Consider the following 57671-nt stretch of genomic DNA (forward strand, 5'->3'; position numbering starts at 1 on the left):
TAGATCGCTCGTCGGCAGCGTCAGATGTGTATAAGAGACAGCCCCCGCACCCCCGCACCCCGGAAGGGCTGACCATGAGCACCGCCGAGTCACGTCTGACGACGACCGCACCATCCGACGCCGAGAAGAGCCAGGCGACGAAGGAGACCCTGGAGGACTACACCCTCCGCTTCGCGCCCCGCAGCTACCGCCGCTGGACCCCGATGGTCGTGGCGACCACCGCGCTCGGCGGCATCGCCTACATGGCCGACTTCTCCATCGGTGCCGGCATCGGCCTGGCCCACGGCACCGGCAACGCGCTCGTGGCGATCGCCGTGGCCGCAGTGGTCATCTTCGTCACCGGCTTCCCGCTCGCCTACTACGGCGCCCGCTACAACATCGACCTCGACCTGATCACCCGCGGCTCCGGCTTCGGCTACTACGGCTCGGTGCTGACCAGCGCCATCTTCGCCAGTTTCACCTTCATCTTCTTCGCCCTCGAAGGCTCGATCATGGCCCAGGGCCTCAAGCTCGGCCTCGGACTGCCCCTGTGGCTGGGCTACGCGGTCTCCACGCTGATGGTGATCCCCCTGGTGATCTACGGCATGAAGGCGCTCAGCAAGCTCCAGGTGTGGACGACACCGGTCTGGCTGGTGCTGATGGTCGCCCCGCTGGCCTACCTGATCGGCAACGACCCCGGCACCGTCGACCGCTTCCTCTCCTACGCCGGCACCGACGGCGAGGGTGGCCTCAACCCCGCCTCGGTGCTCCTCGGCGCCGGTGTCTGCCTGTCCCTGATCGCACAGATCGGCGAGCAGATCGACTACCTGCGCTTCATGCCGCCCAAGACCGAGGCCAACAAGCGCAGTTGGTGGACCGCCGTGATCATGGCCGGCCCCGGCTGGGTGGTCCTCGGCGCCCTGAAGCAGGCCATCGGCGTCTTCCTCGCCGTCTACATCATCGCCAAGGTCGGCGCGGACGCCGCCCCGGAGCCGATCCAGCAGTTCAAGGGCGCCTTCGACGCGATGATGCCGTCCTGGCTCGTCATCCCGCTCGCGGTGGCCCTCGTCGTGATCAGCCAGATCAAGATCAACGTCACCAACGCCTACTCCGGCTCGCTGGCCTGGACGAACTCCTTCACCCGGGTCACCAGGCACTACCCCGGCCGGATGGTCTTCGTCCTGGTCAACCTCGGCTTCGCGCTCGCCCTGATGGAAGCCGACATGTTCAGCTTCCTCAACAGCATCCTGGGCTTCTACTCGAACTGCGCGATCGCCTGGGTCGTCACCGTCGCCACCGACATCGGCGTCAACAAGTACCTGCTGAGGCTCTCCCCGCTCCAGCCCGAGTTCCGCCGCGGGATGCTCCACGCCGTCAACCCGGTCGGCGTGGTGGCCTTCGTCGCCGCCTCGGGTCTGTCGATCGCCATGTACTTCCACGCCCTCGGCGACACCCTCCAGCCGTACTCGCCGGTGGCCGCCGCCGTCATCGCCTTCGTCCTCACCCCGCTGATGGCGATCGTCACCAAGGGCAGGTACTACCTGCGCCGCACCGGCGACGGCATCGACGAGCCCCTGCTCGACGCCGAGGGCAATCCCAGCGCCGTCACCCTCGACTGCCACGTCTGCCACCAGCCCTACGAGCGCCCCGACCTGACCGCCTGTGCCACCCATCAAGCGGTCGTCTGCTCGCTGTGCCTGAGCACCGACAAGGTCGGCGACCACGTGCTGCCCGCACAGCCGATCACCGTCTGACCCCGAGACACCGGCAGTACGTCAAGCGCCGCCCTACCGCCCGCTCCGGAGGAGCCGCCATCGTGTTCGACACCTTGCTCGTCGCCAACCGCGGAGAGATCGCCTGCCGCATCCTGCGCAGCGCACACGCCCTCGGGTTGCGCACGGTGGCGGTGTACTCCGACGCCGACAGCACCGCCCCGCACGTCCGCATGGCCGACGAGGCCGTACGCCTCGGCCCGGCACCCGCCGCCGACAGCTACCTGCGCGCCGACCTGGTGCTGGAAGCGGCCCTCGCCACCGGCGCGGGAGCGATCCACCCCGGCTACGGCTTCCTCGCCGAGAACGCCTCCTTCGCCGCCGCGGTGGAGGCGGCCGGCCTGGTGTTCGTCGGCCCCGCCCCGGCCCAGCTGGAGGTCTTCGGCGCCAAACACACCGCCCGGGCCGCCGCGCTCGCGGCCGGAGTACCCCTGCTGCCCGGCAGCGGACTGCTCGCCGACGAGGCGCAGGCCCTGAGCACGGCGGAGACGATCGGCTACCCGGTCATGCTCAAGGCCACCGGCGGCGGAGGCGGCATCGGCATGCGGGCCTGTGCCGGACCGCAGCAGCTGCGGGAGGCGTTCGCCCAGGTCACCCGGCTGGCCCGGGGCAGCTTCGGGGACGGCGGGGTCTTCCTGGAGCGGTACGTCGACCGCGCCCGCCACGTCGAGGTGCAGGTCTTCGGCGACGGCACCGGCGGGATCGCCGTGCTCGGCGACCGCGACTGCTCCCTCCAGCGCCGCAACCAGAAGGTCCTGGAGGAGGCCCCGGCACCGGACCTCCCCGACCACGTCAGAGCCCGGCTCCACACCACGGCACGGGAACTGTGCGCGTCGGTCGACTACCGCTCCGCCGGCACCGTGGAATTCGTCTACGACCCCGCACGCCAGGAGGCGTACTTCCTGGAGGTCAACACCCGCCTCCAGGTCGAACACCCGGTCACCGAGGAGACTCACGGCGTCGACCTCGTCGCCTGGATGCTGCGCCTGGCCCGCGGCGAGACCGGCTTCCTCCACGAACCGGTCCCGCACGGCCACGCGGTCGAGGCCCGGATCTACGCCGAGGACCCGACCCTCGACCACCGACCCAGCTCCGGCCTGCTGACCCGGGTCCGCTTCCCCGAGGGCGTCCGCGTCGACGGCTGGGCCGAGACCGGGCAGCGGATATCCACGGCGTACGACCCCATGCTCGCCAAGGTCATCGCGACCGGCCCCACCCGCGCCGAGGCCCTCGACCGCCTCGCGCAGGCCCTGGCCGACACCAGGATCGACGGCGTGGAGACCAACCTCGGCCTGCTCCGCGCGGCCTGCCACGCGCCCGACGTGCGGGCCGCCGTGCACACCACCGCCACGCTCGCGGGCATCACCGATCCGCGTCCACGCATCGACGTCGTGCGCGGCGGCGCGCAGACCACCGTGCAGGACTGGCCCGGGCGCACCGGCTACTGGGAGGTCGGCATCCCGCCCGGCGGCCCGATGGACGACCTCTCCTTCCGCCTCGGGAACACCGCCGTCGGCAACCCCGAGGGCGCGCCGGGCCTGGAGTGCACCCTGGAAGGAGCGGCCCTGCGCTTCTCCCACCCGCAGGTCGTCTGCGTGACCGGCGCACGGGCCGAGGTCCGGGTCGACGGACAGCCCGTCGAACAGTGGCAGCCGCTGGAACTGACGGCAGGTCAGATCCTGGACGTGGGCACCCCGAAGGGCCCCGGCATGCGGACCTACGTCCTCGTCCGCGGCGGCCTCGACACTCCCGACTACCTCGGCAGCGCCGCCACCTTCACCCTCGGCGCCTTCGGCGGGCACGCCGGACGGGCACTGCGCGCCGGTGACGTCCTGCGCCCGGCGACGCCCGCCGCCGACGCCCCCGCCCCGTCGGCGGTGCCGGCCGCGGACCGCCCGCACCTCGCCGGCCACTGGCGGATCGCGGTCAGCGAAGGCCCGCACCCCGCACCGGACTTCCTCACCCGCGAGGGCCTGCGCACCGTCTACGAGACGGACTGGAAGGTCTCCGCCCAGTCCGCCCGCACCGGCGTACGGCTCATCGGCCCGCGTCCCGAATGGGCCCGGCCGGACGGCGGCGAGGCCGGCCTGCACCCCTCCAACGTCCACGACACCGCGTACTCCGTCGGCGCGGTCAACTTCACCGGCGACACGCCCGCCATCCTCGGCCCCGACGGCCCCAGCCTCGGCGGCTTCGCCTGCCCCGTCACCATCGTCCGCGCCGACCGCTGGAAGACCGGACAGCTGCGTCCCGGCGACACCGTGCGCTTCGTTCCCGTCGGCGAGACGACCGCCGACGCCCTGCGCCGCACCCCCGCCCTGCTCACCCTCCCGACGAACGCCGGCCCGGACGGCGACGACGGTGTCATCGCCCGCCGCCCGGCCACCGACACCACCCCCGAGGTGACGTACCGGCGCGGCGCCGAGGACAACATCCTGGTCGAGTACGGTCCGATGACGCTCGACCTGGCGCTGCGCATGCGCGTCCACGCCCTCGCCCAGCACCTGCACGCACTGCGCCCGTCGGGGCTCGTCGACATCACACCGGGCGTGCGCTCCCTGCACCTGCACACCGACCCCGACACGCTCCCCCTGCGCACCCTGCTCGGTCTGCTCCAGGAGGCGGAGGACCAACTCCCCGCGACCGCCGACCTGACCGTGCCCAGCAGGGCGGTCCACCTCCCGCTCTCCTGGGACGACCCCACCGTCCAGGAGGCCATCGCCCGCTACACGGCCTCGGTCCGCGACGACGCGCCCTGGAACCCGTCGAACCTCGAATTCATCCGCCGCATCAACGGCCTGGACAGCGTGGAGGACGTCCGGCAGACGGTCTTCGCCGCCGAGTACCTCGTACTCGGCCTGGGCGACGTCTATCTCGGCGCCCCCGCCGCCACCCCGCTCGACCCGCGGCACCGCCTGGTCACCACCAAGTACAACCCGGCCCGCACCTGGACGGCGGAGGGCGGCGTCGGCATCGGCGGCGCCTACCTGTGCGTCTACGGCATGGAGAGCCCCGGCGGCTACCAGCTCATCGGCCGCACCGTCCCCGTCTGGGGCGGCCTGCGCCCACCCCGCTCCTTCGCGGACGACCAGCCCTGGCTGCTGCGCTTCTTCGACCGCATCGTCTGGCACCCGGTGAGCCCGGAGGAACTCCTCGACATCCGCGCCGACCTGGCCGCCGGACGCACCGCCCTGGACATCCGTCCCGGCACCTTCTCCCTCGGCGAGCACGAGAGGTTCCTGCGCGAGAACGCCGACAGCATCGCGGCCTTCCGCACCCGCCAGGCAGCCGCCTTCGAGGCGGAACGCCAGGCGTGGGAGAAGGCGGGCGAGTTCGCCCCGCGCGAGGCACCCGATGCGGTCGTCCAGGACGCCGCTTCCCCGGCCCTCGATCCGGGCAGCCTCCTGGTCGAGGCACCGCTCAGTTCGACCGTGTGGAAGGTCGAGGCCCAGCCGGGAGCCCGCGTCGTAGCCGGCCAGCCGCTCCTCGTGCTGGAAGCCATGAAGATGGAGGTGGTGGTGCGGGCCCCCGCCGGCGGCGTCATCGCCGACGTACTCGTCATCCCCGGCCAGCAGATCGACGCCGGCGCCCCGCTGGCCGTCGTCAGGGAAACCGCCGTGGAAACCGTCGTGGAATCCGCCGTGGAAACCGTCATGGCATCCGCCGTGGAAACCGTCATGGCATCCGCCCTGGAAACCGTCATGGAAGAGGAAACCGCATGACCCAGGCCCCGACCGTCAGCTGCGCCGAGCGCGTCATCGACGCCTACCGGCGCATCGCCGAAGCCGACCGGCCCGAGATCTGGATCACCCTGCGCCCCGAGACCGACGTGCTGGCCGAGGCCCGCGAGCTGGACCGGCGCATCGCCGCAGGGACCGACCTGCCGTTGGCCGGAACACTGGTGGCCGTCAAGGACAACATCGACGTGGCCGGCCTGCCCACCACCGCCGCCTGCCCCGACTACGCCTACCCGCCCGGCAGCTCGGCGACCGCCGTGCAGCGGCTGGTGGACGCGGGCGCACTCGTCCTCGGCAAGACGAACCTGGACCAGTTCGCCACCGGTCTGGTCGGCACCCGAAGCCCCTACGGCCCCGTCCGCAACGCACTGCGCCCGGAGAAGATCTCCGGCGGCTCCAGCTCCGGATCGGCGGTCGCCGTCGCCCTGGGCATCGCCGACATCGCCCTCGGCACCGACACCGCCGGCTCCGGCCGCGTCCCCGCCGCCCTCAACGGCATCGTCGGCATCAAGCCCACGCTCGGACTGGTCCCCACCACCGGAGTCGTCCCCGCCGCCCGCTCCTACGACGCCGTCACCGTCTTCGCCCATACCCTCACCGAGGCCCAGCAGGCCCTGGCCGTCATGATCGGCCCCGACGAGGGCGACCCGCTCAGCCGCACCTGGCCGGACGACGTACGCCTGTCGGCCCCGGAGCACCCACGCATCGCGATCCCCGGGGATGTGGACCTCGCGCCGCTCTCGCCGGAGGCGCAGGCCGCGTTCCGTACGGCCGTCAAGCGCCTGGAGGCGGCCGGCGCCGAGGCCACCGTCATCGACGTCTCCCCCCTGCTGCAGGCGGCGCGACTCCTCTACGACGGCGCACTCGTCGCCGAACGCTACGCCGCGGTGGGCGAGTTCATCGCCCGTGACCCGTCGGCGGCCGACCCCACCGTGGCCGGGATCATCCTCGCCGCCGCCGAACTGCCCGCCCACGCCCTGGCCGCCGACCAGGAACGCCTCGACGGGTACAAGGCGCTCGCCCGCCGCCTCCTGTCCGGCTACGACGCGATGCTCCTGCCGACCACCACCGAGCACCCCGACATCGCCGCCGTCCAGGCCGACCCCGTCACCGTCAACTCCCGCCTGGGCACCTACACCAACTTCGTCAACCTCCTCGACCTCGCCGCCGTCGCCGTCCCGGCCGGCGAGGCCGACGGCAGCCCCTTCGGCGTCAGCGTCATCACCCGCGCCTTCGAGGACCAGCCCGCCCTCGACATCGCCGCCTTCCTCACCGGCGAGCAGGCCCCGACTCCCCTGCCCGGCACGGGAGTCGACCTCGCCGTCTTCGGCGCCCACCTGCGCGGCCAGCCCCTCAACCGGCAGCTCACCGAGACCGGCGCACGCTACGCGGGCGAGGTCACCACGGCCGCCGCGTACCGCCTCACCGCGCTGACCACCGAGCCACCCAAGCCCGGCCTCGTCCGTGTCGGCCCGGGCGCCGGAGGCCCGATCACCGGAGAACGCTGGACCCTCTCCCCCGCAGCCCTCGGCCGCTTCCTGGCCGCCCTGCCCTCCCCCATGTCCCTGGGGCGGATCGAACTCGCCGACGGCACCTGGGTGCTGGGCTTCCAGTGCGACCCGCACACCGCATCCACCGGAACGGACATCACCCACCACGGCGACTGGCGCACCTACCTCGCGACCGGCGCGTCCTGATCAGCCGCGCCGCCCGGCCCGCCCTCTCCCGGATGCTCGGGAAAGGCCGGTGCCCCGGCGGGCCGCACGATACCCGGCGTTAACGCCGGGGACGTGGGGACGTGACGAACGGCCAGCAGAATCCACCGCACGCCCATCGAGGCGGAAGAGTAATTCCGCTGTACGGAATTCCTTCGAGAAGGGGATTCGCATGACCGAAGCATCCGTGCCTGCCCGAAGCCGGGCCGCGACCGTGCTGCTGTCACCGTTCACCCAGGTCATCGCGGCCATCGGGCTCGGGATCGCGGTGGGAGACCTCTGGCCGGACAGCGCTCACGACCTCAAGCTGATCGGTGACGCCTTCCTCAACGCGATCAAGGCCGTCATCTCGCCGCTGGTCTTCTGCGTCGTGGTGCTGGGGATCGCCAAGGCGGGCGACATCAAGGCCGTCGGACGGATCGGCGTCAAAGCACTGATCTGGTTCGAGGTCGTCAGCACGATCGCGCTGCTGGTCGGTCTGGCCGCCGGCAACCTCGTCGAACCCGGGCACGGCTTCGCCGACGGGCACCCGAAGCTCGATGCCGCGGCCGTGGACAAGAAGACCGCGGGCGCCCAACTCCCCGGTTTCGCAGGCTTCCTGCTGAACCTGGTGCCGACCAGCGCGGTCGGGGCCTTCGCCAACAACCAGCTGCTGCAGGTGCTGCTGCTGGCCGTGCTCTGCGGGACGGCGATCAGCCACCTGGGCCACACCCGCACCCCGCTGGTCCTGCAGCTGGTCGACCAGGCCGGTCAGGTGATCTTCCGGATCGTCGGGTACGTGATGAAGCTCGCGCCCCTCGCCGCGTTCGGCTCCGCCGCCTACCTGATCGGCCAGTACGGGATGTCGGCGCTCTCCTCGTACGGCGCACTCATCGCCTGCTGCTACGGGGCCGCGCTGCTGTTCGTGCTGGGCCTGGCCGTGCTGCTCAAGGTGTTCACCGGCCTCAGCCTGTGGCGCTTCCTCGTCTACACCCGGTCCGAGTTCTCGCTCGCGGTGGCGACGGCGTCCAGCGAGGTCGTGCTGCCGAGGATGATGCAGAAGCTGCGCGACGCGGGCGCCGGCGAGGCGCCGACCGGGCTGGTGCTGCCGACCGGCTACTCCTTCAACCTCGACGGGGCGTCGATCTACCTCTCGGTGGCGACACTGTTCATGGCGCAGGCGCTCGACGTGCACCTGTCCCTGGGCCAGCAGGTCACGATCGTGCTGATGCTCATGCTCACCAGCAAGGGCATGGCGGGCATCCCGGGCTCCGCGTTCCTGGCCCTGTCGGCGACCGCCGCCGCCGTGAACGCCTTCCCCCCGGGCGCGGTGGCGCTGCTGCTCGCGGCAGACCGCCTGATGGACACCATGCGCGTGGTCACCAACCTCCTCGGCAACTGCGTCGCGACCTTCGTCGTGGCCCGCTGGGAGGGGTTGCTGGACATCGGCCGCGCCAAGGCCGCACTCGCCGGCGAGCCGGCCCCGGCCCCGGCTCCCGCGCAGCCCGGCCCCCGCGACACGGCCATCGACCACCCGGAGCGGCACGCACCCGTCCCCGTGGCAGCGGTCGACTGAGCCACCGGCGCGCCGGTACTACCGGTGGGCCGGGCTGCAGATCGAACAGGCGCTGTTCGCCGGGCTGTTCGCGACAGCGGACCGCACCGCCGGGATGGGATCCTTCCTGACGAATGGTCCGGGCCGAGCCCGGTTCGACGGGAACGAAACGGCGGCCCGACCGGTGTGACCGGTGCGACCGGCGGCCCCCACCGGGGCTGCCGGTCCGGTCAGTCCGCGATGCCGTCGTAGGCGGTCACCCTGTCGACCACGGCGCGGACCAGGTACTCGCCCGGCACGGAGTTGCGCTCGCCGTACTCCGCGGCCCGCTCGGCGCCCATGTACCGGGCGCCGATGCGGGTGGCCCAGGTGCGCAGCTCCTCGCCGTCGTCCGTGAAGGCGGCCGTGCACTCCAGCATCACGTAGCCGTAGGGCGGCTGCTGGACGTCGACGCACAGGGCGAAGTGCGGATCGCGCCGCAACGCACGGTACTTGAGCGAGTCGTGCCAGGTGGTGAAGACCACCTCGATCCCGCCCGGGACGTCGTCCAGCAGGAACCAGACCGGTGTGACGTGCGGCCGACCGTCCTTGCGGTGGGTGGCCAGCTTGCCGGTCCGGGTGCCGGTCAGCACGAACGCACGCCATTCGGCGTCAGTCATGGACCGCATGCGCAACCTCCTGTCCGCGGTCGGCCACGGTGGCCGCCGCCAGTTCGTCGAGCGTGGTCCGGAGCCACTCCAGTTCGGCCCGCGAGGTGGCCCGGGCGATCAGCAGCACCCCCGTGCGGAAGGGATCGCCGACATCGCCCGCCGTGAGCGGGCGGTCGCCGTCGTAGAAGTAGCTGCTGGGTTCGCTGAGGAAGGCGAGGCGCCGGCGCAGCACGGTCGCCTGGGCACCGGGGTCGGGCAGGTGGCGCAGAAAGGCGAGGAGCGCGAACCAGCGGTTCTCGTCGGTGATGAACGGCTCGGCGGGCTCCCGCAGGTTCCGCTGCAGTTCGGCCCGGCCGGCCTCGGTGAGGCTGAGCACGTGCCGGGGGGCGGCCGCCGCCCCGGGCTGCGCCTCGCGGGTCAGCAGCCCGGCCGTCTCCAGCCGCTTGATGGCCGGGTACAGCGTGCCGTGGCTGACCGTCCTGACGTGCCCTGACAACCGGGCGATCCGCACCCGCAGTTCATAGCCGTGCAGCGGCTCCTCGTACAGGAACCCGAGGATGGAAAGGTCCAGCAAGCTCGACATGGTCGGAGTATAGGCCCGAAGCCGCCATATGCCGATCCGACGTATGCCTGCCCCGGGGGTGTCAGCGGCCGTGCAGCGCACGGTACTCGGCGACCAAGGCGGCGCCGGAGCCGTCCGGCCGCTCGGGCCGCCCGTCGGCAGCCCACGCTCGTCGGCACGTCAAGCTGCTGCGTAGGCCCAGCACCTGACCGGCGGACGGCCGCAGCACACCTGAGCTGGGATGCGGTGCTTTCGGTAGTGCGGCCGTCACACGGCCGAAACCGACCGCCAATAGCGTCTCGCCATGGCCGACATATTCGACTCGTACACGACAGCGGACGCGTGGGACGAGATGTTCGAGCGCCCCGGGGTGGTGAGACCGGCCTACGAGGCCGTGTTCGCCGCGCTGAGCCCCCTGGACTCCCTCGAACTCCGGTACCGCACCGACCAGATGGCCCGTGCCTTCACGGATCGCGGCGTGACCTACTCCTACGGCGGCGAGGAACGCCCCTTCCCGCTCGACCTGGTGCCCCGCCTGCTCGACGCCGTCGAGTGGGACCGGCTGTGCCGGGGCGTCCGGCAACGGGTCCTCGCCCTGGAGGCCTTCCTCGCCGACGCCTACGGCAGGCAGCGGGTCTTCGCGGACGGTGTGGTGCCCTACCGACTGCTGTACTCCTCGCCGCACTTCCACCGGGCGGCGCACGGCATAGAACCGCCGAACGGGGTCCGCATCCACGTCTCCGGGATCGACCTGGTCCGGGACGAGGAGGGCCGGTTCCGGGTGCTGGAGGACAACGTCCGGGTGCCGTCCGGCGTCTCGTACGTGATCGAGAACCGCCGGGTGATGACCCGCACCTTCCCGGCCCTCTTCGCCGAACAGCCCGTACGCCCGGTGGACGAGTACCCGCAGCGCCTGCTGGCTGCTCTCAAGGCCTGCGCTCCCGACGGCGTGACCGATCCGGTGGTGGCCGTCCTCACCCCGGGCGTGGCCAACGCGGCCTACTTCGAACACGCCCTGCTGGCCAGGCTGATGGGCGTCCAACTGGTCGAGGGCCGCGACCTGGTCTGCTCCGGCAACCGGGTACGGATGCGCACCACCCGGGGGGAGACCCCGGTCCACGTGATCTACCGGCGGCTCGACGACGACTTCCTCGACCCGCTGCACTTCCGCCCGGACTCGCTGATCGGCGTCCCGGGCATCATGTCCGCCGCCCACGCCGGGAACGTCACCCTCGCCAACGCCGTGGGCAACGGCATCGCCGACGACAAGCTGCTCTACACCTACGTCCCCGACCTGATCCGCTACTACCTGGCGGAGGAGCCGCTGCTGCCGAACGTGGAGACCATCCGCCCGGAGGAACCGGGCCGGCTGGAGGAGGTCCTGGACCAGCTGGACCGGCTGGTGCTGAAGCCGGTCGACGGCGCCGGGGGCAAGGGCATCGTGATCGGCCCGCGTGCGGAGCGGGACGCGCTCGACCGGCTGGCCAAGGAGGTGCGGGCGGACCCGCGCGGCTGGATCGCCCAGCGTCCGGTGGCGCTGTCCACCTCGCCGACCCTGAGCCGTCGCGGCGACGGCCAGGACGGGCTCGCTCCCCGCCACATCGACCTGCGGCCGTTCGCCGTCCACGACGGCAGCGACGTCTGGCTGGTCCCCGGCGGGCTGACCCGGGTGGCCCTCGGAGAGGGCAACCTGATCGTCAACTCCAGCCAGGGCGGCGGATCCAAGGACACCTGGGTGCTGGCACCCGACGCACCGCCGAGCCGGTCCACCGGCGAGCGGTCCACCGCGGTGAGCGAAGTGAGCCCGCGTCAGTTCGGCCCCGGCAGCACGAGCACGCCCGGCGGCCCGGCCCAGGAGGAGGCACAGCAGCAGTGATCACCACCGACACCATGCTCTCCCGGATCGCCGAATCCCTGTTCTGGGTCGGCCGCTACGTGGAGCGCGCCGACGACACCGCCCGCATCCTGGACGCCTACCTGCACCGGCTGCTGGAAGACCCGTGGAGCGACGAGGACGCCGCCTGCCGCTCGCTGCACGCCATCCTCGGCGTGGCCGTCCCGAGCGAACAGCACTGCGACATGGACTCGGTCCTGGCCCGGCTCGCCTTCGACCAGGCCAGCCCCGGCTCCATCGAGGGCGCGCTCAGGGCGGCCCGGCAGAACGCGCTGACCGCACGCGACGTGGTCTCCACCGAGATGTGGGAGACCCTCAACTCCACCTGGCACCAGCTCGCCGAGCACCAGCGCGCCGCGCGCCGCACCGGACCGGACGCCTACCTCGGGCTGGTCCGCCGCCGCGCCGCCCTGTTCTTCGGGCTCGCCGACTCCACCATGAGCCGTGACGACGGCTGGCGCTTCGTCGTCCTCGGGCGGAGCCTGGAGCGGGTCGACATGATCGCCCGGCTGCTCGCCGTCCGGGTGCTCGCAGCCGTCCACGCGCCCGACTGGCCCACGCTGCTCAGCGCGAGCGGCGCCGAGGAGGCCTTCGTCCGCGCCCGCGGGGCCGGCAGCGACCCGGGCGAGGTGGCGGCCTTCCTGTTGCTCGACCGGGGATTCCCGCGCTCCGTGCTGCACGCGCTGAGCGCCGCCGAGGAGTGCCTCGCCGAACTCGGCGGCGGCACGCCCGCCTGGCAGCGGCCCGAACCCGCGCGGCTGGCCGTGGGCCGGATGCGCACCAGGCTGGAGTACCTGGACTCCGCCGAGCTGGAGCAACTGCCCGCGCTGCTGAGCGAGCTCCAGCTCGCCTGCGGCGAGGCCACCCGGGCCGTGGCCGAGCGCTACTTCCCCTACGACGGCCCGATCGAGTGGTCCCACCAGTCCGTGATGCGAGAGGGAGTGTGAACGGGATGGCCAGCCGACTGCGGATACGACACGAGACCCGGGTGGGATACCCGAGCCCGGCCGGCTCCTCGTACAACGAGCTGCGGATGAGCCCGCTCACCCTGCCCACCCAGACCGTCCTGGACTCACGGGTGGAGGTGACCCCGGCCGCCTCGCTGTGGACCTACTGGGACTACTGGGGCACCCAGGTCACCGTGTTCGACCTCGCCGACTCGCACACCGACCTCTCGCTGACGGCGACCAGCCTGGTCGAGACCGCCCCGCCGACCCCGCTGCCCACGCCGCTCGACCGGGCCGAGATCGCCGCGCGGTCGGCCGACTCCCGGCTGACCGAGTACCTCGCCGCGACGCCGCGCACCACGGTGAGCCCGGACCTCGCCGCCCAGGCCCGTGCGGCCGCCGACGGCCTGGACGCCCACCAGGCCGCGGCGGCGCTGACCGACCTGGTCAGGGAGCGCGTCTCCTACACCCAGGGAACCACCGGGGTGCACACCGGAGCACAGGACGCCTGGGACCAACGGGCAGGCGTCTGCCAGGACTTCGCCCACCTCACCGCGGCCCTGCTCCGCGCGGCCGGTCTCCCGACCCGGTACGTGTCCGGCTACCTGCACCCCTCGCCCGACGCCGAGCTCGACCGGCCGGTGGCCGGTGAGAGCCATGCCTGGGTCGAGTACTGGGCGGGCGAGTGGATCGGCCAGGACCCGACCAACGGCACCCAGCCCGGCGAGTCCCACGTCATCGTCGCGCGCGGGCGCGAGTACGGCGACGTGCCCCCGCACAAGGGCGTCTACCGCGGCGCGCCGGGCGAACTCCCCCGGGTACGGGTGGAATTCACCCGGCTCGCCTGAACCGGACGGATCCCACGGCGGCTGCTGCAGGACGCCGGCGCGGACACGGCACGCCGACACTGCGCGCGGCGTCGGGCCGTGCGCAGTGTCGGCGTGCCGGGGCGGCAGGGGTGTCAGGGGCGGGTGGCGGAGGCGATGAACATCGGGACCATGACGAAGAGCTTGCCGGTCTTCGCGCGCTCCTGCTGCTCCGCGAGCCAGGCGTCGGCGGCCTCGGGGGTGACCGCGCCGGAGGCCTTGCCCGCGGCGGCGACGCTCTGGAGGACGACGCCGCACTGGGCGTAGTCGCGGTAGACGAGCGGGAAGAGCTCCACCTCGATGTCCTCGAAGCCGGCGTCCTGGAGGAGGCTGTGGAAGCGGCGGCCGATCCACGGGTAGGCGATGGTGTCGGCGAAGGCGCGCCCCAGCTTGCGGGTGGTGTCCATGTCGGAGGCGTCGACCGTCCAGAGGTCGGCGTCCAGCTCGACCAGAACGAGGCGGCCGCCCGGACGCAGTACCCGGCGGGCCTCGGCCAGGGCGGCGGTGGGGTCCGTCAGGTGCTGGTAGACGCGCTCGGCACGGTAGCCGTCGACCGACGCGTCCTCCAGGGGGAGGTCCTCGGCGCGGGCCTCGATCAGCCGCAGCTGGGGGTGGCGCTGCCGGCCGACCTGGACGAGGAAGCCGCTGGCGTCGACGCCGATCGCGTCCAGGCCGCTCTCGGCCAGCTGCGCGGTGGCGGTCCCGACGCCGCAGCCGACGTCGAGCACGGTGGCGCCCGAGGGCAGGTCGAGCAGCTGGTGCGAGCGGTCGCGCAGCGGGGGCATCTGGGGGAGGTTCTCGCACCAGTCGAGGAAGCCCAGCATCTGCTTCTGCTGGCCCGTCAGCTCGACGTCGTTGAAGCCACCCACCTGGACGGTCTCGGTCATGTGTTCTTCCTTCTCATGGTCTGCATGGTTCGATGAGGGACGGGGAGGCTCCGGCCGCCCCGCCCCGCCCCGCCCGGTACTGCTATCGGCCCGCGGGCACCAGGTCCTTCTCCGCATCCGTCTCCGCAAGCGGAACCGCCGCCTCGATGTCCACGCCTTCCCGGCGGGCCCTCGCTGCGAACAGCCGGTGCAGCGGGGTCGCCGCGAAGGTCGTGATGATCGTCATGACCGCGAGGACGGTGTAGAGCTCGACCCCGAACATCCCGGCCTCCAGGCCGATGTTGAGCAGGATCAGCTCCATCAGGCCGCGGGCGTTCATCAGCGCGCCGAGGGAACGCGACTCGTGGGTGCCGAGGCCCTGCATGCGGCCGGCCACCATGACCGCGAGCCCCTTGCCGACGGACGCGACCAGCAGCACGAGGCCGGCCATCAGCAGGGTGTCGGTCTCGAACACGGTCGAGAGCTTGGTGTTGAGGCCGGAGTAGATGAAGAAGGCCGGCACCAGGACGTAGCCGACCAGCGGCTCCAGCCGATCGCGCAACGCCTCGACGAAGGCACCGCGCGGCATCGAGACGCCCATGACGAACGCGCCGAAGACGGCGTAGATGCCGGTCTTGTCGGTGAACCAGGCGGCGAGCGCCAGGCCGATCATGGTGACGACGAACGGGCCGACCGGGAATGCCTCCCCGGCGTCCATCCGGCGTTGCGCCCAGTCGCCGACGCGGCGCAGGCCCGCCCGGCCGACGGTCAGCATCAGCACCGTGTAGGCGACGCCGCCCACCAGGGCGGTGATGGCGAGCGCGGCACTGCCCTTGATCGAGGCCACCACCGCGGCCAGCAGGATCCAGGAGACGACGTCGTCGACCGCCGCGCAGGCCAGCGCCATGGTGCCGAGCCGGGTCTCCTGGAGGCCGGAGTCGTGGATGATCCATGCCAGCATCGGGAACGCGGTCACAGCGATCGCGGCGGCGATGAAGAGCGCGGCCTCCCAGGCGCTCACCTTCTCGGCGAAGTAGCCGCCCTGATCGACCATCAGCCAGCCGACCAGGCCGCCGAGCACCATCGGCGCGGCGATTCCGGCGAGCGAGGTGAGGCCGGCCGTCCTGGCGTGGCTCACGAAGATCCGGGTGTTGAAGGCCGTTCCGACGAGGAACATGTAGAGCACCAGGCCCAGTTGGCCCACCACGTAGAGCGTCATGTGCGAGGGGTGGACGACCTTGACGCCCTCCACGACCACCTTGGTCGGGAAGATCCAGTGCTGCACGTCGGGGGCGACCGCGCCCAGCAGGGACGGTCCGAGCGCGAAGCCGGCGAACATCATCGCCACGACCTGGGACTGTCCCAGCCTGACGAACAGCGGGGTGAGCAGCCGGTACGCGCCGAGAATGACGGCCACTTGCAGGAAGAAATGCAAGGCAACTTCGGCTGGAGGTGGCATATGAGCTCCTTCACGAGACGGGACGAAGGAATTCTGCGGACCGGGGAAGCCGGGGTCTGCTCAAGTTTGCGCAGCACCGGGCGGGTCGGGACTGGAGAATCTGCGCCAATCGACTCGCGCGCCTGAAATGGAGAGTCCCGTGAGCTACGCGCCGTGGTGGCGGCGAACCGCCGCTTTCTTCATCGACTTCGCCCTCATGTGGGTGTACTTCGGCATCGGATATCTGCTGAAGCAGATCTTCGCCGACGGGGACTGGGGCGACCGCCTGCTGTTCCTCTTCATCGGCCTCGGCCTCTGGTCGAACTTCTACAACAAGTGCGTCCGGATGGGCAAGGAAGGCCACACCTGGGGCAAGCAGCTGATGGGCTTCAAGCTCCTGCACGAGCCGACCAACGCGCCCATGGGCCCCCTGCGGGCGTTCGTCCGCGAGAACGCCCACATGACCAACATCTGCACCCTCGGGGTCGGATTCCTGCGGCCGTTCTGGGACGCCAAGGGCCAGACCTTCGCCGACACCGTCATGAAGACGGTCGCGGTCAACACCGCGAAGTCGTCGGAAAACGCGTCGGCCCAGCCCCGGCAGCGCGTCGCGGCCTGACCCCGGCGTGAACAAGGCGTCCGCCCACGGCGGGCCGCCCGTCGTCCCCGTACAACGACCGTACCGCGAGGATTCCTCCGTGACTGCACCCGCAATTCTCGTCGAGCACGTGCGCAAGAGCTTCGGCGAAGTGACCGCACTCGATGACGTCTCCTTCAAGGTGGAAAGGGGAGAGGTATTCGCCCTGCTCGGCCGCAACGGCGCGGGCAAGACGTCCACCGTGCGCATCCTGACCACCAACAGCACGCCGGACGCCGGACGGGCCGAGGTGCTCGGCCTCGACACCGTGCGCCAGGCCGCGCAGGTCCGCAACCGGATCGGCCTCACCGGCCAGTACGCCGCGGTCGACGACAACCTGACCGGCCGGGAGAACCTCCGGCTCATCGGGCGGCTGACCCATGTGCCCCGTCGCGAACTCGCCGACCGCGTCGACGGGTTGCTGGACCGCTTCGGACTCACCGAGGTTGCCGACCGGCCGGTGAAGGGCTACTCGGGCGGTACCCGCCGTCGGCTCGACGTCGCCTCCGCCCTGGTGCACAAGCCGCCGGTCCTCTTCCTGGACGAGCCGACCACCGGCCTCGACCTGGAGAGCCGCCTGGCCCTGTGGGACATGGTCAAGGAACTGGTCGCCGAGGGCACCGCGGTGCTGCTCACCACCCAGTACCTGGAGGAGGCCGACCGGCTCGCCCAGCAGATCGCCGTGATCGACGGGGGCCGCGTCGTCGCCGAGGGCAGCCCGGCCGAACTCAAGGCCAAGGTCGGCGCCTCCGTGGTGGAGATCGGCTTCGCCCAGGAGGAGTTGGTGCGTCAGGCCGCGGATCTGCTGACCAGGCTGGAGGGCAGCGCACCACAGCGCGAGGGCACCGTGCTCCGGCTCAACGCCGACGACGGTGCGGCGGCGACGATGCGGGCCATGACCATCCTCGACGCCCACAGCCTGATGCCGACGACGCTCGCCCTGCGCGAGCCCAGCCTCGACGACGCCTTCCTCGCCCTCACGGCCCACACCGGAGAGTCCGCATGACCACCGCCACCGAGACGACGCCCCGGCAGCCGGGTGCCCTCAGCGCCGCGATCAGCGACAGCTTCGCCGTCGCCGGCCGCAACCTGCTCAACTACCGTCGCGTTCCCAGCCTGCTGATGGCATCGACGGTCCAGCCGGTGATGACCGTCCTGCTCTTCTACTTCATCTTCGGCGGGGCGATCCCGGTGCCGGGGCACGAGTACGTGGACTACCTCATCCCCGGCATCCTCGGCTGGAGCGTGATCATCGGCGCCCAGGGCACTGCGGTGGGCCTGGCCGCGGACGTCAAGGCGGGCCTGGTCCAGCGGATGTGGTCGCTGCCGGTGAGCCGACCGGCGTTCCTGGCCGGCCGGATCATCGCCGACACGGTGCGGAACGCCGTGGTCGCGGTGATCGTCCTGGGGATGGGCCTGCTGCTGGGCTTCCGCCCGGACGGCTCCCCCGCGGCGGTCGCGGCGGGCGTGGCGCTGATGCTGCTCTTCGGATTCGCCGCGTCCTGGATCTTCGCGGCGATCGGCCTGGGTGTGGGCAACCCGGAGTCCGCGCAGGCCGCGACCTTCCCGCCGATGATCCTGATGGTCTTCTCCTCCTCCGCGTTCGTCCCGCCGGACACCATGAAGGGGTGGCTGCAGCCGTACGCGGAGCACCAGCCGTTGTCCGCCGCGCTGGGCGCGGTCCGCGGGCTGATGCTGGGCGAGGCGACCACCGGTGCCGTGATCGAGGCGCTGGCCTGGGTCGTCGGCCTGCTGGTGGTCTTCGTGCCGCTCGCCGTCCGCGGCTACCGCAAGGCCGCCTGAGCGAAGCGGCTCCCCCGGTTCCCCCGACAGCGGAGCGGGCCCCTGTTCTCGAACAGGGGCCCGCTCCGCTGTGCTCGCCCCGGGGCGTGTTCGACGGTTCCCGGCGGGCGCGCGACGCGAACGGTCAGACCCGCCCTGGCTGGACCATGACCGCTTCGGCGGCCGCTTCGGCGACCGCCCCGGTGACGGCCGCCACCAGGCCGGCGGGCGGCTCCTTGAGGTAGAAGTGGTCGCCTTCGAACATCTGCAGGTCGAATCCGCCGGTCGTGACGGCCCGCCAGGCGAGCAGCTCGTCCGGATGGACCAGTGGGTCGCTCTCCCCGCCGAACGCGGTGACCGGCACATCCAGGACCGGCGCGCCGACCGGGCGGAACGTCTCGTTGAGCGCGAAGTCGGCGCGCAGCGTGGGCAGGAACGCCTCCAACAGCCCACGTTCGGCCAGGACTTCGGGCGGCGTCCCGTTCAGCAGCCGCAGCCGGGCGATGAAGTCCTCCTCCGGCAGCGCGTGCACGCTCGGCAGCCGGGGCCGCAGGTGCGGGGCGGGGCGGCCGGAGACGAACAGCCGCACCGGCCCGGGCAGGCCCGGCTCGGCGAGGCAGCGCAGCGCGAGGGCGTAGGCAACGCCCGCGCCCATGCTGTGTCCGAACAGGGCGAAGGGCCGCCCGTCCAGCGCGTTCAGCGCCTTCAGCGCCTGGACCAGCGGCTCCACCAGCTCGGCCGTGGACCGGGCCGCGGGTTCGTTCCACCGGCCCTCCCGGCCCGGCAACAGCACCGGGCACAGGGCGACGCCGGAGCCGAACGCGTCCAGCCAGGGGCGGTAGAACCGGGCGCCGCCGCCGGCGTGCGGCAGGCAGATCAGCCGGACCGCACCGGGGCGGTCGGCGCCTTCGATCCACGTCACGCGGCGGCCTCCTTCAGCACGACGCAGGCGTTGAACCCGCCGAACCCGAAGCTGGTCGACAGGGCGGTCGGGACGGCGACGTCCACCGCCTCCGCGCCGACGAACCGCCAGCCGGTCTCGATCGGGTCGCGCAGGCCCACGTTGGGGTGGACGAAGCCGTCCCGCATCTGGACGACGGTGGCGACGGCCTCGACCACCCCGGCGGCGCCGAGGCAGTGCCCGGTCATGCCCTTGGTCGCGTTGAGCCAAGGGCGGCCGGAGTGCGGGCCGAACACCCGCCGCAGCGCGTCCAGTTCGGTCCGGTCACCGAGCCGCGAGCCGGAGCCGTGAGTGTTCACGTAGGCGATGTCGGCGGGGTCGAGGCCGGCCACCGCCAGTGCCCGCCGGACGGCCCGGACCTCCCCCGACTCGTCGGGGTCGGCCAGGCTGTTGCCGTCGAGCGCCATCGCGTAGCCGGCGACCTCGGCGAGCGGCCGCTCCGCCCCGGCCTCCAGCACCAGGCAGGCCGCGGCCTGCCCGGGGACGAAGCCGCGGTGCGCGCCGTCGAAGGGGCTGCCGGGCGGCTCCGGGCCGTCGGCCATGGCCCCGAGGTTGCGGAAGGCGGCCCGCTCCATCGGCGTCAGGTCGGCCAGCGCGCCGACGACGAGGCAGACGTCGACGGCGCCGGACGCGACGAGCCGGGCCGCGTTGACGATGGCGACGGTGCCGCTGGCCGAGGCCGCGCCGACGGTGCAGCCCTCGCCCCGGATACCGAGGATGTGGCTGAGCACGCCGACGTGGTCGGTGTCCTGCATCTGCAGGGCGAACCTCGGCGGGACGAACCGGGAGCCGCGCTCGTAGACCGGGCGCAGCTGTTCGGCGTGCCCGGCGGTGAGGTTGTTGCCGGCGACGACGAGCCCGATCCGTTCCGGGTCGAGCCCGGCCCGGCGGTCCAGGCCGGCGTCGAGCCAGGCCTGGACCGCGGCGCAGGCCGCGGCCTGCACGGCGAACGGGGAGCGACCGGCCAGCCGGAGCGCCGAGCGCCGCAGGTCGTCCGGCACGTCGGAGAGTTGCGCGCGGAGGTCGAAGGAGCCCAGCGGGGCGGCGTGGGCCGCCCCGCCCTCGTCCTCGACGGGAACGATGCCGCAGGTCCCGGCTCGCAGCGCGGCGGCGAAGCGCGAGGCTCCGGTGCCGATCGGGCTGACGATGCCGAGTCCTGCCACGTGCACGGCCATCTCAGCTGTGCTTCGCGAACAGGCCGACCAGGTCGCGCACCTTCAGGCCGGAGTGCACCTCACCGATCGGGACGACCACGCCGAGCCGGTCCATGGCCATCGTGATGATGTCGGCCCGGTCGATGCTGTTGCAGCCGAGGTCGGCGAGGCACTCGTCCGCACGGAACTGCTCGGCGGTCAGCTCGGGCACCACCTCCAGGGTGGTGTCGCGCAGGGTTTCGAAGACCAGGGTCTCGTTGATCACGTCCATACTCCTCAGTTGATCCATTCGTAGGTCCGCCGGTAGTCGCGGACGCCCGTCAGCGCGAGCAGCGGGCGCCCGGCCGCGGCGGCGCGCGCGAGGCCGAGGTGGCCTTCGACGTCGATGTCCTTGTCCTTCTGCGGGACGAGGCAGCTCCGTGCGGCGGGCAGCAGGGCCAGGTACTGGTCGAAGTCGAGGTCGACGCGGGCGTCGAGCTGATCGCCGATCCGCAGCTCGGCGAGCCGGGCAGCGGAGCGGGGGCCGATCAGCCCGCTGAAGAACTCGGAGGCGCAGCCCGAGCCGTAGGAGAAGATCCCCACCCGCGCCTCTCGGGCGGGCCGGGCCGTGTCGACGAGGCTCGCCAGCGCCGCGTACACCGAGCCCGAGAAGAGGTTCCCGATCAGGCCCGGGTAGCGGAGCGAGGCCTCGACCCGGCGGGCGAAGTCGGCCTCGATCGCGGCGGTGCTCGCGCGGGCCTGGTCGCGCATCAGGGCGCGGTGGGCGGCCTTCGCCATGCCCGCGAAGGGCGTGTGCCAGACGAGGTGGTCGAAGGTCGTCTCCAGGTCGGCGCCGGCGACCCGGTTGCGGTAGTCGGCGAAGCTCGCGGTCGCGCAGCTCAGGTAGGCGACCAGCGACTGGTCGACGTCGACCAGGTCGCGGTCGGGGTGCGGGCGGGCCGAGTCGAGGGTCTCGAAGCTGTGCAGGCCGTAGGCCCCCGGGTCGACGGCGAGCACGCCGCCGTCCGGGCCGACCAGCATCGCCACCGCGCCGCTGCCGGTCGCCGGCTCGGCGTACGCGCCCTCCGCACCGACCACCGCCACGTCGGTGGCGATGACCAGGGCCCGGGCCTCCGGGTCCGCCCGGGCGGCCAGGTGACCGATCGCCAGGTGCAGGGCGGCGGTCGCGCCGTAGCACGCCTGCTTCACCTCGAGCATCCGGCAGGAGGCCGGCAGGCCCAGCGCCCGGTGGACGTGGCTGGCAACGGACTTGCTGTGGTCGAGGCCCGACTCGGTGGCGGTGATGAGCAGTTCGATCCGGTCGGTGCCGGTGCGGTCGAGGATCGGCCGGGCCGCGTTGGCGGCATTGGTCACCGGGTCCTCGAACGGGAGCGCCACCGAGCGGGCGTCCATCATCACGTTGCCGAACCGTTCGGTGTCCAGGCCGCGGCCGTCGAAGATCGCCTTGGCCCGGATCGCGGCGACACCGCCGTAGACGTTGAGCCATTCGATGCCGTGGGTCATGAGCGCGGTCCTTCCTGGGCTCCGCTGAGGAACCGGGTGAGCAGGGCGTTGACCACGTCGGGGTGGGTCACGCAGGGGAAGTGGCCGGCGTCGGGGAGCTCCGCGTACTCGGCGTCCTCGATCAGCGCGTGCAGCAGGTGCGCGGTCTTCAGCGGGATCACGGTGTCCCGGCGCCCCTGGACGACCAGCGTCGGCGATTTGATACCGCCGAGCCGGTCCCGCAGGTCGGGCTCGGCCGCGAAGAAGTCGAGGTAGCGCAGGCCGATGCGGGGGTCCATGCTCTCGCAGCTCAGCAGGAGGCGGGTGAACTCCGCCCGCTCCTCGGCCGTGCAGGGGACACCGGCAAGGTCCTCGGCGACGACCTGGGCGAGCTGGTTGATCTCACCCTTGCGGTTGGCGTACTTGTACGAGCCGCAGACGATCGTCAGCGAGGCGGTGTCGCCCGGGTGGGAGAGCGCGAAGTGCTGCGCCAGGATGCCGCCGACGGAGGCGCCCACCACATGGACGGGGAACGGGACCCCGAGGGTGTCGAGGACGTCGTGGTGCATCCGCGCGATGCCGGGGAGGGTCACGTCGTCCGCCGCGGTGGTCGCGCCGACTCCCGGGTGGTGGATCGCCAACACCCGGTGGCCGGAAGCCAGTTCGGCAAACTGCGCGGCGAAGAAGCCGGCCCCGATGTTGAACGGCGGCATGAAGACCACCGGAGGGCCGTCGGTGCCGGCCACGAAGACCTCGACCTGGCCGGAGCCCCACGCAACGAGCTCCCGCCGCACCCCGGGCACCCGGGCCCGTAGCACCGACCAGCTGTCGTCGGGGTCGGTGTCGTCCATGGCGTCCCGCAGGTCCTCGGGGACGGCCTCCGCCGGGTGGTAGACCGCCCGGGACGGGTCCGCCAGGTGAGCGACCCCGAGCAGTTCACGCGGAGCGGCCTGCCGGTAGGCGGCGACGATGGCGTCGGCCGCGGCCCGGACCTCGGCGGCCGGCATGCCGACCGGCACCGCGAGCCGCACGCAGCGCGCCAGGGCGGTGTGCGGACCGTGCAGGTGCGGCCCGCCGCGGACCCCGGTGTGCTCGAACAGCCAGGCCAGGAAGGCCGGAACGGCCAGTTCGAGGCCGGCGAAGGGCGGCATGGCGCCCACGTCCAGCAGCACGCAGTGCGCGCCCTCGGCGCCGGCCACCGGCAGGCCGCCGGCGGTGAGCCGGGCCCGCAGGTCGGCGACCGCCTCGACCCGGGCGCGCACCGCGGCGGCGACCCGGTCGAGGTCGCCGAGGGCCGCGGTCAGCGCGGTGCGCCGAAGCAGCCCCACCTCGGTACCGCGAGCGGCGGCGAGCTCGGCGAGGTGCCGGGCCAGCTCGTCGTCGGAGGTCAGGACGAGCCCGCCGCCGTCGACGCCGAAGTCCTTGGACAGGCTGACCGTGACGGCGTCCGCGAGCTCCAGCTGCTCGCGCACGTCCTGCCACGGGTCCGCTCCGCCACGCGCCGCGGTCACCGAGACGATCCGGGTGGCGTCGAGCACCAGCCTCACGCCGTGCGCCCGGGTGATGTCCCGGACGGCGCGCAGCTCCGCGAGCGACAGGGCGGCGCCGCCCGCCGCGTTGGCGCCCTGCTCCAGGCAGACGAAGGCGGCCGGGCCCTCGGCCAGCGCCCGCTCGACCGCCTGGGGCAGGTCGCCGGTGAGCGGCACGGGCCGGAACCCGCAGTCCGCGAGGTTGAACAGCCAGGTCGGGAAGAGTCCGTTGTGCGGCACCCGGCCCCGTCCGGGCCAGGCCCGGCACAGCAGCGCCTCGGCGGTCCGCCCGGAGGAGGTGAGCACGCCGGTGGTCAGGCCCGACCAGGCCGGCGGCAGCACGCCCGCCGGGGCGGTGGCGAGGTCGGCCATCCGGTCGCGGACGAAGGCCGTGTCCAGCTCGGCCCACGAGTCGGTCAGCAGGTCCACCGGGACGTCCCGGTGCTCCAGGGCGACCGGGTTGTAGCCGTGGCGGGCCAGCAGCTCCCGCCGTCCGGCGTCCCCGGCCGAGGCCGGCACCGGGCGTTCGGGCCGGGCGGCCGGCGTCACCCGGCTCGCGGGTGCCGGAGTGCGCGCGGGTACCGGAGTGCGCGCGGGTACCGGGGCGGCCGCGGGCTCGCGGCCCGGCTCCGGTTCGCCGTCCTGGTTGGCGATCATCAGGATGACGTCGGCGACGCTCGTCGCGTGGGCACCGGCCGGGGCCACCAGGTAGATCGGCTCGTCGGACGGGCGGAACTTGGTCTTGAACTGGTAGTTCCCCTTGCCGAAGAGCCCGCTCTCGTAGAGCTCGGCGAGCGCGCGCTCGGCCACCGGCGAGGCGTTCGGGGACTCCGTCACGGCCACGCCGAAGCTGGCCCCGAAGCTGAAGGCCGCCTCGCCCTCGGCCCTGAGCTGCTTGAGGATCTCGACGATCGCGAACTCCAGGCCCCCGCGCGGCATCTCCGGCGGATAGAACTCCACGTCCAGCAGGTGGCCGCCGGACGGGACCGCCGTGACGACGATCGCGTTGACGACCGCGCCGTCCAGCTCGGTGAGGAACAGCCGGTGGCCCTCGGCGAGGTGCCCGGACCGGAGCTCCTCGCGGACGGTGGCGACGTAGGCGTTGACCATCTGCTTGCCGCCCGCCCACAGGTCGACCAGCTCGGCGATCCGGCGGTCGGTCTGCGGGTCGGTCCCGCTGCGGTACTCGCGGGTGCGGCAGTCGCCGGCCTTCTCGAACCGGCGAACCAGCCCGCGCAGCCGGCTCATCCGGCCGCCCTGGACGGTGAAGGAAGCGAGGTCGGTGAGGCGCTGGACGACACCGAACGGGGTGGCCGTGCAGGGTTCGCCGGCCAGTGTGGTCAGCCGCTCCATCGAGAGCAGGTTCGGCCGCAGCCCGTGCGCGAGCGCGTCCCGGGCGAAGTCGTCGGCGAGGCCGGCGTACGCGTCGTCGGGGCCGACGTAGCTCCAGGCCAGCAGATCGCCGCCGTGCCGGGCGACGTTGAGGTAGGCATCCCGGGCGGGGTCGAGGTAGGCCCAGGGGGCGATGTCCCGTCCGGCCAGGCCGGTCTCCTGGCCGTGCCGCGCCCGGAGCCGCGCGAGCAGCTCCGCGGTGGCGGCGTCGACGGTCCGCTTGTGCACCAGCGGCATCCCGTCCGGGACCTCCCGCCCGTGACCGGGACGGCCGGCCAGGGCCGCCACGACGGCACCGGTACCGAATCGGTCGGCCAGGTGCCCGGTGAGCTCGGCCACGGTCGGCTGGTCGAACATGACGGCCTTCGACAGAGCGCCGAGCGCGCCCTCCAGCGTGCTGACGACCGCGAGCATGTCGAACGAGGTCAGACCGTTGTCGGTGAAGCTGAGCGTCGGGTCGAGCGGGCGCTCGGTGACCCGGGTGACGAGACCGGCGACCAGCTCCGCCAGATCCGGCTCCGCGTCCTGAACCGGCGTCGGCTCGGCGGCGGGCGCCGCTGGCGTGCCGACGAAGCCCGCGACGTGGGCGGCGAGCCGGCCGATCGAGCCGTGGTCGTAGAGGTCCGCGGCCGCGATCTCCACCCCGCACGCGGCCGAGAGGCCGCGCGCCAACTCCATCCGGAAGATCGAGTCGAGGCCCAGCGCGTCGAACTCCTCGTCCTCCCCGACCGCCGACTCCGGCATGCCGAGGATTCCCGCCACCAGCCGACGGACGACCGCGATCGGCGCCTGCGCTCCGGCCGGCGCGGCGGACGGCGTGTCAGGGGCGGCCGGCGTCCCGTGCCCGACCGGCACCGCCGGCGCGGCGGGATCGGCCGACGTCGGCTCCGCGGGGGCGGCCGGCGTCGGCTCCGCGGGCGCACCCGGCGTGCTGAGCAGCACCTTGCCGTCGGCGTTCCGGACCGGTCCGCCGACCGGTCCGCCGACCGGGGCAGGAGCGGCCGCCGGCCGCGGCGGCGCCACGTACCAGTGCGGCGTCGCGGCGTGCGGGAAGGACGGCAGCGGCACCCGCAGCGGCTGCGGCTGCGGCACCGGCCAGGCCGCCTCCGCCCCGTCGAGCCAGGCGCGGGCCGCTGCGGGAGCAGGCCGCTCCCCGGCCGCCGCCCGGTCGAGGGCATCGGCCAGCTCGCCGAGCGTGGTGCCGGTGACGGCCAGTCGGACCGGGAACGCGTCCCGGCCGCTCTGCAGCGTCCAGGCGACCGAGGCCGGCGACAGCGCCGGCTCGCGCCTGAGGTGCTCCGCCAAGCGGGCGGCGTACCCGGACAGCGCCTCCTCGGAGGGTGCGGACAGCGGCAGCACCCGGGCGACGGCCGCCTCCTCCGGGCCGTTCCCGGCCGACTGCGGCTGCTCCAGGACGACGTGCGCGTTGGTACCGCCGAAGCCGAAGGAGCTCACCCCGGCCCGGCGGACCGGGCGACCCCGGTCGTCCGGGACGGCGGCCCACTCGCGCCGGCCGCGCACCAGGTCGAAGGGCGTGCCCTCGGTACGGATGTACGGATTGGGCTCGGTGAGGTGCGGGTTGGCCGGTAGCTCGCCGTGCCGCATCGAGAGGACGACCTTCACGATGCCGGCGAGTCCGGCGGCGGCCTCCAGGTGCCCGATGTTGGTCTTGACCGAGCCGAGCGCCACCCGGGCCCGGTCACCCGCCTCCAGCCGGGCGAACGCCTGCTTGAGGCCCTCGAACTCGACCGGGTCGCCGAGCGCCGTTCCGGTGCCGTGCGCCTCGACGTAGGAGATGGTGTCGGCCGCGACGCCCGCGTCGTGGACGGCGGAGACCACCACGTCGGCCTGGGCGGCCGGGTTGGGCGCGGTCAGCGAGGCCGACCGGCCGCCGTGGCCCACCGCGGTGCCCTTGATCACCGCGTGCACGTGGTCGCCGTCGGCCAGCGCCGCGGCGTGGGGCTTCAGCAGGAGGGCGACCGCGCCCTCGCCGCGGGCGTAGCCCTCGGCCGAGCGGTCGAAGGTGCGGCAGCGGTCGCCGAGCATTCCGGACTCGCCGAACGAGGCGAACAGGGCGGGGCTCAGCGTCACGTTGACCGCGCCGGCGACGGCCAGTTCGCACTCGCCGTCGCGCAGCGCCCGCACCGCGCGGTGCACGGCGACCAGCCCACTGGAGCAGGCCGTGTCCACGGACTCGCTGGGGCCGCGCAGGTCCATCAGGTGCGACACCCGGTTCGCGAGCACCGCGTGCGAGGTCCCGGTGGCGGTGTGCGCCTCCACCGCGACTCCGTGCACGGTGAGCAGTTCTTCGTAGTCCCGGGTGGAGACCCCGGCGAACAGGCCGGTCCTGCTGCCGCGCAGCGCCGACGGCCGGTAGCCGGCGTCGTCGACGGCCTGCCGGACCACCCGGAGGAAGAGCCGCTGCTGCGGGTCCATCAGAGCCGCCTCGCGCGGCGAGATGCCGAACAGCGCGCAGTCGAACTCGGCGACGCCGTCGACGAAGCCCGCCTCGATGTCCCGGGTCCGCGGGTCGGCCAGCAGGTCCGCCCGGTCGGCCGGCACCGGCCGGACCAGGTCGGCACCGGCCCGCAGGTGCTGCCAGAAGGCGGCGAGGTCGGGCGAGCCGGGCAGGATGCCGGCCATCCCGATGACGGCCACGTCACGGCTCCCGGCCGCTTCCCCGTCGGTGTCCTGCCCGTCCGCGGTGTCCCCGTCGGGCGTCTCCTCCGCGGCCGTGACCACGGCGGCGAGGCCGAGGCCGTCCAGGTACGCCCCGAACGCGGCCAGGGTCGGGTGCTCGAACAGCACGGTCGGCAGCAGGTCCAGCCCGTAGGCGTCGTTGACCTTGTTGATCAGTGCGGTGAGGGTGATCGAGTCGAAGCCGAGGTCGAGCAGCTGGGCCCGCATGTCGACGTCCTCGCACTCGACCAGCAGGAAGTCCGCGGCCAGCGTCCGCAGCAGGGCCTCCGGCGCCTGCGCCGCCGGCCGTACGGCGGCGGGGGCACGCTGCGCACCGGCCTTCGCACCGCCCTGCGCCGCGGCCTCGGCACCGACCGGGGTGTCGGCCGCCGGCCGGGCCAGCACGGCCAGGCGCGGCTCGCCGGCCGCGAGGACGGTGTCCAGCGCGGCGAGCCCCTCCGCGGTCTCCAGCGGCCGCATGCCGTGCCGCTTCCGGAACAGTTCCTCGGTGGCGGCGTCGACGGTCAGCCCGCCGTCCCGCCACAGCGGCCAGCCGACCGAGACCGTGACCCCCGCCCGCTGCTCGGCGAACTCGCCGAGGAAGGCGTTGGCGAAGGCGTAGTCGAGCTGTCCCGCGTTGCCGGTCTCGCCGGCCAGCGAGGAGAACAGGAGGAGGAAGTCGAGCGGGCGGCCCTCGACCGCGCGGGCCAGGTTGAGCACGCCGTCGATCTTCGGGGCGAGCACCGCCTCGATGTCCGCGCGGGTCTTGGCGACCGCGCGGGCGTCCCGGGTGACGGCCGCCGCGTGGACCACGCCGCGCAGCCCGCCCAGCGAGCCGACCAGCGCCGCGACGGCGACGGGGTCGGTGACGTCCAGTCGCTCGTGGCGGATGCGCGGGCCGAGCTCGCCCGGGGCCGCCGAGCGGCCGGCGACGACCACCTCGCCGGCGCCGTGGCCGACCAGGTGCTCCGCGACCAGCAGGCCGAGCGAGCCGGTGCCGCCGACCACCAGGTAGGTGCCGTCGGCACGGACCGGCAGGTCCGCCGACCGCGCCGGGCGGACCTCCGTGAGGACGCGGCGCAGGCGCTGCCCGTCCCGGTGGGCGACCTCGACGTCCGTGCCGTCGAGGAGCTCCGTGACGACGGCGTCGACCGGATCGCCCGCCCGGTCGAGGACGAGCCGGGTGGCGCTGAACCCCGAGTGCTCCGCCATCAGGGTCTTCAGGGCCGCGGTCAGCGCCCCGTACGCGGGGGCGTCCAGGCCCGCGGGCTCGGCGAACACCAGCCGGATCCGGGCCGCCGGTTCGGTGCGCAGCACGGGCAGCACCAGCCGGAGGACCTCGAACAGTCCGGCGTCCAGCTGCTCCTCCACGTCCGCGGCGGCCCGGGCCCAGATCACGACGGCGTCCGGGCGCTCGGCGCCGGGCTCGCCCTCCCGGACCACGGTCGCCCCGCGCGCGGCGAGCGCGTCGGCGAGGCCGCGGGGTGCCCGGGCACCGGCGAGCAGGACGGTCTGCGGCCGCCGGCCCTCGGTGCCGATCGGGCCGGGCTCCCAACTGGGCCGCAGGTAGCTCAGCCCGTCCTCGGCGGCGGGGGCGGCGGCGGGGGCGGCGGCCCGCACCTCGTCCTCGGCGAGCCACAGGCGCCGCTTGACGGGCGGGGCGGCCGGGAACACCGCGGGGCGCGGCCGGACCTGCCACCGAGTCCGCCAGTCGACCCGGCGGCCGCGCACCCAGGCTGCGGCCAGCTCGGCCGGCGGCACGACAGCGGCGCTCAGCGGGGCCGAGCGGTCCGGCGTGGCCACCGCGTGGTGCAGGCCCGGGGTGCGGTCGCCGCGGACGAAGGCGCGCAGCGCCGCCGCCAGCTCCTGCGGGTCGCCGGCGGTCACCGCGAGCCGGTGCGGGTACTCGCGGCGCCCGAGCTGGCCCCACCAGGCGAGCGCGGGCAGCGAGGCCTCGCGGCCGCCGAGGAAGTCGGCGAGCAGTTCGGCGTGCGCGGTCAGCCGGTCGTGGCTGAGCGCGGAGAGCACGAACAGGTGCTCGGTGGCGTGACCGTCCCGGGTGCCGGGCAGCACGGGCGCCTCCTCCAGGACGACGTGGGCGTTGGCGCCGCCGGCGCCGAAGGAGCTGACGCCCGCCCGGCGCGGGGCGGCCGGTACCCGGCGCCAGGGCGTTCGGGTGAGCACCGGGGCGAACGGCGACCCGGCGAAGTCGATCTTGGGGTTGACCGAGGAGAGGTGGATCGACGGCGCGATCTCCCCGTGCCTCAGTTGGAGGAGCACCTTCGTCAGTCCGGCGATCCCCGCGGCCCCCTCCAGGTGCCCGATGTTCGCCTTGACCGAGCCGATCACGCAGCTGCCGGGCTCGGCACCGGCGAACGCGCGGTTCAGCGCGGCGACCTCGATCGGGTCGCCGAGGCTGGTGCCGGTGCCGTGCGCCTCCAGGTAGGAGACGCCGTCCAGGCCGTGCCAGGCCTCGGCGATCAGCTCGGCCTGCGCGTTGGGGTTCGGCACGGTGTACCCGGCGGTTCGGCCGCCGGCGTTCACCGCGCTGCTCTTGACGACGGCCCAGATGTCGTCGCCGTCGGCCAGCGCGCGGGCGAGCGGCTTGAGCAGGACGGCGCCCACGCCCTCGCCGGGCGCGAAGCCGTCGGCGGCGGCGTCGAACACCTTGCTCGCGCCGTCCGCCGCGAGCATGTTGAGCGCGCTCAGCGAGACCAGGTGCGAGGGGTGCAGGACGAGGTTGACCCCGCCCGCGATCGCGGTGGCGCACTCGCCCCGGCGCAGGCTCTCGCAGGCCAGGTGCAGCGCGGTCAGCGAGGACGAGCAGGCGGAGTCGACGGCCAGGCTCGGCCCGCGGAAGTCGAAGACGTGCGAGACGCGGTTGGCCACCGACCAGTAGGAGGAGTTGGCACCCGCCAGCCGACCCGCCGCCCACTGCGCGGCACCCAGCTGCCCGTACGTGCCGTACATCAGGCCGACGAAGACACCGGTGCGCTGTTCGTGGGTGAACTCGCCGAGCCGGCCGGTCTGTTCGAGCAACACCTGGACGGTCTCCAGGAACAGCCGCTCCTGCGGGTCGATCAGCGCGGCCTCGCTCGGCAGGATGCCGAAGAACTCGGCGTCGAACCCGGCGACGTCGTCCAGGAACCCGCCCCAGCGGCCCCGGCTGCGCTGCTCGGCGCCGGGCGCGGGGTCGTAGTGCGGGCGCCAGTCCCAGCGGCCGGCCGGCACCTCGGTGACGGAGTCGACGCCGGCCGCGAGGTTCGCCCAGAAGCGGTCCAGGTCGGGGGCTCCCGGGTAGCGGCCCGCCACGCCGATGATCGCGATGTCGCCCGGGCCGGGCTCGGCGGGCCGGTCCTGCGCCACGGCCGCGCGGGTGTCCTCCCCGGCGGCCGGGGTGGGCGCGCTGAAGCGGGCGGCATGGGCCGGCGCGAGCCGGACGGCCAGCGCCTCGATGGTCTGGTGCTCGAACAGCAGGGTCGCGGGCAGCGGGCCGAGATCGCGCTCCAGGCGGTCGACGATCGTCATGCTGACCAGGGAGTCGACGCCGAGCACCTCGAAGGTGGCCCGGTGGTCGAGCGCCTCGGGGCGGTAGCGGAGCACCTCGGCGAACACCCCGGCGACGTAGTCCTGCACGTCCGCGAGGTTGGCGGTGGCGGTCGTGCGGCGCCCGGTCACATCGGCGCCGTGCCCGGTGCGCCCGGCCGGGGCGGCGAGCCGCCCGGCCAGCACGACCTGGCCGAGATCCTCGTCGCCGAGGGTCAGCAGGTCCGTGAAGCCCGCCCGGGCGAGCCGGTCGTGCCACATGGCCGGGCTGAGCAGCGGGCCGCCCGGAAGCCGCTCGTCCTCGAACCGCCACCAGCCGGGGGTGAGGCCGAAGGTGAAGGTGGCGAAGTCCGAGCCGCGGGTCACCTCGTTGACCAGGACGGACCCGCCGGGGGCGAGCAGCGCGCGGACATGGGCGAGGGTCCGGCCGAGGTCAGCGGTGGCGTGCAGCACGTTGGTCGCCAGCACCAGGTCGAACTCGCCCTCGGGAAGGCCCTGTTCGGCGGGCGAGCGCTCGATGTCGAGCCGCGCGTACGTGTGCGCGGGGCCGAAGGCGTCCGCACCGTGCCGGAGGAAGGCCGGCGACAGGTCGGTGTACGTGAGGGTGTAGGGGACGGTCAGCGCGGCGAGCACCGGGGCGGTGCCCGAGCCCGTGCCGGCGCCGACCTCCAGGATGCGCACCGGCGCACCGGTACGGCGGTGGACCGCCTCGGCCCGCGCGGCCGCATCGGCGGCCAGCAGCCCCAGGCAGTGGTCGGTGACCGGCTGACCCTGGTAGACCGCCTCCACCAGCGCGAGCGAGCCGCGCGGGAAGAGCACCTCGGTCGGGTCCTGCCGTCCGGTCAGAACCCGCGGCAGCGCCTCGGCACACCGCCGGAGCAGCCGCTCGTGCGGGGCGAGGTCCGGGAAGCCGGCCAGCGAGGGCTCGGCCTCGCCGCGCGAGGCCGACTCCGCGTCACACACCGTCTGCAGCAGGCCTTGCAGCCGGCCCGGGACACCGAGCCGCTCGGCCAGGCCGCAGGACTCACCCGCGAAGCCCGGCATGCCGCGCAGCACGTCCCCGGCCAGCTTCCGGGCGAGGGCGTCGAGGACGGCGAAGCCCGCGTCCGCGGCCCGCAGGTCGGCGCCGGTGCCGATCCCGAAGTGGGCCAGGCCCGCGGCGGAGGCCTTGACCACCAGGGTCTGGGCGCGCCCGGCCGCGAGGATCCGGGCCACCGCGGTCGTCCCCTCGGCCGGCTCGATGGAGCCGACCCCGGCGGCCGCGAGGCGGTCGCGGTGCTCATGGCCGGCGACGATGCCGGTACTGCCCCAGTAGCCCCAGTTGACGACCGTCGCCGGGATGCCGTGGACGGTGCGCAGCCAGTGCGCGTAGCTGTCCTCGAAGGTGCTGGCGGCGGCGTAGTTGGCCTGGCCGGCGGCGTCCAGGAAGGAGATCGCCGAGGAGAAGAACACCAGCAGGTCCAGCGGGCGGTCGGCGAGCACCCGGCCGAGCACGGCGCAGCCCTGGGCCTTGGGCGCGAGGGCCGCGGTCAGCGCGTCCTCGGTGAGGTTGGCGAAGGTGCTGTCGTCGAGGTGGATCGCGGAATGGAAGGCGCCGTTGATCTCCCCGTAGGCGGCCCGGACCTCGGCGACGGCCCGGCGCATCGCGGCCTCGTCGGTGACGTCCGCCGTCAGGTACATCGCGTCGCCGCCGAGCCGGCGGACCCGCTCGATCTGCTCCGCGAGGCCGTCGGGGTCGGCGGTACGGCCGATCCAGGCGAGCTTGGCACCCCAGTCCCGGGCGAGCCGGCGGCTGAGCGCCTGGCCGATCCCACCGGTGCCGCCCACGATCAGGTAGACGCCGTCCTGGCGGAACACCGCCGGGTCGAGCTGCGGCAGCCGCACCGGCTCCAGCGCCCGGACGTACCGACGGCCGCCGCGCACCGCGACGAGCGGGGCGGTCTCGGCCGGCACGAGGGCGAGGTCGGCGAGGTCCGTGGGCGCCACGTCGACGCAGCTGACCGTCCAGCGCGGGTTCTCCGCGGCAACGGCGCGGGTCAGGCCGAGGACGGCGGCGCAGTGCGGCACCACCCGGTCGTCGGGGCCGGTCGCGCCGGCGGTGACGACCCGCAGGGTCAGTTCGCGCCGCCGGGACAGGCTCTTCACCACACGGAACAGCTGGATCGCCGTCCGGTCCTCCTCGGGCGGCCGGGTCTCGTCGGCCGGTACGGCCAGCACGTAGACGGTGTCGTAGCCGTCCAGGGCTCCCGGCGCGGCCAGCGGCAGCGCGACCGCGCCATCGCCGTGCGCCCGCACCAGGTGCTCGGCCGCCCGCTCGGTACCGGCGGGGTACAACACGGCGGCCGGGCCGGCGGCCGCGACCCCGCCGGGGCCGGCCTCGCGCCACACCGGGCCGAAGACCAGGCCGGACAGCGGGTCGTGGAACCGGCGGACGGCCAGCCCCCCGGCGCGGGCGAGGACCGTTCCCCGGGCGTCCGTCAGCGTGATGGTGAAGGTGGTGTCACCGGTCCGGCGCACGTGCGCGTGGGCCGGTCGCCGATCGGTGTCGAGCAGGTCGAAGGTGTCGAGCGCGAACGGCAGGAACGCGCCCTCCTCATCGCGCATCAGTGCGGCCACGGTCTGCAGCGCCCCGTCGAGCAGCTGCGCGCTCGGCCAGGCGGCCTCCGCCAGGTCGCCGACGGCCTCGTCCACGCCGCAGTGCACCGCCGTCAGCACCCGGTAGCCGGGCCCGTACTGAAGTCCGGCCGCCGCGAAGCGCGCGTACAGCTCAGCGCCGGGCACCGTCACGGTGCGGCGGGCCAGGGCGGCGGCGAGGTCGGTCGCGGGCTGCACGGCCACCGGGCCGGCGTACGCGCCGCGGGCGTATGCGGTCGTCCCGTCGGTGAGGGCGAAGGCGTCGCCGTCGACCGCCAGGCGGACGCTCCGCCGCTCGGCCGCTTCCAGCGGGCTCAGCCAGCGCAGACCGGACAGCCTGGTCCCCGGGCGCTGGGCGGCGGCCCAGACGAGGGTGGCGGCGGCGGGCAGCAGCGGCGTGCCCTCCAGCCGGTGGTCGGCGACGAGCCGGTCGGACGGGGCCAGTTCGAAGCGGCTCGGATCGGTGGGCGGTTCGGGGTTCGGCTCCGCCTGGTGCTCGATCTGCTGCCCGGTGTGCTGCTCCGCGGGCCAGTAACGGTCGCGCGTGAACGGGTAGCCGGGCAGCGGGACCCTGCGGGCCCCCTGCGGGAGGACGGCCCGCCAGTCGACGTCCTCGCCCCGCAGGTACGCCTCGGCCACCGGGCCGATGGCGGTGGCGCCGGCGGCCAGGGCGGCACGCAGGCCGGACAGGTCGCGGGCGCCGAACACGGCGCGCACCGGCAGGTGTCGGCGTCCGGTCGCCAGGGTGAAGGCGACGTCGGCGAGCGCCGGGGCGTCCGGGGCGGCCAGCGCGACCGCCAAGTCGGAGACCCGGCGGGTGAGCGCGGCCTCGCTGGTCGCCGACAGCGGCACCAGCACCTCCGCGGGCGCCGGCGCGGTCGCGGCCGGGCGGGCCGGCGGCTCGGCGACGACCAGGTGGCAGTTGGTGCCGCTGAAGCCGAAGCTGCTGACGGCACCGATCCGGCGGCCGGCGGGGCCGGCCGGCCAGTCCGTGGATTCGGTCACCATGAAGAACGGGCTCCCGGTCAGGTCGATGTCGGTGTTGAGGGAGGTGAACCCGGGCGTGGGTGCGAGCCGGCGGTGCTTCAGCGAGAGGACGAGCTTGACCAGAGCGGCGACGCCGGCGGCCGTGGTGGTGTGTCCGATGTTCGCCTTGACCGAGCCGAGGCCGCAGCGGCCCGGCGCGTCGCCGAAGGCCTCCTTCAGCGCCTTGACCTCGATCGGGTCGCCGAGCGGCGTGGCGGTGCCGTGCGCCTCGACGTAGCCGATCTCCTCCGGCCGGACCCCGGCCCGCCGGTGCACCCGGGTGATCAGCTCGGCCTGCGAGCGGGCGCTCGGGGCGGTGATCCCGTTGGTCTTGCCGTCACCGTTGGTTCCGCTGCCGAGCAGCACGGCGTGCACGTGGTCGCCGTCCGCCAGGGCCCGGTCGAGCCGCTTCAGCACCACCGCGCCCACGGCCTCGCCGAGCACGATGCCGTCGGCCGCCGCGTCGAACGGCAGCGACCGGCCGGACGGCGAGAGCATGCCCACCTTGCTGCTGCGGATGTGCAGTTGGGGGGTGACCATGAGCGCGACCCCGCCCGCGACCGCCATGTCGCAGTCCCCGTTGCGGATGGCCGAGGCGGCCAGGTGCACCGCGACCAGCGAGGAGGAGCAGGCGGTGTCCACGGCGACGGCCGGCCCGCGCAGGTCGAGGAAGTAGCCGATCCGCGCGGCGAGGATCGACGGCGAGTCGCCGAGGAAGGCGTAGCCGCTGTCCTCCTCGTCCGGGCCGAGCAGGCGGCTGTACTCCCCGGCGCTGGCGCCGACGAACACCCCGCAGCTGCCCCGGTCGGCGCCCTCGCCGGCGTACCCGGCGTCCTCCAGAGCCTTCCAGGACTCCTCCAGGAACAGGCGTTGCTGTGGGTCCATCGCCACCGCCTCCAGCGGCGAGATGTGGAAGAAGCCGGCGTCGAACGCGTCGATGCCGGTCAGCGCCGCCGCGGCCGCGGTGTAGGTGCGGCCCTTGGCGGTCCGGTCCGGGTCGAGCACCGCCGAGGCGTCCCAGCGGTCCGCCGGCATGTCGCGGATCTCGCTCCGACCGGCGATGAGGTTCGACCAGAACGCGTCCACGTCGTCGGCGCCGGGGAAGCGGCCGGCCATGCCGATGATCGCGATCGCGTCGGCACGGGCGGGATCGGCCGCCGGGGCCGGGGCCGGTACCGGGGCGGGGACCGGGGCCGTCGGCAGCTCCGCGAGCCGCAGCTTCAGCGGCGCGGGGTCCTGCGGCGACACCGCTGCGGGGGCGGGCTCGGGGGCCTGGGCGGGTGCCCGGAGGACCAGCGGCGCCACCTGCTCGTGGGCGGCCGATCCGGCGGGCGTGACCGGCACGGGCGCGACCGGCGCGACCGGCTCCGCGACCGCGGCGCGGGCCCGCTCGACGGACCGGTCCAGCAGGGACCTGGCGTGCGCGGCGAGGGCGGGGATGGTCGGGTGGTCGTACGTGGCCACCGAGTCGAGCGAGAGGCCGAACTCCGCGTTCAGCGCCCGGACCAGCTCGACCGCGACGATCGAGTCGGCGCCCATCTCGTGGAAGGTCAGCGTCCGGTCGAGCTCGCCCGGCTCCAGGTAGAGCTGCGCGCAGAGCGACCGCGCGATGACGGCCTCGATGTCCGCGTCCGCCTCGGCGGCGGCCACCGGCACCTCGGGAACCGGAGCGGCGGCCGGGACCGGGACGGGCAGCGGGGCCGCAGCCGGGGCCGGCGTCGGCGCGGGGGCCGCGACCGGCTCCGGGCGCCCGAAGCGCTCCCGGACCACGCTCAGCGACTCCGCCCCCAGCACCCTGCCGTGAAGCTCCTGCTCCCGCTCGACGGCCTGCTCCACCGCCGTGCGGATGCGGCCGGCCAGCTCCTCCTTGAGGGCACGGACGGCGTGCGGCGGCAGGTCGGCCATGCTGCGGGCGAGGTCGAGCGCGACACCGAGCACCTGGTCGCGGGGGCGGAACTGGAGCGCGGCCCCGCGGCGCTCCAGTTCCTCGCCGCCATAGGCACGGCCGGTGTAGAGCATCTCGGTCGCGAGCGCCGAGCCGAGCCGGTGCTCCAGGATGTACGTCGCACCGAGGCCCGGGGTGAAGCCGTGGGCGAGGAAGTTGGCCGCGTAGGTCGCCTCGCGGGCGGCCACCACGACGTCGGCGTACAGGCCGAAGGCGAAGCCGCCGCCGGCCGCGTGTCCGCGCACCGCCGCGACCACCGGGAGCGGGCAACCGAGCAGGCCCTGGTAGACGAACGCGGCGTCGGTGAAGCTGCCGTTGCCGGAGGCGAGCTGGTCGAGGGCCTGCGGCGTGCCGCCCATGCAGAAGACCTGGTCGGTGCCGGTGAGCACGACGGCCTTGAGCTCCGGCCTGGTCGCGATCTCGCCGAACACCGAGGTCAGGCCGTCGAGCACGGCGTCGGTGAACATGTTGCGGCCCTCGGTGTCGGCCATGGTGACCAGGGCGATGTCGCCGTCGACCACGGTCAGGCTCACCACGGGGGCACCCGGCGCGCTCGGCACAGCCGGCCCGGCGGGCGCGACGGCGGGCGCCGCCTCGGCCCGGCTCGACTCCCAGCCGCCGATCCAGTACCGCTTCTCGTCGAGCGGGTGTCCGGGCAGCGGCACCCGGTTGGGGCGGTCGGCCGGCCTGGGCAGCTCGGACCAGTCCACGTCTTCTCCTTCTGCCCAGCGGGCGGCAGCGCGGTGGTACGGGGAGGTTTCCGCGGTACCGGACGAACCGGGCCAGAAACCGTCGGGGTGTGACTCGCCGGCGAGGAAGGCGCGCAGGCCCCGGTGGAGCGCGGCGGCGTCGTCCGCCACGAAGGCCAGGCGTTCAGCGAAGACCGCGCGGCCCTCGCGGAGGGTGAAGCACAGGTCGGCGAGCGGGAGTCGAGGTCCCCCCGCGCCGGCGGTGAGGCTGTCGATGCTCTCGGCCAGGTCGGGTGCGCCGGGGAGTCCGGCGGCGCTCACCCGGTCGAGCCCGAGGCCGGCCAGCGACTCCGCGGGGTCGACCGCGCCGGGCGGGACGCCCAGCAGCGCGGCGACGTCCGTCAGCAGCCGCTCGCGCCGACCCGCACCGACCTCCGGTCCGAGCAGCGGCAGGAACGCCTCGGCGTAGGCCCGGAGCGCGGGCGCCGAGCGGGCCGACAGGGTGAACACCTGCCGCCCGCCGGCCGGCGTCCGCCGGGCCGGGCGGTGCTCCTCCAGCAGCACGTGGGCGTTGGTCCCGCCGGCACCGAACGCACTCACCGCCGCCCGGCGCGGGCGGGCGCCCTCCGGGTCGGGCCAGTGCGCCGCGTGCTGCTGGACGGTGAAGCGGGAGTCCGCCAGCTCCAGGTGCGGGTTCAGCCGCTCCGAGTGCAGGGACGGCACCAGCGTGCGGTGCCGGAGCTGCAGCACCGTCTTGGTGACCCCGGCGATGCCGGCGGCCGCCTCCAGGTGGCCGATGCTCGCCTTGACCGACCCGATCGCGCAGGGCACGGACCGCGCCGCGTCGCCGTGCGCCCGGTTCAGGCCCGCGATCTCGATCGGATCGCCGAGGGACGTGCCGGTGCCGTGCGCCTCGACGTACGAGATCGACTCGGCGGGGACGGCGCTGCCCGCCATGACCTCGGCGATGAGCCGGGCCTGCGCGGCCGGGTCGGGCACCGTGAAGCCGCTCGACCGGCCGGTCTGGCCGACCCCGGTGCCCTTGATCACCGCGTGGACGTGGTCGCCGTCGGCGAGCGCCCGCTCCAGCGGCTTGAGCACGGCCACGCCGACGCCCTCACCCGGGATGTAGCCGTCCGCCTCGGCACCGAAGCTGCTGCAGCGGCCGGTCGTCGAGAGGAAGCCGCCCTGGGTGAGCTGCCGGTACTTCTCGGGGTGCACGGTCAGGTTGACGCCACCGGCCAGGGCCATCGCGCACTCGCCGCGGCGCAGGCTCTCCACCGCCAGGTGCAGGGCCACCAGCGAGCCGGAGCAGGCGGTGTCGACCGCGAGGCTCGGGCCCTGGAGGTCCAGGGTGTAGGAGACCCGGTTGGCGACCGAGGTGGCCAGTGCGGTCGGCGCGACGCCCTGGTCCGTACCCGCGAGCAGGTAGTGGCCCCACATGACGGCGGCGAAGACGCCGGTCCGGGGCTCGGCTCCGGGGCGGTGCCCGGCGTTCTCCAGGGCCTGCCAGGCGGTGGTCAGGAACAGGCGTTCCTGCGGGTCCATCCGTTCGGCCTCGCGTCGCGACACACCGAAGAAGCCGGCGTCGAACCGGTCGATGCCGTCCAGGAAGCCGCCCTGCGGGCGATCGCTCCCGCCCGGCCAGCGGTCCTCGGGCACGGTGGTGACGCAGTCCCGGCCCGCCAGCAGATTCGCCCAGAACCCGTCCAGGTCCGCGGCCTGCGGGTAGCGGCCGGCCAGCCCGACGATCGCGATGTCGCCGGACCGCGTGGACGGCGGTGTGACGGGCGGTGCGGACGGCGGCGTGACCGACGGCTCCGGCGCCCGCCGGGGTTCCGGGCGCGGCGCTGCGAGGCCGGACCGGAGGCGGGCCGGGTCGCCGTGGGCCACCGCGATCCGGGGCTCACCGAGGGTCAGGGCCGCCTCCAGGGCGGCCATGCCCTCGGCCGCGGGCATCGGGTGGAGGCCGGTGGTCCGGGCGAACGCGGCGATGGCGTCCGCAGGCATCCGCATGCCGCCGTCCTGCCAGTAGGGCCAGGCGACGGACAGCGAGACACCCGGCACCTCGGCGGCGCGACGGGCGGCCAGGCCGTCGCAGAAGGCATTGGCGAACGCGTAGTCACCCTGGCCGGGGCTGTCGAGCAGACCCGACAGGGACGAGAAGACCACGAACAGGTCGAGGCCGTCACCGCGCGTCGCCCGGTCCAGGTGGGCCGCGGCCAGTGCCTTGGCCCCCAGGACCTCGGCCGACTCCGTCGGCGACTTGGTGAAGTACATGCCGTCGCGCAGCACCCCTGCGCAGTGGAACACTCCGTCCAGCCCGCCGAGCGCGGCGCGGGCGGCAGCCGCGGCGGACTCGGCGCCCGCCCGGGTGCTCACGTCGGCGCGGGCGTAGCCGGCCGCGGACAGCCCCGCGACCCACGCCGGCTCGGACGACCGGCCGACCAGCAGCAGTCGCGCGCCCCACTCGGCGACCAGGTGCTCGGCCAACAGCCGGCCGACGCCGCCGGCACCGCCGGTGATCAGGTAACGGCCGCCACGACGCAGCGGGCTCGGTGTGCCCCCGGCCGCAGGCGTCTCCACCAGCGCGCCCACCGAGCGGACCGCGCCGTCCCAGCGGGCCTCGCGGCCCTCGGCCGGCTCGCCGAGCACCCGGCGCGCGATGTCGCCCGGCGCCGTGGTGCCGGTGACGAGCACCGCTCGGCAGGCGACGACCGGCGTCTCCGCGGTGATCGTCCGGGCCAGCGCGGCGGCGGCGGTGAACACCGGGCCGTCCCGGAGCGCGAGGCAGAGCACCGAGATCTGCTCGGTCGGCCGCCGGTCGACGCAGCCGGCCGCGATCGACCACAGCGCCTGGTGGGCGGCCTGCGGGTCGTCCGGCAGGACGAGCACGATCCGGCGCTCGCCGCGCGCCGCCGCAGCGGCCCGGTCGAGCCGGTCCACGGCGGTACCGGGGAAGGCGGCGGCGAGTTCGGCGGAGGCGCCGACCAGCAGCACCGGCTCGTCCGCCGGACCGGCGGTGAGCGGCTCCTCGGACCAGACGGGCCGCAGGAACAGCGTCTCGGACGGCCCGTCGGCCGGGATGCCCGACGACACCTCCGGCTCGCCGACGGCGGGCGGCACGGGAGCACTCGGCTCGCCGTACTCGGCGGTCAGGTGCGCGGCCAGGTCCGCGATCGTGGCGTGCTCGAACAGCAGGGTCGGGTACAGCCGCTCGCCGACCACGCCCTCCAGCTCCCGGCCGATGTCCAGCAGCGCCGCGGAGTCCAGGCCGAGCTCGTAGAAGCCGGCGGTGTCGGAGATCGACGCGGCCTCCTGGTCGAGCCGGGCCGCCAGCATGGTCCGCAGCCGCGCCGCGTACCCCCGGGGTGCGCCGCCCGCGGCGGGCCGAGCGGGCAGGGCGGGCAGGGCGTCTTCGGCCGGCAGGGCATCCTCGACCGACGGCTCGTCCTCGGCCGGCAGGGCGAGCAGCCCGGCGTGCCGGATGCGCTTGCAGGCCAGTCCCCTGACCTCCGCCACGAACGCCCCGGACCCGTCGTAGATCAGGTAGTCGTTGTGCATGACGTCGCCGGACGCGGCGACCCGCTCCTGACGCGGCACCAGCACATGGCAGGCGCCCCGGAGCCCGCGCGAGCGGTGCCGGGCCCGGAAGGAGTCGATGTAGACCGGGATGAACGGCTCACCCAGCAGCGGGGTGCGCGCGAACGCGACCAGCGTGGACGCGTCGAGCAGCCCCGGGTGCAGGGCGATGGAGCCGAGGTCGGCGGACGCCGCGACGTCCAGGCGGGCCAGCAGCCGCTCGCCGGCCAGGTGGAGGCCACCGACCGCGGACATCCGGGGGCCGTGCACGATCTGCTCGGCCCGGGCCTGGGCGTAGAGCTCCGCCATGTCCCGGACCTGCGCGGCCTCGGCGATGATCGCCCGCGGGTCGATCGGCGCCGGCTCCGCCTCGTCGGAGTACGCGAGGGTGGCCTTCAGGTGGCAGCGCCACTCGCCGTCGGGCCCGCTGCTGTGCACCTCGACCTGCTGCGCGACGCCGTCCGGTGCCGCCGCCGTCACCCGGACCTCGCGCTCCATGCCGGGCCTGGTGCGGATCGGGTCGATGAAGAGGATGTCCGAGAGGACGGCCCGGTCGGGGTCGAGTCCCGCCGCGGCGACCGCCTGGAGGATGAGCTCCAGCAGGGCGACGCCGGGGAGAACCGGGATTCCGTGGACGTGATGGTCCTCGAAGACGAAGTCGGTGTGCCGGACCACGGACCGGTGGGTGAAGGCCCCGGCCTCGACGGCCCGCGGCACCGACGGCGCGGCCGGCTCCGCGTCGAGCCACAGCCGGCGGCGCTCGAACCGCGGCGCGGGCAGGGCGGCGCGGCGCGGCTGGTGGTCCTCGGCCGAGCCGACGATCACGTGCACGTTGGTGCCCCCGAAGCCGAAGGAACTCACCCCCGCGAGCCGGCGACCGGCAGCCGGCCAGGGAGTCGTCCGGACGGCCGGGTGGAACGGCGAGGCAGCGAAGTCGAAACGAGGGTTCGGGTGCTCGCAGTTGAGCGTCGCCGGGATCTCGCCGCGCTCGACCGCGAGGACGGTCTTGAGCAGGCCCGCGATGCCGGCGGCGCTCAGCAGGTGCCCGATCCCGGACTTGACGCTGCCGATGGCGCAGAAGCCCGTCCGGTCGGTGCTCTCGCGGAACACCCCGGTCAGCGCCCGCAGTTCGATCGGGTCGCCGATCATCGTGCCGGTGCCGTGCGCCTCGACCATGCCGATCCGGTCGGCGGTCACCCCGGCGGCGGCCAGCGCCCGCCGGACGACCTTGGCCTGCGCGGTCGGGTTCGGGGTGGTCAGGCCCATGGTGTGGCCGTCGTTCCCGGTGGCGACGGCCTCGATCACGGCGTGGATGCGGTCGCCGTCGGCCAGCGCGTCCTCCAGACGCTTCAGCAGGACGATCCCGCAGCCCTCACCGGGCACGAAGCCGTCCGCCGACTCGTCGAAGACCGCGCAGCGGCCGCGCGGCGAGATCGCGCCGATCGCCGAGAACTCCAGATAGGGGCGCTCGTCGAGGAGCACCTCGACGCCGCCTGCGATCGCGGCGTGCGACTCGCCGGAGAGCAGGCTCTGCACCGCCAGCCCGACCGCGACCAGCGCGGACGAACAGGCCGTGTCGACCACCAGGTTGGGGCCGGTGAAGTTGAACTGGTGGGCGACCCGGGCCGCGACGAAGTTCGGGTCGGCGCCGAATCCGCTGCTGTCGCCCCGGATGCCGATCCGCCGACCGTAGCCGGAGGGCCGGGCGCCGATGAACACGCCGACCTCGCGCCCCCACAGCTCGCGCGGGCCGTACCCGGCGTCGGCGAGCCCGGTGGCGACGCCCTCCAGCACCAGGCGGACGGCCGGGTCGAGGCAGCGGGCCTCGTCCTCGCCGAGCGCGAAGTACTCGGGGTCGAAGTCCTCGATGCCCGACACGAAGCCGCCCCACTTGGAGACGGACCGCTCCGGGTAGAGCGCCGTGTGGTCCCAGCGGGCGGCGGGCACCTCGTCCACCGCGGAGCGGCCGTCCCTGAGGTTGCGCCAGAACTCGGTGAGGTCCGCCGCGCCGGGCAGCCGCCCGGACATCCCGATCACCGCGATCCGGCCCGACGGCCGGGCCTCGGCGGTGGCGGGCCCGACGGTCGGCGCCGGCTCGGCGGCGAACTCCCGCCGCAGGTAGGCCTCCAGCTGATGCACGGTGGGGTGTTCGAGCAGGGCCGTGGGCTCCAGCGGCGCGCCGAGCCGCTCCTCGATCCGCCGGACCAGCTCGGCGAGCATGACCGACTCCACGCCCAGGTCACCGAACTCGGCGTCGTGGTCGAGCAGGGCCACCGGGACGCCCAGGGCGGTCGCCACGATCTCGGCGATCGCTCCGGCAGCCGGGGCCGAAGCGGACGCCGGTCGCGGGGCCGGGGCGTCGGCCGACGTGACCACCGGCCGCACCGGCTCCGCCGGCTCGGTCGGCTCGGCGGGCTCGGCGGGCTCGGCGGGCTCGGCGGGCTCGGCGGGCTCGGCGGGCTCCGTCAACTCCGGCCAGGGGACGAGCAGTCCGGCCGTCGACTCGACGAGGACCCGGTCCAGTACGGCGAGTCCGGCCCGGTCGGTCAGGTCGCCGATCCCGAGCCGGGCGCCCGGGTTGGGCCCGGGCATCCCGGTCTCCCGCCAGCTCGGCCAGGCGACGGCCCGGAACTCCGGCCGCCCCGAACGCCGCTGGTACTCGGCGACGTAGCCGAGGTAGGCGTTGGCGGCGGCGTAGCCGGTCACCCCGGCCGCGAGCGCGGGGACCTCCGCGGCCAGCGAGGAGAAGAGGACGAAGAAGTCCGGCCGGTCCCCGGCGCACGCGTCGGCGAGCACGGACAGTCCGGCCACCTTGGGCTCGGCGACCTCGGTGAGGTCGGCCGGCCCCATGAGCGTGAACGGGGTGGTCCGCGCGGGGAAGGTGCCCGCGCAGTGCAGGACGCCCCCGACGGGGCCCAGCTCCGCCCGGACGCCGCGCAGGAAGGCTTCCAGCGCCGGCCGGTCGGTGAGCGCACCGGTGTGCAGGCGCACGGTGGCGCCGAGCGCCTCCAACCCGGCGACCGCCTCGGTGCCCCTGGGTCGGCGGCCGAGAATCGCCAGCTTGCGCGCGCCGCGGCCGATCAGCCAGCGGGCGCAGAGCGCGCCGATGCCCCGGGTGCCGCCGGTGACCAGGTAGACCCGCTCGGGGTCGAGGCGCACCGGGACGGGCCGGGCGTCCTCCCGCCGGGCGTCCTCCCGCCGGGCGAGGACGGCGACCGAGCGGACGCCGTCACGCAGGCAGACCTCGGCGCCGGGCCGGCCGCCGAACCACTCGGCCGCGATCGTCCGGGCCGCCTCGCGCGGCCACCACTGCAGCCCGCCGAGGTCCAGCAGCCGGGTCCACAGGCCCGGGTGCTCACCGGGCAACGCCCGCAGCAGACCCGCCATCCGGGCGCCGGCGAGCGACGGCGCCGCGCCGTCCACCGGCTGGAGGCCGTCGCTGACGTGCAGCGCCCGCAGCTCGCCCGAGCCGGTGAGCAGCCGCTGCAGCACCTGGACCCGGGCGAGGAAGCTCGCCTCGTCCGGCTCGTCGGCGTCGAGGTCGCACAGGTCGATCCAGCCGGCCACCGGGCCGGCGACCGGCTCCGGCCGCACGGGGTCGACCAGCACGACGTTGTCGTGGCCGAGGAAGGCGCCGAGCTCCCGGGCCACCGCCCGGGCCGGAGCGGAGTCCGCGAGGCAGACGACGGTGCCGCTCGCGCGGTCCGGCGTGGGCTCGGGCAGGGCGTGCTCCCAGCGCTTCTCCAGCAGCGGGACGCCCGGCCGGTCGGCGGGCCGCCCGGGCAGCCAGTAGGCGTCCCGGCGGAAGGGGTAGGTCGGCAGGTCGACGAAGGCCACCGGAGTGCCGTGCAGGGCCGTCCAGTCGACGTCGCCGCCCTCGACCCAGCGGGCCGCGAGCTCCTGCGGGTCCGTGGCGGTGACCACACCGGACGCCGCCGCCCGCCCCCGGTGCACCCGGCCGAGGTCGCCGGCGAGCACCTCGGCGAGGCGTTCGCGCAGCTCGTCGAGGGAGGACACCGCCATCGCGAGCCGCTCCCGGAACGGCTCGCGCCCGATCTGGAGCGTGGCCGCCAGGTCTGCCAGCGGCGGGGCGGAGGAGTCCAGGAAGTCCGCCAGTCGCCGCGCGGTCGCGGTCAGGCGGTCCGCGTCGGTCGCGGACAGGACCACCACCTGCGTTTCGGATGTCACGACGGGTACTCCTCAAGAATCACGTGTGCGTTCGAACCACCGGCGCCGAAGGAGCTGAGTCCGGCCCGGCGCAGCGGGCCCGGCCACGGCGCGGCGGCGGTGTGCAGGCGGAAGGGCAGCCCGTCCCACGGAACGGCCGGGTTCGGCGGTTCGCCGTGCAGGGACGGCGCGAGGGTGCGGTGCCGCAGTTGCAGGACGACCTTGGTGAGGCCCGCGATGCCCGCCGCGCCCTCCAGGTGGCCGATGTTGGACTTGACCGAACCGATCGCGCAGCTGCCCGGCGGCAGGTCGCCGAAGGCGAGCCCGAGGCCGTCCAGTTCGACCGGATCGCCGAGCGCGGTGCCGGTGCCGTGCGCCTCGACGTAGGAGATCGACTCGGGGGCCGCGTCCGCCCGGCGCAGGGCTGCGCGGATCACCTCGGCCTGGCGCAGCGGTTGCGGCACGGTGTAGCCGTTGGCCCGACCGCCGTGGCCGACGGCGGTGCCCTTGATCACGGCGAGGATGCGGTCGCCGTCGGCCTCGGCCGCGGCCAGGGGCTTGAGCAGGACCGCGCCGACGCCCTCGCCCGGGGCGAAGCCGTCGCCGTCCGCCCCGAAGGAGCGGCACCGGTGGTCGCTGGAGGTCATCCCGAGCCGGGCCTGCTCCACGAACTTGTCCGGGTGCAGGTTGAGGTTGACCCCGCCGACCAGGGCGGCCTCGCACTCGCCGCGGTGCAGGCTCTCGCACGCCAGGTGCAGCGCGGTCAGCGACGAGGAGCACATGGTGTCGACGGTGAGGCTGGGGCCGGTGAGGTCGAGGAAGTAGGAGACCCGGTTGGCGATGCCCGCAGTGGACGAGCCGGCGCTGACCGGCGCCCCGCGCAGGGACTGCTCGACCCCGAAGTAGCCGTACTCGCGGTACATCGTGGCCGCGAACACCCCGACCTGGCCCCGGTGGCGCCCGGCCAGCCGGGTGCGCGGGTAGCAGGCGTTCTCCAGGGTCTCCCAGACGACCTCCAGGAACAACCGCTCCTGCGGGTCCATCAGTTCGGCGTCCCTGGGCGTGATGCCGAAGAACAGCGGGTCGAACGCGGTGACGTCGTCGAGGAAGGACCCGATCATGAGGGCGTCCGAGCGGGGCCGGTCCGCGGGCACCGGGCGGATGCTGTCGCGGCCCTCCAGCAGGTTGTCCCAGAAGCTGTCCAGGTCGGGTGCGTCCGGGTAGCGGCCGCCGATCCCGATGATCGCGATGTCGGCGTGCTCCGGCCGCTCGGCGGCCTCGACCGGGTGGGTCGTACCGCGCCCGGCCGTGCCCCGCTCCGCCGTCCGCCGCTCGGCGAGGTGCTCGGCGAGGTGCTCGGCGACCGCGAGCAGCGTCGGATGGCGGAAGAACAGCGTGGCGGGCAGCTCGCCGTACTCCTCGGCGAGCCGGGCGTTGAGCCTGGTCACCAGGAGCGAGGTCAGCCCGTAGGCGTCGAGCGGCGCGCGGACGTCGATCCGGTCGGCCGGGATCTCCGACAGTTCCGCGTACAGCAGCCGCAGCCGCTCCGCCACGGCCGTGGGGCCGGCCGGGACCGGGACAGCGGGTACCCGGGCGGCCGGTACCCGGGCGCCGGGCGCGGCGGTGTCCTCGGCGTCCTCGGCGTCCTCGGCGTCCAGCCAGAGCGGTGCCTCGGCGAAGACCTGGGCCGGCAGTGAGACCCGGGTCGGCGGGTCGGGCCACAGCGCGGCCCAGTCGACGGCCCCGCCGGCCAGCCAGACGTCCGCCAGCGTCTCGGAGCCCGGCTCGCGCAGAACGTCCGGGTGCGGGCGGCCGTCGAGGAAGGCCGTGAGCCGGGTGGCCAGGGACTCGAAGTCGGTGCAGCGCACGGCGATCCGGGCGGGCAGCGCGAACGACGCGGTCTGGGTGGTGTACGCGACCGCCGCCAGGTCGGCCTCGGCGCTCCACCGCGGGAGCCGGCCGAGCATCCGGCGGGCGACCGCCGGCAGGCTGTCGGCGTCCGACGCGGTGAGCAGCACCAGTGAACCGGTCGGCGATCCGGTGCCGGTACGGCGCCGCGCCGAGGGCTCGCGGACCAGGATCTGTGCGAGCGCGCCGGCTGCGCCGTACGAGCTGACCAGGGCCCGGCGCGGCCGGCCGGCCCCGGTCCAGTCCGCCGGGCCGGTGACCGGGCGGACCGGCAGCCGGTCCCACGGGATCAGCGGGTTCCGTTCCGCCGCCCAGAGTGTGGGCACGATCCGGCCGTGCCGGAGCTGGAGCAGCACCTTCGTCAACTGCGAGAGCGCGGCCGCCGGTTCGAGGTGGCCGAGGTTGGGCTTGATGGTGCCGACCATCGGGCCGTGCTCGAAGACCTCGCCGAGCGCTTCCAGTTCGGCCGCGTCGGCGAGCGCGGCGCCCGCGGCGCTCGCCTCGACGTAGTCGACGTCCGCGGGGTCCAGCCCCGCCGCGGCGAGCACCGACCGGATCGAGGCCGCCATCGCCGCCTGGTCCGGCATCCCGTAGCGGTCGACGGCACCGACGTGTCCGATCCAGCTGCCGTCCAGCACGGCGTGGACGACGTCGCCCGCCGCGTCGGACGCCCGGCGCAGCAGCAGCGCGCCGCCGCCCTCGCCGAGCAGCCAACCCGGCCGCCCGGCGTCGAGCGCTCCGGTCGGGACGCTCTCGGCGAGCAGGCCGGCGTCCCGCAGGACGGCGCGGCGGTACGGGTGCGCGACCACGTTGGCCGCGGCGACGATCGCGGCGTCGCACTCGCCGTCCCGCAGGCTCTTCACCGCCAGGTGGAGTGCCGTCGCGGACGAGGAGCAGGCGGTGTCGACCGCGAGGCTCGGGCCGTCGAAGCCGAAGAACTGGGACACCCGGGCGGGGATCTCCGAGGCGACGGCGGTGACCTGGGCGGCGCCGTCGCGCCGCCAGGAGTCCGCGCCGACCTGCTGGTAGTCCTGCCACATCGCCCCGACGAAGACGCCGACCCGGGGCGCGGTGGAGGCGAGCGAGGCCGGACTGTGCCCCGCGTCGTTGAGGCAGTGCCAGACCGCCCGGAGCACCAGCCGCAGCTGCGGGTCCAGGGCCTTGGCCTCGACCGGGGCGAGCCGGAAGGCCAACGCGTCGAAGGAGGCCACGTCGTCGAGGTACGAGCCGTGGACGCCGGCGGTGAGCCCGGGGCGGCCCGGGGGCGGCGCGCCGACCGCGGAGCGGCCGGCCACCAGGGTGTCCCACAAGGCGTCCAGGTCCTCGGCGCCCGGGTACCGGCCGGCCATGCCGATCACCGCGATCCCGCTGTCCGGGCGCGGCGCCGGGGCCGCGAACGGGGGGAGCTCGCCGGTTGCCGCCACCGCCGGGTGGTCCGCACCGCCGCCGACGAACGACAGCAGCAGCCGGTGGCCGTCCCGGAGGTCGAGCGCCTGGCGCAGCCCGGCCTCGGAGACCTCGCCGATCGGGCAGAGGCCGAGGCCGCACGCGGCCTGGCCCATCATCAGCAGCTGGGCGATGTGGCCGGACTCGATCGCGAGGAAGCGGTCCGCGGCGGTGCCGTAGACGGGCTCGATCGCGTCCGACTGGCCGACCAGGTGGAGGGTGAACCGTGCCCGGTCGGCGATCGGCCGGTTGTAGTAGAAGTGCCCACCGGTCTCCGGGCCCGCGTCGCTCACCCGCTGCAGCGCGTGGGTCTCGGGGTGGTAGTAGTAGCTGCCCGCGCCGAGGCCCTCGACGGCGGCGGCCCCGACCTGGAGGTAGACCTGCACCGCGTAGGTGTCGCCGGCGGACGGGTAGAGGTGCCGGTCCCGGCCGTCGACGGTGACCTTGCGCAGCAGCCCGAGCAGCCGGGCGAGGTCGTGCGCCGGCACCGGGCCGGGCTTGAAGTCCCGTCGGCTCGCCCGCCAGGCGAAGTACTCGGCGGTCGGCGGCTCGGAGGCGAGCCGGACGGTCTCGACCGACTCGCCGTCCTGCCGCAGGTGCAGTCGGCGCGCCTTGAACTCGGCGCGCTGGTCCGCCGCGAAGAAGTCCACCGGCGCGGGCCCCTCGGCCGTCGGCTGTTCGGCCGTCTCGGGCTTCTCGGCCGTCGGCTGTTCGGCCGTCTCGGGCTTCTCGGCGGCCCCGGGCTTCTCGGCGGCCCCGGCCGCCCCGAGCGCCTTGGCGATGCCCCGGCAGGTCGGCTCGGAGAGCACCGCGGACACCGGGATGCGCTTGCCGTACCGCTGCTCCAGCACGTTGGAGACCTGGACCACGGTGAACGAGGTGGCGCCCTCGTTCCACAGGTCGGCGTCGGCGGCGATCCCGTCCAGACCCAGCTGGGCCGCGAAGACCGCGGCGATCTCCTCCGCCAGGCGCTCCTCGGTCATGCCCCGCTCGGCCGGGCCCGGTGCGGCCGGGCTCGGTTCGGCCAGGCCCTCCGTGCCCCGGCTCCCACCCGCCCCGAACTCGGGTGCGGCGGTGCCGCCGCCGTTCAGCAGTGCGGCACGGTCCAGCTTCCCGTTGGAGGTGGCGGGGAAGACCTCGCAGAACCGGACCACGTTCGGCACCATGTGCGCCGGCAGGGTCTCGGCGACGAAGGCCCGGAGCTCCGCGCCGGTCACCGGGGCGGACGCGATCACGAAGCCGTGCAGCCGGTCGGCGTCCGCCAAGGCCACCGCCTCCTTGACCGCCGGGTGCTCGCGCAACCGGTGCTCCACCTCACCGAGTTCGACCCGGAAGCCGCGCAGCTTGACCTGGGTGTCCTGGCGGCCGAGGAAGGTCAGGTTCCCGTCCGGGAGGTACGCGGCCCGGTCGCCGGTGCGGTAGAGCCGCTCCCCGGGGCCCGCGAACGGATCGTCGACGAAGCGCTCCGCGGTGAGCTCGGCCATCCCGTGGTAGCCGCTGCTCAGGCAGACGCCGCCGATGAAGAGGTCGCCCTCGACCCCCACCGGGCAGGGCTGCATGGCCTCGTCCAGCACGTGGTAGCGGGCGTTGTCGATCGGACGCCCGTACGGGATGCTCCGCCACTGCGGATCGATCTCGTCGACGTCGAAGCAGTTGGACCAGACGGTGGCCTCGGTGGCGCCGCCCAGGCTGACGATCCGGGCGCCCGGGAACGCCGCCCGCACCTCGTCGGGCAGCGTCAGCGGGGTGTAGTCACCGCTCAGGAAGACCAGCCGCAGCGCGTCCCGACCGCCCTGACGGGCCGTCGGCAGCAGCGGGGCGACCTGGGCGAGCGTCGTCGGCGCGGAGTTCCAGAAGGTGATGGGCTCGTCGAGCAGCACGTCCAGCAGCAGGGCCGGGTCGCGCTGCTGCTCCTCGTCGGCGAGGTAGAGGGCGCCGCCGCAGCCGAGCACGCCGAAGATGTCGAACACCGACAGGTCGAAGCCCAGCGAGGTCACGGACAGGCCGAGGTCGTGCTCGCCGAAGTCGTAGGTCCGGCGGCACCAGGCGATGAGGTTGAGCACCGGCCGGTGGGTGACGGCGACGCCCTTGGGCGTACCGGTGCTGCCCGAGGTGAAGATCACGTAGGCGAGGGAGTCCGCCGTGGAGCGCGGGGGCGGCTGGGGCGTCCACTCCTCCGGGCGAAGGTCCTCCAGCGCCAGTTCGGTGACCGGATCGGGCAGCGCGGTGCCGGGGGTGCGGGCCGTGGTGAGAACGATCGAGGCGCCGGTCAGCTCCAGCATCCGGGCGGTACGGGCCGCCGGAAGGCTCGGCTCGACGGGCAGGTAGGCGCCGCCCGCCTTGAGGATGCCGAGGACGGCGGCGACCATCTCCGGGCCCCGGGACATCCGCACACCGACGATCGTCCCGGCGCCGACCCGGTGCTCGATCAGCCGCCAGGCGATCCGGTTGGCCAGGGCGTCCAGCTCGGCGAAGGTCATCGTGCCGCGGCTGCTGCGCAGCGCCACGGCGTCCGGGGTCCGGAGGGCGTGGTCGGCGACCAGCTCGTGGCAGAGGCGCTCGGTGCTGAACCAGCGGGCCGTGTCGTTCCATTCGTGGAGGATCCGGTGGCGTTCCTCCCGCGGCATCGGCTCCTGCGGCGCCGCCGCCTCCGGCATCCTCGGCGCGGCCGGCTCGCGCTCGGGCGCGGCGCCCGGCACCACTGCGGCGATCCGCTCCTCGACCAGCGCGGTGAACTCGGCGAACGCCTCGGCAAGGAAGCCCTCGGCAAAGTCACCGGGGACGGCGTCCCAGCAGAGGAACAGCGTGCCGTCCGGCTCGATCAGGCTGATGCAGTCCAGGCTCACGCCCGGGGTGCTGCTCAGCCACCGCCCGGTGGCGGGCACCTCGGGCAGGGCACGGGCGTCGACCGCGCAGGTGTAGACAACCGGGTAGCCGACCGCCCCCTGCCCGCGCAGGACGCGGCGGCGCAGTTCGCCCAGGCCGCTGCTGGAGCGGCCGGTGGGGAGCGCGGCGAGCTGGCGGCCGTACGCCGCCTCACGGTCGCTGCCGGTGACCGAGCGGACCCAGCCGAGGACGGTGTGCTCGCCCGGCCGGGCATGCCGAGCCTCGGTCCACTGCACCACCGGGAGCCCGAACTCGGCGTCGGCGGCGTGCCGGCCCAGCACCTCGGTGAAGGCCGCGAGCAGCAGCAGGTCGGGCGAGTCGGCCGAGGTCCAGCGGAGCGTACGGGACCACCGGGCGCGGTCGCGGGCGCCCGTGCCGTCCGGCGCGGGCAGCCGGGGGCCGGTCGGCAGGTCTGCCAACTGGCCGTCCCACGGAGCGGGCTGCGGCACCGCCCGGACGGGCACGGGAGCCGGAGCGGTCCACCCGCAGTGCCGGGCGACGAGCTCGCGGCTGAGCCGGTGGATGCTGTGCGCGTCGAACACCGCCAGGTCGAAGGTGCAGTGCACGGTCGAGCCGCTCACCCGGACGTCGAACCGGGGCCACCGGCCGAACGGCAGGCCCTCGCCCGTCAGCAGCTCGGTCCAGGCAGCCTCGTCGGCCAGCACCGGGATCCGCCAGGTGCCCTCGCCGCGCGGGATCGTCCACAACGAGCCGTCCTGCCGGATGACGGTTCGCATCGCCTCGTACGCGTCGACCATCTCGGTCAGCGCGGCTTCGAGCCGCTCCGGGACCAGCTCCGGGACCTCGAACGACAGGCTCATCCGGGCGCCGTGCCAGGGTTCGCCGTCGCCGCCGCGCTCGGCCACGTAGTAGGCCTGCTGGAGCGGGTTCAGTACGGCACCGGACGGCTCCGGGACGCGCCCCGCCATGGTGAGCGCGTTGGCGAAGGCGGCGAAGGCCGGTGCGGCGTGCTCGTCGGGCAGGGCGTCGGCGACGTCCCAGCGGTAGCGGAGCGCACCGTCCTCCTCCCAGACCTGCGCCTCCAGCAGCACACCCGAGGTCTGGCTGACCGCGGCGGTGACGTTCCGGCCGAAGCCGGGCTCGGCCGGGCCGGTGCCGAGCAGGCTGGTGAACACCACCGGCAGGACCGGCGGGGTGCCGCCCTTGGCCCGCAGCGCGCGCAGCGCTTCGACGGTGCCCACCGAGCAGTGCTCGACGGCGGCACCGAGCTGCCCGTCGAGCTCGCGGACGGCCGCCTCGAACGGCGCGCCGCTCACCTCGACCACGGCGGAGGAGGTGAACGGCCCGACCAGGGCCGCGGCGGAGGCCGGCAGTCGGAGCCGGTCGGTGGTGGTGACGACCAGGGTGTGCGCGGGGGCCGCGCCGCCGGTGACCAGGGCCTCGCCGAAGAGCGTGACGAGCAACGCGTTGGGGGTGACGCCGAGGCTCCGGGCGCGGTCGCGGGCGGCCGCCCACAGCTGCGGGGCCAAGGTGCCGTCGAGGGCGCGGCGCCGCCCCTCGGGGCGGTCCGTGAGCTCGGCGAACGGCCCGGCCGGGCAGTCGGCCAGCCGGTCGGTCCAGTACGCCAGGTCGGCCCGGTGGCGCTCACCGCCGCGCCGGCCGTGCAGCGCGAGGACGCAGTCCCGGGCCGACGGGCCGCCCGCCGCCGGCCGCAGGGTCCCGGTCCGGTAGACCTCGGACCACTCGGCGAGCACCAGGGCCAGCCCGTGCCCGTCGGTGACGCTCAGGTCCAGGCTGAAGTGGACGACACCAGGCATGTCATGACGGAGCGTCACCTCGATCGTCGCGGGCGGCCAGGTGCCCGCCGGGTAGGCACGGCTCTCCAGCCGCGCCCGGGCCTCGGCGGGGTCGCGGTCCCGGTGCACCGGGAAGGTCCACTCCCCCGCGTCCGGCCGAACCTGCTGTCCCTGCGTGGTGACGGCGGCCCGCAGCATGTCGTGCCGCTCCACGACCTGGCGCCAGGCCAGCTCCAACCGCCCGACGTCCAGGCCGTCGACCTCGAACTCCAGGTACTGGTGGCAGCCGGAGCCGTCCGGGCCCAACTCCTTCGCCAACAGGTAGGACTCCTGCATCGGCGTGAGCGGGAACGGCTCGAACCGCTGCTCCACGCCGTGCTCGACCACACCGGCCGCGCCGAACGCGCCGGACGCATCGGCGGCGGCCAGCGCGGCGGCGACCTTGACGGCGAGCCCTCCCGCGGTCAGCCGGTCGTCGAACGGGCCGGCCGGCAGTTCGGCGTCGAACTCCAGGCTCGACTCCAGCCAGAGCCGGGCGGCCAGAATGGAGTCCATGCCCTGCTCGCGCAACGGCACGGCCGGGTCGAATACGCCGGGAACGAGCTCGTGGAGAAGCCGGGTGACGAATTCGAGTACTTCCCCTGCCGACCGACGCATCCAATCCTCCTGAGTACGGGCTTGGGCCCAAATCTAAAAACTCAGGGAATTGACTTCCGTTCAGAATTGAGCAGGTCGCCGTCCCGAAAACGGACGGCGCAGCGCGTGCCACAGCCGGCGCACCGCGGTGTCGGCCACGTCGTAGCCGAGCGCCACCAGGTTGACCGTGACCATCAGGAACCCGGCCACCACCAGCAGCACGGGGCTGATCTCGGTGCCCTTCACCCGGACGAAGGCGGGCTCGCGCAGGATCCGCGGGGTCAGCTCGCCCCGGCGGACCCAGCGCAGGAACGGCAGCTTCCACAGGTTCGGCACGGCGGCGTCCGCGCGCAGCACCGCCCGGGTCGGCCGCAGCCGCACGCCGTTGGCCAGCCGCCAGCGGGCCCGCCGGGCCAGGCCGGCGTGCCAGCGCTCCGCGATCCGGGCCACCCGGGCGGGGTCGAGCACGTGCCACGGCGGGCACTGGGTGAGGAAGAGGCTGCGCCGCAGCTTGCGGCGGAGCTTGACGTGGTCGCCGTTCTCCAGCTCGGGCCGCGCCCCGGTCTCGGTGAGCCAGCGGGCCACCTGGTAGCGCGGCAGCAGGACGGCCGAGAGGATCAGGTAGTCGAGCAGGTGGTCGAGGATGAAGAACCGGCTGTCGCGCAGCGCCTCCGAGTACTTGCCGCGGACCATCGTCCGCAGCAGCCGCCAGTCGGCGAGCATGGCCCGGTTGACGTGGGCGATGTACTCGGTGTCGAGCTTCCCCTCCCGAAGGTCGTCCTGCACGATGTTGGCGGTGTGCCAGGAGCCGGCCAGCGACAGCGAGAGTCCCTGGCTGTAGAAGGCGTCGATGATCGAGGCCGAGTCACCGGCCAGGGCGTAGCGCCGCTCGGACACGTAGGTGTCGGTGAGGTACTGGACGTCCTTGTAGGCGTGGAACTGCAGCAGGTCCTCCGGCTTGAGGAAGTCCAGCAGCGGGTAGCGCCGCACCACCTCCCAGAAGGTGTCGCGCAGGTTGGCCGGCTCGCCGAAGCGGGCCCGGTCGAGGGTGATGCCGACACTCACCCGGCCTTCGGTCAGCCGGATGATCCAGATCCAGTAGCCGTCGCCCCACAGGTGGACGGTGTCGAGGTCGCGGCGGATCACCCGGCCCTCGGGGAAGGTGTACTCCCAGCGCTCGTCGAAGATCTCGTCGGTGCAGCCCTGGAACTGGCCCCAGGCCGCAGAGGTGGTGAAGCCGTCGTCGAGCGGGACGTCGTGGCCGAACTTCCTGGCCAGCAACCGGCCGCGGCCGGCGCAGTCGATGACCCAGCGGGCCTCGACCGTCCCCGACGACCTGCCGTCCCGGGAGCGCCAGGTGACCAGGTGGTCGCCGTCGCCCTCGGCCAGTTCGACGTCGCGGACCAGGCCCCGGTCGCAGAAGGTGATCTCGGGGGTCTTCCCGACGACGTCCCGCAGCGCGGCCTCGACCTCGGGCCGGACGATCTGGACGTCACCCGCCATCGCCTTGACCATGGGCTCGCTCGTCACGTGGGCGCGCCAGCGGTCCGGAAGCTGGGCCAGGAAGCCCCACTCGTACGTGGAGTCGTCGAAGGCCTCCTTGCCCTCCAGCCCGTAGGCCATCCAGAAGCCCTGCTTGACGAAGGAGTTGGAGAGCACCTCGTCCAGCTCTCCGACCGTCCGCAGGAAGGCGTTGGAGAAGACGAGCAGGGACTCGCCGACCTTGTAGTCGGCGCGCTTGCTGTCGGTCAGCTCGTCGACGAGCACGACGGACATGCCGCGCTTGGCGTACTGGAGTGCGTTGTACAGGCCGACGAGGCCGGCGCCGATCACGCACACGTCGGCGCGCAGCGCCTCAGGTCGCGGGTTCATGGGTGGCTCCTGGTGGGCGGGGTCGGGAGGTGGAGGCGGAAGCCGAGCCGCGCACCCTCGGTGCGGAGCCGGGCGACCGTGGCGATGTCCAGGCGGTCGCCGCGCCGGCTGAGCGGGAGCTCACCGTCGAGTTGGGAGAGGATCACCGTCTCGGCGGTGCAGGCCCAGATCACGCCGGGCGGCAGGGCCACGTCGAGGCCGAAGTCCTGACGGCCGGGCAGCTCGACCAGGCCACCCGCGAAGACCGCCAGGTCCGGCCGCTGCTCGGCGAGTTCGGGACCGGCGTTGGCGGGCTGCGAGACGTCGCAGATGATCGCGCCCGGCTTGGGGGTGGCGGGGTCGATGAGCAGCCCCGGGCTGGACGTGGCGGCGACGACGAGGTCCGCGCCCGCGATCGCCTCGGCGGCGGCGGTGGTCGTCTCCGGCACCAGGTCGCCGCGGATCTCGGCGGCGACCGCGTCGAGGCGGGCCAGGCCGGCGCGCCCGCTGCGGGGATTGCCGACCAGCACCAGGCTGCCGACCTCCTCGGCGAGCAGCAGCGTCATCGCCCGGCCGACCGAGCCGGCGGCGCCCAGCACCACGCAGCGGGCGCCGCGCAGGTCCAGGCCCCGGTCCCGGGCGGTGCGGGCGATGCCGTCGAGGGCGGACGCCGCGGTGTACGCGTTCCCGGTGGTCACCGGAACGGGGGTGGCGCCGAGGAGGGTGCCGCCCGCGGTGACGACGGAGGTGTAGGCGCCGAGGCCGACGATCCGCGCGCCGCGTTCGGCGGCCTCCGCCACGGCCCGGCCGATCAGCGCGGCCGCCCGGGCGGTCGGCAGGTCGAGCAGGGCGCGGGCGTCGTAGGGGAGCGCGAACAGCTCACCGTAGGAACTCCGCCCGTCGTCCGAGGTCAGCCGGCTGGCGCCGACCAGCATGCCGGCGGGCGTGTCGGCGGAGCGGGTGAGTTCGAGCCGGTCGAAGAGCCGCTTCACCCCGTGGCCGGGCAGGCCCAGGGCCGGGTCGAAGCTCTCGTAGGACTCGTCGTCGGTCGGGTGGCCGATGAACGCCCAGCGGGGCTCGTCCCGGCGCGGTACCGGGCGAGGCCGGGGCCGGGGCCGGGCGGGCGCGCCTGCACCGGCCGGGCCGCCCCCGGTGAGGTGGGCGAACAGGGCGGCGGAGTCGCCCGCCGCGATCCGCCCGAGGGCGCGGTCGAGGGCTGCGAGGAACTCGTCGCACTCCTCGTCGGTGACGGTGAGCGGCGGCTCCACCCGGATCACCCGGGCGGCGAAGTAGGCGGGCGCGACCCGGATGCCTTCGGCCCGCAGCAGGTGGCCGCAGAGGACCGCCGCCAGGCCCTGCGCGTGCGCGAGCGAGCGGAGCAGGCCCTGCTGCCCGAACTCCCGGGGATCGTCGGTGAGTTCGAGCCCCAGCAGCAGGCCCTCACCCCGGACGTCGGTGACCAGGCCGGGGTGGGCCTCGGCGAGCTTGCGCAGCCCGGCGCGCAGCCGGGCGCCCTTGCGCGCACTCTCCGCGACGATCCGCTCGCCGTCGGCGGTGAGCAGGTCGAAGGCGGCGATACCGACCCGGGCGCAGAGCGTGTTGCCGCCGAAGGTGGAGGTGTGCCGCAGTGCGAAGTCCTCGGTGAGGCAGTCGTCGGAGTAGAGGACGGCCCCGATCGGCACCACGCCGCCGCCGAGCGCCTTGGCCAGGGCCAGGACGTCCGGCACGACCCCGGCGTGCTCGTAGGCGAACATCCGCCCGGTCCGGCCGAGCCCGGTCTGCACCTCGTCGAAGACCAGCCGGGCGCCGTGGGCCGAGCACAACCTGCGCGCCTCGGCCAGGTAGCCGGGGGGTGCCGGGCGGACGCCGCCCTCGCCCTGGACCGGTTCGAGCAGCAGCCCGGCGATCTCCCCGCCACGCTCGGCGAAGAGCGCCCGCAGTGCCCCGACGTCCCCGAACGGCACCGTGACGAAGCCGTCCGCGGGTGCCCCGAAGGGGCGCTGGTAGGTGGCGCGGCCGGTC

At 74.4% G+C, this 57671-nt stretch carries 22 protein-coding genes (1 of these 22 running past the window's edge); 10 read left to right on the plus strand and 12 right to left on the minus strand.

Annotated elements, in window-relative coordinates:
• Positions 1-74: 74 nt before the first annotated feature.
• From OP86_RS07120 to OP86_RS07135, 4 genes are all read left to right on the plus strand, one after another.
• Positions 75-1733, plus strand: a complete 1659-nt coding sequence (locus OP86_RS07120) for an allantoin permease (RefSeq protein WP_030056117.1) — start codon at positions 75-77, stop codon at positions 1731-1733.
• A 62-nt stretch (positions 1734-1795) separates the two neighbouring features.
• Positions 1796-5473, plus strand: a complete 3678-nt coding sequence (uca, locus tag OP86_RS07125) for an urea carboxylase (RefSeq protein ID WP_078588634.1) — start codon at positions 1796-1798, stop codon at positions 5471-5473.
• Positions 5470-7185: an allophanate hydrolase gene (gene atzF, locus OP86_RS07130; RefSeq protein WP_030056119.1), complete on the plus strand. Its 1716-nt coding sequence runs from the start codon at positions 5470-5472 to the stop codon at positions 7183-7185. The genes uca and atzF overlap by 4 nt, the downstream gene beginning before the upstream one ends.
• 190 nt (positions 7186-7375) lie before the next feature.
• On the plus strand, positions 7376-8758 hold the full coding sequence (locus tag OP86_RS07135) for a cation:dicarboxylate symporter family transporter (RefSeq protein ID WP_051829784.1): 1383 nt from the start codon (positions 7376-7378) through the stop codon (positions 8756-8758).
• Positions 8759-8967: 209 nt separating this feature from the next.
• Here OP86_RS07135 and OP86_RS07140 read toward each other — a convergent pair whose 3' ends face one another.
• Both OP86_RS07140 and OP86_RS07145 read right to left on the minus strand, forming a co-directional pair.
• Positions 8968-9396: a PPOX class F420-dependent oxidoreductase gene (locus tag OP86_RS07140; protein ID WP_030056121.1), complete on the minus strand. Its 429-nt coding sequence runs from the start codon at positions 9394-9396 to the stop codon at positions 8968-8970.
• Positions 9389-9970, minus strand: a complete 582-nt coding sequence (locus OP86_RS07145) for a PadR family transcriptional regulator (RefSeq protein ID WP_051829785.1) — start codon at positions 9968-9970, stop codon at positions 9389-9391. Before OP86_RS07145 ends, OP86_RS07140 begins: the two co-directional genes overlap by 8 nt.
• A 283-nt stretch (positions 9971-10253) precedes the next feature.
• Here OP86_RS07145 and OP86_RS07150 point away from each other — a divergent pair, with 283 nt between their 5' ends.
• Genes OP86_RS07150 through OP86_RS07160 form a run of 3 tightly spaced genes read left to right on the plus strand, consistent with a single transcriptional unit; the run spans position 10254 to position 13638 of the window.
• The gene (locus OP86_RS07150) at positions 10254-11825 is read left to right on the plus strand and encodes a circularly permuted type 2 ATP-grasp protein (protein WP_030257028.1); all 1572 of its coding nucleotides are present in this window, start codon (positions 10254-10256) and stop codon (positions 11823-11825) included.
• Positions 11822-12790, plus strand: a complete 969-nt coding sequence (locus OP86_RS07155) for an alpha-E domain-containing protein (protein WP_030056123.1) — start codon at positions 11822-11824, stop codon at positions 12788-12790. The genes OP86_RS07150 and OP86_RS07155 overlap by 4 nt, the downstream gene beginning before the upstream one ends.
• Positions 12791-12795: 5 nt before the next feature.
• The gene (locus OP86_RS07160; protein WP_030056124.1) at positions 12796-13638 is read left to right on the plus strand and encodes a transglutaminase family protein; all 843 of its coding nucleotides are present in this window, start codon (positions 12796-12798) and stop codon (positions 13636-13638) included.
• Positions 13639-13751: 113 nt separating this feature from the next.
• Here the strand turns inward: OP86_RS07160 and OP86_RS07165 are convergent, their stop codons facing one another.
• Positions 13752-14543 carry a methyltransferase domain-containing protein gene (locus tag OP86_RS07165; RefSeq protein WP_051829786.1) on the minus strand — a complete coding sequence of 264 codons (792 nt, stop codon included), beginning with the start codon at positions 14541-14543 and terminating at the stop codon, positions 13752-13754.
• A gap of 82 nt (positions 14544-14625) precedes the next feature.
• The gene (locus tag OP86_RS07170) at positions 14626-15939 is read right to left on the minus strand and encodes a cation:proton antiporter (protein WP_063832312.1); all 1314 of its coding nucleotides are present in this window, start codon (positions 15937-15939) and stop codon (positions 14626-14628) included.
• A 181-nt stretch (positions 15940-16120) separates the two neighbouring features.
• On the opposite strand from OP86_RS07170, the gene OP86_RS33380 reads away from it, so the two are divergent.
• From OP86_RS33380 to OP86_RS07185, 3 genes are all read left to right on the plus strand, one after another.
• Positions 16121-16579: an RDD family protein gene (locus OP86_RS33380; protein WP_030056127.1), complete on the plus strand. Its 459-nt coding sequence runs from the start codon at positions 16121-16123 to the stop codon at positions 16577-16579.
• A 79-nt stretch (positions 16580-16658) separates the two neighbouring features.
• Complete coding sequence (locus OP86_RS07180) at positions 16659-17603, plus strand: daunorubicin resistance protein DrrA family ABC transporter ATP-binding protein (RefSeq protein ID WP_030056128.1); 945 nt, start codon at positions 16659-16661, stop codon at positions 17601-17603.
• Positions 17600-18400 carry an ABC transporter permease gene (locus OP86_RS07185; RefSeq protein WP_030056129.1) on the plus strand — a complete coding sequence of 267 codons (801 nt, stop codon included), beginning with the start codon at positions 17600-17602 and terminating at the stop codon, positions 18398-18400. The genes OP86_RS07180 and OP86_RS07185 overlap by 4 nt, the downstream gene beginning before the upstream one ends.
• 124 nt (positions 18401-18524) lie before the next feature.
• Here OP86_RS07185 and OP86_RS07190 read toward each other — a convergent pair whose 3' ends face one another.
• The 8 genes in view from OP86_RS07190 to OP86_RS07225 are tightly spaced (at most 60 nt apart) and all read right to left on the minus strand, a layout consistent with a single transcriptional unit that may run on beyond the window.
• Positions 18525-19301, minus strand: coding sequence for a thioesterase II family protein (locus tag OP86_RS07190; protein ID WP_051829787.1), 777 nt, complete (start codon positions 19299-19301; stop codon positions 18525-18527).
• The gene (locus tag OP86_RS07195; RefSeq protein WP_030257036.1) at positions 19298-20515 is read right to left on the minus strand and encodes a beta-ketoacyl synthase N-terminal-like domain-containing protein; all 1218 of its coding nucleotides are present in this window, start codon (positions 20513-20515) and stop codon (positions 19298-19300) included. Before OP86_RS07195 ends, OP86_RS07190 begins: the two co-directional genes overlap by 4 nt.
• 1 nt (position 20516) lies before the next feature.
• Positions 20517-20759 carry a phosphopantetheine-binding protein gene (locus tag OP86_RS07200; protein ID WP_234434910.1) on the minus strand — a complete coding sequence of 81 codons (243 nt, stop codon included), beginning with the start codon at positions 20757-20759 and terminating at the stop codon, positions 20517-20519.
• An 11-nt stretch (positions 20760-20770) separates the two neighbouring features.
• The gene (locus OP86_RS07205; protein WP_030056132.1) at positions 20771-21997 is read right to left on the minus strand and encodes a hydroxymethylglutaryl-CoA synthase family protein; all 1227 of its coding nucleotides are present in this window, start codon (positions 21995-21997) and stop codon (positions 20771-20773) included.
• Positions 21994-45186, minus strand: a complete 23193-nt coding sequence (locus OP86_RS38675) for an SDR family NAD(P)-dependent oxidoreductase (RefSeq protein WP_157849681.1) — start codon at positions 45184-45186, stop codon at positions 21994-21996. Before OP86_RS38675 ends, OP86_RS07205 begins: the two co-directional genes overlap by 4 nt.
• Positions 45183-53819 carry a non-ribosomal peptide synthetase gene (locus OP86_RS38680; protein WP_078588637.1) on the minus strand — a complete coding sequence of 2879 codons (8637 nt, stop codon included), beginning with the start codon at positions 53817-53819 and terminating at the stop codon, positions 45183-45185. Before OP86_RS38680 ends, OP86_RS38675 begins: the two co-directional genes overlap by 4 nt.
• Positions 53820-53879: 60 nt before the next feature.
• Entirely contained in the window at positions 53880-55670 is a 1791-nt protein-coding gene (locus OP86_RS07220; RefSeq protein ID WP_051829790.1) for an NAD(P)/FAD-dependent oxidoreductase, read from the minus strand.
• On the minus strand, positions 55667-57671 hold the 3' portion of the coding sequence (locus OP86_RS07225) for an aminotransferase class III-fold pyridoxal phosphate-dependent enzyme (protein WP_051829791.1). 407 nt of this gene lie beyond the right edge of the window; only the last 2005 of its 2412 coding nucleotides appear in the window; the start codon falls outside the window, past its right edge — the gene reads right to left on this strand; its stop codon occupies positions 55667-55669. Before OP86_RS07225 ends, OP86_RS07220 begins: the two co-directional genes overlap by 4 nt.

The organism is Streptomyces novaecaesareae (assembly GCF_000716875.1).
Taxonomy (GTDB): Bacteria; Actinomycetota; Actinomycetes; order Streptomycetales; family Streptomycetaceae; genus Kitasatospora; species Kitasatospora novaecaesareae.

Bases quoted from the DNA above. Each gene is read 5' to 3' on its own strand.
- OP86_RS07165 (WP_051829786.1), bottom strand. From the start codon at position 14,543: ATGACCGAGACCGTCCAGGTGGGTGGCTTCAACGACGTCGAGCTGACG.
- OP86_RS07185 (WP_030056129.1), top strand. From the start codon at position 17,600: ATGACCACCGCCACCGAGACGACGCCCCGGCAGCCGGGTGCCCTCAGC.
- OP86_RS07205 (WP_030056132.1), bottom strand. From the start codon at position 21,997: ATGACCCACGGCATCGAATGGCTCAACGTCTACGGCGGTGTCGCCGCG.
- OP86_RS07150 (WP_030257028.1), top strand. From the start codon at position 10,254: ATGGCCGACATATTCGACTCGTACACGACAGCGGACGCGTGGGACGAG.
- OP86_RS07220 (WP_051829790.1), bottom strand. From the start codon at position 55,670: ATGAACCCGCGACCTGAGGCGCTGCGCGCCGACGTGTGCGTGATCGGC.
- OP86_RS07135 (WP_051829784.1), top strand. From the start codon at position 7,376: ATGACCGAAGCATCCGTGCCTGCCCGAAGCCGGGCCGCGACCGTGCTG.
- OP86_RS07120 (WP_030056117.1), top strand. From the start codon at position 75: ATGAGCACCGCCGAGTCACGTCTGACGACGACCGCACCATCCGACGCC.
- OP86_RS38680 (WP_078588637.1), bottom strand. From the start codon at position 53,819: ATGCGTCGGTCGGCAGGGGAAGTACTCGAATTCGTCACCCGGCTTCTC.
- OP86_RS07195 (WP_030257036.1), bottom strand. From the start codon at position 20,515: ATGGCCGTGCACGTGGCAGGACTCGGCATCGTCAGCCCGATCGGCACC.
- OP86_RS07145 (WP_051829785.1), bottom strand. From the start codon at position 9,970: ATGTCGAGCTTGCTGGACCTTTCCATCCTCGGGTTCCTGTACGAGGAG.
- OP86_RS07160 (WP_030056124.1), top strand. From the start codon at position 12,796: ATGGCCAGCCGACTGCGGATACGACACGAGACCCGGGTGGGATACCCG.
- OP86_RS07140 (WP_030056121.1), bottom strand. From the start codon at position 9,396: ATGACTGACGCCGAATGGCGTGCGTTCGTGCTGACCGGCACCCGGACC.
- atzF (WP_030056119.1), top strand. From the start codon at position 5,470: ATGACCCAGGCCCCGACCGTCAGCTGCGCCGAGCGCGTCATCGACGCC.